Genomic DNA, 55,785 nt, shown 5'->3' with positions numbered 1-55,785 from the left:
TAGAAGTGATTTGACTGTCATTTCTAGCGATTGAACGGCAGACCACGGTGCACGATGGGCACCGTGTCTTCGCTGGAGGTCGCCATGCAGGTCAGCCTTTCGAAGTACCACCCCGCCACCGGCTGGCATCCGCCGCTGCCCATCGCGCTGGACAGCCGCAGCACCCTGGTGCTGGCGTTCGGCGGCAGCCGCTACGCCGACGATCCGGAGCCCTTCTTTGCCCTGGCCGATGCATTTCCGCAGTCGGTGCATGCGGGCTGCTCGTCCGATGGCGGCGGTGAAGGCTGCGCCGACGCAGCGCTGAACGTGGCAGTGCTGCGCTTCGAGCATGCACGCCTGGCGGCCGCCACCCTGACCGTGCGCCGCCGCGAGGACAGCGCGCTGATGGGCGCCGCCCTCGGCGCCCAGCTCCCGCAAGGCGGCCTGCGCATGGCCTTCCTGCTGGGCGACGGCGAAGGCATCGATGGCGAAGCCCTGCTGCGCGGCCTGCGCGGCAGCCTGCCCCGCTGCGTGATGCTGGCCGGCGGCCTGGCCGGCGACCGCGCGGGCCTGGCCAAGGCCTGGGTCTACGGTGCCGACGGCCACCTGCCCGCCCCGGCCCGCGCCTGCGTCATCGGCCTGTATGGCGAGCGGTTGCGCTTCGGCCAGGGCCATGCCCGCGGCTGGCAGTGCCTGAGCCTGCCGCTGCCGGTCACCCGGGCCTGCGGCAAGGTGCTGTACGAGATCGCCGGCCGGCCGGCGCTGGCCGAATACAAGCGCCACCTGGGCGAACACGCCGGCAGCCTGCCCGGCGTCGCGCTGGCCTATCCGCTGGCCGTCACCGACGCGGCGGGCGGTGCACCCTCCATCCGCAGCGTGCTGGCGGTGGACGAATGCCGCGGTGCGCTGGTGCTCAGCGGCAGCGTGCCCGAGGGAGCCGTGGTGCGGTTGATGCACGCCCGCCCCGACGACCTGCAAGGCAGCAGCGAACGTGCCGCCCACCAGGCCCTCGCGGCGCTGCCGCCGGGTGCGCGCAGCGTGATGATCTCGGTGGGCTGCCCGGCGCGGCAGTGGCTGCAGGCCGAGGCGGGCTGCTCGCCTTGTACCGGCCTGCGCCCGGCCGAGCTGGCCGGCACCGCGCAGGTGGGCTTCCATTCGTTCGGCGAGGTGGGCCTGCCGGTGGGCGGCGCCGGCGGTGCCCAGCTGCACCACCAGACGCAGACGTTCACCGCGCTGGCCGAGGCCTGAGGAGCGCTAACCTGCCGGCATGGCAGAACCGTTCAAGAACCTGCTGGGCGAAGCGCGGGTGCGCGAGGCCGGCGAGCAGTTGCAGCGCACCTGGCCCGGCTTTGACCGGGCGCGCTTCGAGCAGCAGGCCCTGCAGGGCCTTCATTCGCTGGAACTGAAGGCACGCGCCAGACAGCTGGCCGCCGCCTTGCAGTCCACCCTGCCCGCCGACTTCGACGCCGCCTGCAGCCTGCTGGAACGCAGCCTGGCACCGCCCGCTGCGCCAGGCGAAAGCACCAGCGCGGCCGGTGCCGGGCTGGCCGGCTGGATCGTCTGGCCGATGACCGAATGGGTGGCCACGGCCGGATTGGCGCAGCCCGAGCGGGCGCTGCAGGCGCTGCATGCGATGACCCAGCGCTTCACCGCCGAATGGGCGGTGCGGCCCTTCATCGTGGCGCATCCGCAGCTCACCTGGGCCACGCTGCAGCGCTGGTGCGGCGATCCCAGCGCGCATGTGCGGCGGCTGGTGAGCGAAGGCAGCCGGCCGCGCCTGCCCTGGGGCCTGCAGCTCAAGGCCCTGGTGGCCGACCCTTCGCCCACGCTGCCGCTGCTGGAACGCCTGCAGGACGACGAGAGCGACTATGTGCGCCGCAGCGTGGCCAACCATCTGAACGACATCGCCAAGGACCATCCCGCCCTGGTGGCCGACTGGCTGGCGGCCCACCTGCCCGGTGCGCCGGCACCGCGCCGCGCGCTGCTGCGCCATGCCAGCCGCACGCTGATCAAGCGCGGCGATGCGCGCGTGCTGTCCGCCTGGGGGCTGGGCCAGGCGCTGGCCGGCACCGCCACGCTGGCCATCACGCCGGGGCAGGCCCGGCTGGGCGAGGACGGCGTGACGCTGGAGGTGGGCCTGCAGTCCACCGCCCGGCAGCCGCAGTCGCTCGAGATCGACTATGCGGTGCACCACGTGAAGGCCCGCGGCGGCGCTACCGCCAAGGTGTTCAAGGGCTGGAAGCTGGTGCTGGCGGCCGGTGAATCACGCCTGCTGCGCAAGCGCCATGCGCTCAGGCCCATCACCACCCGGCGCTACCACGCGGGCTGGCACCGGGTGGAAGTGCTGGTCAACGGCCAGGCAGTGGCGGAGGCCGGCTTCGAGCTGGCGCTGTAGGCGGGTTCAGGCGCGGGCCGCCCAGTCGGCCGCATCGAAGCCCACGGTCACCGTGCCGTCGGCCCACTCCACCACCGGGCGCTTGATGACGCTGGGCTGCGCCACCATCAACCGGGAAGCGCTGGCCGCATCCACCGCCGCGGCGCGGGTGTCGTCATCCAGCTTGCGCCAGGTGGTGCCCTTGCGGTTGAGCAGCGTGTCCCAGCCGGCCGCCTGCAGCCAGTGCGCCAGCCGGTCGGCCGGCACGCCGGCCTTCTTGAAGTCGTGGAACTGGTAGGGCACGTCGTGGCGTTCCAGCCAGTCGCGGGCCTTCTTCACCGTGTCGCAATTGGGAATGCCGTAGAGCGTGATCGTCATGAAGGTTTGCTGTCGTTGCCCACGTCGCACAGCGGGTCGATGCCCGGCGACGCGCTGCGCACCTGGCCATCGGTGACGGACACCTGGTACCAGAAGCAGCCCCAGGCATCGTAGCGGTACGACCACACCTCGCCGCCCTGGCGGCCGCCGGAACGCTTCTCCGCCGGGCGGCCGAACTCACGCAGCAGCACCTCCACCGGCATGCCGGGCTGCACGCCCTGCACCAGCCGCTGCTCGGTGAGCACCTGTTCCCAGGAACGCACGCGGCCCTGGGCATCCAGGTCGACCATGTAGGTGTGCTTGCCGAAGGGCCCGCGGGCGTATTCCAGCCGGGTGCGGCCGTCGGGCAGGGTATAGCGGCCGGTGGGTGCGCCCATGCGGGCAGCCACCTCGTCGGCCGTCTGGCCGGCCTGCAGGCCGCCGGTGCCGTAGCTGGCGCAGCCGGCCAGCAGCACGGCGGCGAGGAGGGCAACTTGTCTGGTCATGACGCCATCCTGCGCCGCCGCGCAAACCCCTGCACCGGGTGCGGGTCAATCCGGCGTGCCGCCGCCCCGCGCAGCGCGCACCGCGGCGCGCTTGCCCAGCTCGATCTTGGCGATGGCACGGCGATGCACTTCGTCCGGGCCGTCGACGATGCGCACGGTGCGCTGGTGGGCATAGGCCTCGGCCAGCCAGAAGTCCTGGCTGACGCCGGCGCCGCCGTGGGCCTGGATGGCCCAGTCCACCACCTTGCACGAGACGTTGGGCGCCACGACCTTGATCATCGCGATCTCGGCCTGCGCAGCCTTGTTGCCGGCCACGTCCATGCGGTGCGCGGCATTCAGCGTCAGCAGCCGGGCCTGGTCGATCATGCAGCGCGATTCGGCGATGCGCTCGTGCCAGATCGACTGCTCGGCCAGCGGCTTGCCGAAGGCGATGCGGGTCTGCAGCCGGTCGATCATCATCTCCAGCGCGCGCTCGGCCGCGCCGATGGAGCGCATGCAGTGATGGATGCGGCCGGGGCCGAGGCGGCCCTGCGCGATCTCGAAGCCGCGGCCCTCGCCCAGCAGCATGTTCTCGGCCGGCACGCGCACGTCGGTCAGCGAGATCTCCATGTGGCCGTGCGGCGCATCGTCGTAGCCGAACACGCTGATGTGGCGTTCCACCTTCACGCCCGGGGTGTCGGCCGGCACCAGGACCATCGACTGCTGCGAATGCCGCGGCGCGTTGACGTCGGTCTTGCCCATCACGATGTAGATGGCGCAATGCGGGCTGCCCGCGCCGGAGGAGAACCACTTGCGGCCGTTGATGACGTAGTGGTCGCCGTCGCGGCGGATGTCGCACTGGATGTTGGTGGCGTCCGACGAAGCCACCGCCGGCTCGGTCATCAGGAAGGCCGAGCGGATCTCGCCGGCCAGCAGCGGCGCCAGCCAGCGGTCCTGCTGCGCGGGGGTGCCGTAGCGCTCCAGCGTTTCCATGTTGCCAGTGTCGGGCGCGGAGCAGTTGAACACCTCGCTGGACCAGCTCACCCGGCCCATCACCTCGCACAGCGGGGCGTAGTCCAGGTTGCTGATGCCGGGCACGCCGCGGTACTCGTGCGGCAGGAACATGTTCCACAGGCCCTGCTTGCGGGCGATGACCTTCAGTTCCTCCACCACCGCGGGCTGTTGCCAGGCGTTGCCGGCTCGGCGGAAGGCGTCCATCTCGGCGTGGTAGCGCGCCTCGTTGGGGTAGATGTGTTCGTCGAAGAACGCGTTCAGGCGCTTCAGCAGATCGGTCGTCTTGGCCGAATAGTCCCAGCTCATGGTTGTCTCCTTCGCACTGGCCCACCAAGGGCCGCCGCGCAGGAACGCCGGGGCCCGATGGTTGATTGAACCACCGCGGGGCGCCGGCGGCGGTCGCAAAGGTGACGGCGCGTGCCGGGTGGAACCCGCGGCCCTGCGGCGCCTTCAGGCCAGCAGCTTGCCCGGATTCATCAGCCCCAGCGGATCCAGCGCCAACTTCACCGCCTGCATCATGCGCCGCTCGACGGGGCTCTTGTAGCGGGCGGCCTCGTCGCGGCGCAGTACGCCCAGGCCGTGCTCGGCCGAGATGGAGCCGCCGCGCGCGGCCACCGCGTCGTGCACCAGCCTGTTCAGCGGGCCTTCCAGTGCCACGAAGGCCGGCGCATGCACCGGGCCCAGGCGGTCTTCGGCGGGCGACAGGTTGTAGTGCAGGTTGCCGTCGCCCAGGTGGCCGAACACGACCAAGCGCACCCCGCTGAACTGCGCGGCGATGGCCGCATCGGTGCTGGCCAGGAACTCGGGGATCCGCGAGATCGGCAGGGCGATGTCGTGCTTGATCGTCTTGCCTTCGGCGCCCTGCGATTCGGAGATGTTCTCGCGCAGCGCCCACAGCGCCTCGAACTGCGCCAGCGAGGTGGACACCGCCGCGTCGGTGGCATGGCCCTCTTCGAGCGCGGCTTCCAGCAGCCCTTCGATGGCGGCCTGCGCATGTGCCTCGTCATGCGCGTCGGACACCTCCAGCAGCACGTACCAGGGGCTGGCCTCGCCCAGCGGCTGGCGGCTGCCGGGCATGTGCTTGAGCACCAGGCCGATGCAGACGTCGCTGATCAGCTCGAAGGCCGTCAGGCTGGCCGCCAGCTTCGACTGCGCCAGGGCCAGCAGCGACAGCGCCGCGTCCGGCGAGGGCACGGCGACGAAGGCCACCACCTTGGCCGCCGGCTGCGGGAACAGCTTGAGCGTGGCCGCGGTGATCACGCCGAGCGTGCCTTCACTGCCGATGAACAGGTCGCGCAGGTCGTAGCCGGTGTTGTCCTTGCGCAGGCCGCGCAGGCCGTTCCACAGCTCGCCGTCGGCGGTGGCCACTTCCAGGCCCAGGCACAGCTCGCGCGCATTGCCGTAGCGCAGCACCTGCACGCCGCCGGCATTGGTGGCCAGGTTGCCGCCGATGGTGCAGGTGCCCTCGGCCGCCAGGCTCAGCGGAAAGAGGCGCCCGGCCTCCGCCGCCGCGTCCTGCACCTGCTGCAGCGTGACGCCGGCTTCCACCTCCATCGTGTTGTTCTGCGTGTCGATGCGGCGCACCTTGTTCAGCCGTGCCAGCGACAGCACCAGCGCGCGACCGCTGTCGTCCGGCGTGGCGCCGCCGGACAGCCCGGTGTTGCCGCCCTGCGGCACCACCGGCACCTGCCGCTCGTGGCACCAGGCCATCACCGCCGCCACGTCGGCGGCACTGTCGGGCTGGGCCACGGCGATGGCGGCGCCGTGCCACTTGCCGCGCCAGTCGGTGAGAAAGGGCGCCATCTCGTCGGGCGCGGTGAGCAGGCGGCCGGCAAAGGCGGCGCGCAGGGTGTCGAGGGCAATCGGGGTCATGTGGCGTCCTGGCGGAAGTCTTCAGGCGGGCTGGAGCAGGCGGCGGGCCCGCACCGCGGCGGCCAGGCCTTCCAGCGCGCCGACGGTGGCGTCCCAGCCGATGCAGGCGTCGGTCACGCTCTGGCCGTGGCGCAGGCCCTGGTGGCCGTGGGTGATGTCCTGCCGGCCTTCCACCAGGTGGCTCTCCAGCATCACGCCGCAAGGCACGGCCGCGCCGGCCGCCACCTGGCCTGCCACGTCGGCGGCCACCAGCGGCTGGCGTGCATAGTCCTTGCTGCTGTTGCCGTGGCTGCAGTCGATCACCACGCGCTCCGGCAGGCCGGATTCGCGCAGCGCCTGCGCGGCACGGGCCACATGCTCGGCACCGTAGTTGGGGCCGTCGCTGCCGCCGCGCAGGATCAGGTGGCCGTCCGGATTGCCGGTGGTGGTGACCACCATCGCCCGCCCCTCCAGCGAGACGGACGGAAAGGTGTGCGGCTGCATTGCCACATGGATGGCGTCGATGGCCGGCGCCAGGCCGCCGTAGGTGGTGTTCTTGAAGCCCACCGGCGCCGACAGCGCCGAGGCCATCTGCCGATGCAGCGGGCTTTCCACGGTGCGTGCGCCGATGGCGCCCCAGGTCAGCAGCTCGGCGTAGTACTGCGGCGTCACCAGGTCCAGGATCTCCGAGGCGGTGGGCATGCCCATGCGCGCGCAGGCCAGCAGCAGCCGGCGGGCCTCGTGCAGGCCGCGGCCGATATCGCCGCTGCCGTCCAGCCCGGGGTCGTAGATCAGGCCCTTCCAGCCCATGCGGGTGCGCGGCTTCTCGAAGTACACCCGCATCACCACCAGCAGGTCGCCCTGCAGCCGCCGGGCCAGCGGCAAGAGGCGGCCGGCGTATTCCAGCGCGCTGTCCGGATCGTGGATGGAACAGGGGCCGGCGATCACCAGCAGCCGGTCGTCCTCGCCGCGCAGGATGGCGCGCACGGCCTCGCGCGACTGGCGGATGTGCGCGGCTTCGGCCTCACCGGCCGGCAGGGCCTCGCGCAGCGCGCGGGGCTCGGGCAGCACCTCGGCGCGGGCGATGTGCAGGTCGGAAATGGGGGCTGGCGCGGGCTGGGACATGGCGGCGTCGATCGTACCGCCCGCCCCATGTCACCACGGCCCGCGGGACTTGCCGCCGCATCGGATGACGTGGCCGGCCTCCCCGCGGCCGATGCCCAGGTCGCGCAGCTCGGCTTCGCCCATGGCCTGCAGCGTGCGGAAATCGGCCGCGCGCCGGCGGGCGGCCCGCCAGGCATCGTGGGCGGCCTGCAGCCAGCGCATCGGCGGCAGCGGCCGGGCCGCGCCGGCAGGCGGCGCCGTGGAGGTGTCCAGCAAGGTGTCCATCGCATCTCCCGTGTGGTTGGGCAGTGATGGTGCGATCCGTGCACACCTTTGAAAAGTTGAATGATCTGACGCTTTGCTTCAGCATTGCTGAATGCGTGCCATCAACCTCGACCAGCTGCAGACGCTGGTGTCCATCGCCGACCTCGGCACCTTCGCCGCCGCCTCGCGGGCGCTGCACCTGGCCGCGCCCACGGTCAGCCTGCACATCGCCGAGCTGGAATCGCGCATGGGCGTGCCGCTGCTGGAGCGCGGGCCGCGTAAGGCCACGCCCACGGCCGCTGGCGCGGCGCTCATCGACCATGCACGCGGCCTGCTCAAGGGCGCGGACGACGCGGCCGAGAGCGTGCGCCGCATCGCCCAGGGCCGGGCGGGCAAGGTGCGGCTGGGCACCTCCACCGGCGTGATCGTGCACCTGCTGCCGCAGGTGCTGGCGGCGCTGGCCGAGCAGGCGCCGGACATCGACGTCGACCTGGCCATCCTCGGCTCCGACGAAACCATGGCGCGGCTGCATGCCGGCACGCTGGACATCGGCGTGGTGGCACTGCCGCAGCCGGCATCCGACGAGGTGCAGGTGAGCGCCTGGCGCAGCGATCCGATGATGGCCTTCCTGCCCGGTGCCTGGGCCGCCCCGCGCAGCGTCACGCCCGACTGGCTGGCCGGCAAGCCGCTCATCTTCAACGATGCCACCACCCGCATGTACCGGCTGACGATGGAATGGTTCGCCACCGCCGGCCACAGCCCGCGGGCGCGCATCGAGCTGAACTACACCCTGGCCATGAAGAGCCTGGTGGCCGCCGGCTACGGCGCCGCCGTGCTGCCGATGGAAGAGGTGGGCGGACCGCTGTCGCAGCTGGATGCCGGCATGCAGCTGCGCCCGCTCAAGCCCGCCCTCACCCGGCACCTGGGCATCGCCCACCGGCCGCCGGCGCGGCTGGATGCCGCTGCGCAGCAGGTGCTGCAGCTGCTGGCCCGCTTCGCCCAGGGCGCGCCGCGCAGAATGCGCGGCAGCGCCGCCCCTGCCGCGCGCAGCCCACGCCGTACCGCACGATGAACACGCCACAGCCCGACTTCCGCTCGCCCGACTTCCTGCTCGGCCACATCCGCCACACGCTGTCCTTCTACGAGGGCCGCGCGCTCGATGCCAGCGGCGGCTTCTTCCACTTCTTCAAGGACGACGGCACGGTCTACGACCGCCGCACGCGGCACCTGGTCAGCAGCACGCGCTTCGTCTTCAACCATGCGATGGCCTTCCGCCGCTTCGGCCGGCCGCACGACCAGGCCGCCGCGCGCCATGCGCTGCAGTTCGTGCAGCAGGCGCATGGGCAGCCCAACGGCGGCCATGCCTGGCTGCTGGACTGGGACGGCCAACGCGCCACGGTGCAGGACGCGACCCAGCACTGCTACGGCATGGCCTTCGTGCTGCTGGCCCATGCGCATGCGGTGATGGCCGGCATCGGCGAAGCGCTGGCCGGCCTGCACGACACCTTCGCCTTGATGGAACAGCGCTTCTGGGAGCCGGCCAACGGCCTGTATGCCGACGAGGCCACGCCCGGCTGGCAGCTCAGCCCCTACCGCGGCCAGAACGCCAACATGCACGGCTGCGAGGCGATGCTGGCGGCCCACGAGGCCACCGGCGAGCAACGCTTCCTCGACCGTGCGCTGCTGCTGGCCGAATCGGTCACGCAGCGGCTGGCCGGGCTGGCCGATGGCCTGGTGTGGGAGCACTACCGCACCGGCCCGCAAGGTGCCTGGCAGGTGGACTGGGACTACAACCGCCACGACCGCAGCAACATCTTCCGGCCCTGGGGCTTCCAGACCGGCCACCTCACCGAATGGGCCAAGCTGCTGCTGCAGCTGGAAGCGCGGCTGCCGCCGGCCGCGCGCCCGGACTGGATCGTGCCCACCGCGCGCCGCTTCTTCGATACCGCCGTGCAGCACGGCTGGGATGCGCAGCACGGCGGCCTGGTGTATGGGTTCGAGCCCGGCGGCGCCGTGTGCGACGCCGACAAGTACTTCTGGGTACAGGCCGAGAGCTTCGCGGCCGCCGCGCTGCTGGGCCTGCGCACCGGCGAGCCCGGCTACTGGCAGTGGTACGACCGCCTGTGGAGCTACAGCTGGGCCCACATGATCGACCACCAGCATGGCGCCTGGTACCGCATCCGCACGCCCGACAACCGGCCCTACTCCGACGAGAAGAGCCCGGCCGGCAAGACCGATTACCACACCATGGGTGCCTGCCACGACGTGCTGCGCGCGCTGGCCGCGGTTTGACGCGGATCAAGCAACGCCGCGACGGCCGGCGCAACATCGCTGGTTTTCAACCAGCGAGACAGGCATGGCCAAAGACACTGCAGTTCGCGCTCCCTCCCGTTCCACTGCAGTGATCCGCGCCGGCAAGCGGCTGCCGACGCGCCCGGCCACCGCGCCACGCCCGGTACAGGCCGGCGACACCCTGCCCAGCCTGACCGCACGCGCCGCAGAGGCCGACCAGGTGCAGCGGCGCAGCAGCACCACCGCCACGGTGCAGTCGCTGGTGGTGTCCGACCTGCTGGCCGATGCCGGCCGCAAGACGCCCGCCGGCGAGGCGCTGCACCAGCTGCAGACGCTCATCGCCGGCGCTTCGCCCGACGAGGTGAAGGCGCTGCGCCGCGCCTTGTTCGAGCCTCCGCGCCGCGCCGACGCCCAACGCCCCGCCATCGACCCCGATGCGGAACTGAGCGCCGGCTGGCGCGAAGGCACCTACCCGTACAAGAACCTGCTCTCGCGCAAGAGCTACGAACACCAGAAGTACCGGCTGCAGGTGGAGCTGCTGAAGCTGCAGGCCTGGGTGAAGGACACCGGCCAGCGGGTGGTCATCCTCTTCGAGGGCCGCGACGCTGCCGGCAAGGGCGGCGCCATCAAGCGTTTCATGGAGCACCTGAACCCACGCGGCGCCCGCGTGGTGGCGCTGGAAAAACCCAGCGAGGTGGAGCGTGGCCAGTGGTATTTCCAGCGCTACATCGAGCACCTGCCCACGCGCGGCGAGATCGTGCTGTTCGACCGCAGCTGGTACAACCGCGCCGGCGTCGAGCGGGTGATGGGCTTCTGCTCCGACCACGAGTACGACGAATTCCTGCGCCAGGCGCCCGAGTTCGAAAGGCAGCTGGTGCGCAGCGGCGTGCACCTGTTCAAGTTCTGGTTCTCGGTCAGCCAGGCCGAGCAGCGGCGCCGCTTCAAGGAGCGCAAGGTGCATCCGCTGAAGCAGTGGAAGCTGAGCCCGATCGACATGGCCTCGCTCGACAAGTGGGACGACTACACCCACGCCAAGGAAGCGATGTTCGTGCACTGCGACACCTCGGATGCGCCGTGGACGGTGATCAAGAGCGATTGCAAGAAGCGCGCGCGCCTGAACGCGATGCGCTACCTGCTGCACCGCCTGCCGTATACGCAGCGCGAGCTGGCCACGGTGGGGCCGGTCGACCCGCTGATCGTCGGCCGGCCGGCGCTGGTCTCGGTGGTGGGCGACGACGAGCTGGCGGCCACCGGCCACGGCTGAACGCCCGCGGCCGGCCAGCGGGCATCATGCAGGCCATGAATGGCCAAGACACCCAAGACAACCAGTCCGTCGCGCTCTACTGGGACTTCGAGAACCTGCATGCCAGCCTGGTGGAAGCCGCCTTCGGCGAAGGCACCTACGGCAAGCCCGACAACCGCTTCAAGGTGCAGGAGCCGCTGGTGCAGGTGCAGGCCGTGCTGGAGCTGGCCGCCTCCTTCGGGCCGGTGGCCATCAACCGCGCCTACTGCAACTGGCAGTACTTCGGCCGCTACCGCGACGCGCTGCTGCAGGGCGCGGTGGAGCTGATCCAGCTCTTTCCGCCGGGCGCCTCGGCCAAGAACGGCGCCGACATCAAGCTGTGCCTGGACGCGGTGGAGGACATCACCCGCTTCGGCCACATCGGCACCGTCATCATCGTGGGCGGCGACAGCGACTTCATGCCAGTGGCGCAGAAGGTCAAGGCCGCGGGCCGGCGGCTCATCGGCATCGGCACCCGGCGTTCCACCAACCGCCACTGGGCCAAGAGCTGCCATGAATTCCGCTACTACGACAGCCTGGTGGCCGACGAAGCACCTGCCACGGCCTCCACGCCCAGCCCTGCGCCCACGCCGGAAGAGCAGGCCAACGCCACCATCGAGCGCGCCGTCAGGCTGCTGGCCGAATCGAAGGGCGATGCCTGGGTGAACAAGGCGCCCATCCTGAACATGGTGCGCCGGCTCGATCCCACCTTCGACCCGAAGGAGTTCGGCCACCCCACCTTCTCCGCCATGCTCAAGACGCTGGAGGGCACGCTGTTCGACACCCGCAAGGGCGAGTTCGACCAGCAGCTGCGCCTGCGCACTGTCGTACAGCCGGATACCGGAACTCCCGCGCCGCGCGGAGTGTCCGACGAGCTTCCCTGACTGCCCGGCCAACGGCCGCCCGACACACCATGCAAGCCACCGAACAACGCGCGTTGCTGACCATCGCCCTGCTGGCCGCCTTTGCCGATGGCGAGAAGGCCGACACCGAGCGCGAGGAGATCAAGCGCATCGCCGACAGCCTGGCCGGCGAGTCCGGCACGCCGGCCCTGGCCGGCCTGTACCAGGACGTGTTGCTCAAGCGGGTGAACGTGGCGCAGGCTGCGGCCGCACTACCCGACGAAGGCCAGCGCCTGCTGGCCTACGAGATGGCGGTGTGCGTGTGTGATGCCGATGGCACGCAGTCACCCGCCGAGCAGGCCTTCCTGTCGCAGCTGAAGTCGGCGCTCAAGCTGGGCCGCACCCAGACGGCCGAGGTGGAACGCGAGGCCGATGCCATCGCCGCGGTGCCGGTCACCGTGCCGCCACCGCTGGCCACCGCCACACCGGCGCCAGCCGCGCAGGTACCCACCGCCGACCTGGACAGCTCCATCCTCAACCATTCGATCCTGAACGGTGCGCTGGAGCTGCTGCCGCAGAGCTGGGCCTCGATGGCCATCATTCCGCTGCAGATGAAGCTGGTGTACCGCATCGGCCAGGCCCATGGCTATGAGCTGGACAAGGGCCACATCAAGGAATTCATCGCCGCGGCCGGCGTGGGCCTCACGTCGCAGTATGTGGAGCAGTTCGGCCGCAAGCTGCTGGGCGGGCTGCTCGGCAAGGTGGGCGGCGGCCTGGGCCGAGGGCTGGGCAGCGCGGCCACCGGCATGGCGTTTTCGTTCGCCAGCACCTACGCACTGGGCCACCTGGCCAAGCGCTATTACGCCGGTGGGCGTCAGATGAGCACCGCGATGCTGCAGGAGACCTTCCAGTCATTGCTGCAGCCGGCCAAGCAACTGCAGACGCAGTACCTGCCGCAGATCCAGCAGAAGGCCCGCACGCTGGACGCCGGGCAGATCCTGCAGATGGTGAAGTCGGCCTGAGCAATGCCGGGGCGCCCGCGAAAGCGGCGCGCCAAAGAAAAAAGGCCTGCACTGTCGTGCAAGCCTTTTTCTTCGAGCGATTTGGTGGGCCCTGAGTGACTCGAACACTCGACCAACGGATTAAGAGTCCGCTGCTCTACCAACTGAGCTAAGAGCCCCTGATCTTGTCCAATTCCTGCATCAGCGAACTGGTGGGTTGTACAGGACTTGAACCTGTGACCAACGGATTAAAAGTCCGCTGCTCTACCGACTGAGCTAACAACCCGACTGAGTAATGAACCCGTCTGCAGAGCCCTGCACTATAGCATGTTTTTCGAGCTTGCCAATAGGCTTGGCCGAAATCAGCTGCTGGATGGTTTCGCCAGCAGCCACCAGGCCAAAGGTGGCGGTGACGGTGACGGTCGAGCCATAGCCATGGCAGTTGAGCGTGCCGTCGATGTCGCACTCGCCATCCGGCGCACGCACCGGCTCGCGAGAAAACACGCAGCGCACGCCGATGGCGCCCTGCCGCGGCGCGGCGCCGGCCTTGCGCAGCCGCTGGCGCATGGAAGCCAGCAGCGGGTCGTGCGTGGACAGCGAGAGGTCGTCGACTTCCACCTTCTGCGCCAGTTGCTTGCCGCCAGCCGCGCCCACGGTGACCAGCGGCAGCTGCTCCCGCAAGGCCCACTCGGCCAGCACCAGCTTGGCCCGCACCTGGTCGCAGCAGTCGATCAAGGCACTGACGGGCACCGGCAGCAGCGCCGGCCAGTTGGTCGGCTCGACGAAGTCCTCGACGCAGATGACTTCGCAGCCGGGATGGATGTCGGCAATGCGGGCCTTCAGCGCCTCGGCCTTCGACTGGCCGATGGTGGCGCCCAGGGCCTGGATCTGCCGGTTGACGTTGGACTCGCTCACATGGTCCAGGTCGATCAGCACCAGCGTTGCCACGCCACTGCGGGCCAGTGCCTCGGCCGCCCAGGAGCCCACGCCGCCCAGGCCCACCACCGCCACGCGGGCGGCACGCACGCGGGCATAGCCCGCATCGCCATACAGGCGGCGCAGGCCGCCGAAGCGGCGTTCCAGGTCGGCGTCGTGCTCCACGGAAGCGGGCTTACTTCAACGCAGCCAGCCGTTCCTTGGCGGCCACCGACGCCTCGGATTGCGGATAGTTCTTCAGCAGCTCATTCAGCGTGACGCGGGCCGACTTGCTGTCCTTCATCTCCACCTGCGTGTTGGCCACCGCCAGCAAGGCCTCGGGGGCCTTGGGATGCGTGGGCGCAGCCGCCAGGAAGGCGCGGAAGGTGGCCACCGACTCCTTGTAGTCACGCTTGCCGTACAGCGCATTGCCCAGCCAGAAGCGGGCGCTGTCGTTGTAGCCGCTGGCCGGGAAGCTGCGCACGAAGGCGGCCAGCGCATTGGAAGCGCCGGCAAAGTCGCCGCCACGCAGCAGCTTGATGGCCGCGTCGTACTGGCGGGTTTCCTCCGGATCGGCCAGGAACTCCTTGCCGTCCACCGCCACCTTCTGCGGCTCCAGCTTGCGCATGCGCTCGTCCACGCCCTGGGCGATGTCCTTCTGCTGGCGCTGCAGCTCGGACACGTCGCGCAGCAGCTGCTCCTGCTGGCCGCGCAGGCGCGCGTTGTCGCTGCGCAGCGCTTCCAGCTGGGCATTCAAGTCGAGCAGGCTGCGGCGCACCTGCTCGTTGCTTTCGTTCAGGCGGGCCAGCGCGGCCTTGAGCTGGTCCTCGGTGGCGGCCTGCTTGCTGCGCAGTTCGAGGATGGCGCGGCGCGCGTCCTCGTCCTCGAACAAGGCCGCGTTGGCGCTGAAGGCCAACGCCGCCAGGGCCGCCGCGATCAGCGTGCGGCGCATCTCACTTGTCCTTGATCTCGGCGCGGCGGTTCTGCGCATAGGCGGACTCGTCGCTGCCCTGCACCGCCGGACGCTCCTTGCCGAAGCTGGTGGCTTCCACCTGCGTCGCGGAGGCGCCCAGCAGCGTCAGCGCACGGGCCACGGCCTCGGCACGCTTCTGGCCGAGGGCCAGGTTGTATTCGCTGCCGCCGCGCTCGTCGGTGTGGCCTTCCACGGCCACGCGCTTGTTGCGGTCGGCGGCCAGCGCGCGGGCGTTGGCTTCGATCACGTTGCGGTACTCGTCCTTGACGCTGAAGCTGTCGAAGTCGAAGTACACGACACGCGGCAGGTTGCTGCCGGCATTGTTGCGCGACGCGCCGAGGTCGACCGTGGCCACGCCCGACTGGCCTGCGCCGCCGGTGGCACCACCCGCATTGCCCGCGGGATTGCGCGACTCCACCGGCACGTTGCCGGCGTTCTCATCGAGCTTGACGTTGGAACCGCAGCCGGCCAGCAGGGCGGCGACGGCCAGGGCGCCGAGGGAAGAACGAAAAGCAGTCATGGTGCTTCCTTTCGATTTGGGAAGTGGAGGGGTTTGAATGGGTACTTCAGGTGCGGACGCTCAACGGCCGAACGGGCCCCACACGGGCTCGCGGACGTCGACGCCCGAGGACAGCAGCCGGGCCTTGATCTTGCCGTCCAGCGTGGTGGTCATCAGCACGTCGCGGCCCTGGGCACGCGTGGCGTAGATGAGCAGCCGGCTGTTGGGTGCGAAGCTCGGGCTCTCATCGCTGCTGGTGTCGGTGATCGTCTGCGCATTGCCGCCGGCGGCATCAGCCACCACCAGCTTGAAGCCGCCGCCCTGGCGCGTGACCCAGGCCATCGAGCGGCCATCGGGGCTGAGCGTCGGGCTGATGTTGTAGTTGCCGGTGAAGCTCACCCGGTCGGCACCGCCACCGCCAGCAGGCATGCGGTAGACCTGCGGGCTGCCGCCGCGGTCGCTGACGAAATAGAGCCAGCGGCCATCGGGCGAGAACGCCGGCTCGGTGTCGATGGCCATGGTGTTGGTGATGCGGCGCAGGTTGCCGCCGTCGCGCCCCATCAGGAACAGCTGCGAGCCGCCATCGCGCGACAGCGTGACCGCCAGTTGCGAGCCGTCGGGCGACCACGCCGGCGCGCTGTTGCTGCCGCGGAAGTTGGCTACCTGGCGGCGCTGGCCGGAGCTCACGTCCTGGATCCAGACCACCGCCTTGCGCGTCTCGAAGGACACATAGGCCAGCTCGCGGCCATCGGGCGACCAGGCGGGCGAGATGATGGGCTCGGGACTGGCCAGGGCGACCTGACCGCCTTCGCCATCGGCGTCGGTCACGCGCAGGCTGTAGCGGTTGGCGCTGCGGGTGACGTAGGCGATGCGGGTGGAGAACACGCCGCGCTCGCCGGTGAGCTTCTCGTACACGGCATCGGCGATGCGGTGGGCGGCCAGGCGCAGGTCGCCGGCCACCACGGGCAGGCTCTGGCCGCCGAGGTCGGCGCCCTTGACGATGTCCCAGAGCTTGTAGCGCACGTCGAAGCGGCCGTCGGCCAGCCGCGTGACCGAGCCCAGCAGCAGGGCATCGGCACCGCGGCCGCGCCATTCGGCGATGGCGGGCGAGGCAGTCTCGTCCAGCGTGCCCGGCGCATCGACGTTGCGGAACAGGCCGCTGCGCTCCAGGTCGGCGCGCACGATGGAGGAGATGGACTGTCCGGAGGCGTCCTCGCCCCGGAACGCGGCGATGGCCACCGGCAATTGCGTGGCACCGACGCCGCTGATCTCGACGCGGAATTGCGCGAGCGATGGCAGCGAAAGGGAGGCGCCCAGTGCGCCGAGCAGGGTTCTACGACGGGTCATGGCGGGAATGGACCCGCAAGGCGGCAATCGGTTCACTCAGTGGAGATAGGCTGGCCTTGATGCCCGGGATTGTAGGCACCGGCGCTGATAATCGCCGCCGATGCCGACCTTGCTGCAACGCCTGGGGCGCGTGGCGCCCTACTTCCGACCGAGCCGTCCAGGCATCCTGATTGCCATGATGGCCGCGGCCATCAGCGCCGCCACGGAGCCGATGATTCCGGCCCTGCTGAAGCCCTTGCTGGACAAGGGCTTCACCGGCACCACGTTCTCGTTGTGGCTGGTGCCGGCGGCCATCATCGGCCTGTACATCGTGCGTGGCGCCGCCACCTTCATCGCGCAGTACGCGTTGAGCTGGGCCGCCAATGGCGCGGTGCTGAACCTGCGCGAGGCCATGTTCTGCCGCCTGCTGGACGCGGCGCCGGGCCTGTACGGCAGCCACACCGCCAGCGGTCTGACCAACACCGTGGTGTACGAGGTGCAGCAGGGCGCCGACCGGCTGGTGAATGCGCTGCTCACGCTGGTGCGGGACTCGCTCACCGTGGTGGCGCTGTTCGGCTACCTGCTGTGGCTGAACTGGCGGCTCACGCTGTTCGTGGTGGTGCTGGCACCGGCCGTGGCGGTGGTGATGCGGGTGGTCTCGCGACGGCTGCAGAAGCTGGCGGTGCTGGGCCAGAACGCCACCGACGACCTGGCCTACGTGGTCGAGGAGAACGTGCTGGCCTGGCGCATCGTGCGGCTGCACGGGGCCGGGCGCTCGCAGCTCGAGCGCTTCAAGGACCAGGGGCGGCGGCTGCGGCGGCTGGTGATGAAGTCAGCCGCGGCCGGTGCCATCGTCTCGCCCATCACGCAGCTGCTGGCGGCGCTGGCGCTGTCGTCGGTGATCGCGATGGCGCTGTGGCAGGCCCGCACGGGCGACGGTGCCAGCGTCGGCGACTTCGTCGCCTTCGTCACCGCGATGCTGATGATGACCTCCCCGATGAAGCACCTGGCCGACGTGGCCGCGCCCCTGACGCGCGGCCTGGCCGCGCTGGAGCGCGGCATCGACCTGGTGGAAAAGGTGGCGCCCGAGACCGGCGGCAGCCATGCGCCCGAGGGCCGCAGCCGCGGCCAGCTGACGCTGCAGCAGGTGGGCCTGCGCTACCGGCCCGACCAGCCGCCGGCGCTGGACGACGTGAGCCTGGCCCTGAAGGCCGGCGAAACGGTGGCCCTGGTGGGCCCTTCCGGCGCCGGCAAGTCGTCGCTGGTGCACCTGCTGCCACGCTTCATCGAACCCACGGCGGGCACCATCACGCTGGACGGCGTGCCGCTGGCGCAGTGGCAGATGGCGGCGCTGCGCCGGCAGTTCGCGCTGGTGAGCCAGGACGTGGTGCTGTTCAACGACACGCTGGCCGCCAACGTGGCGCTGGGCGACACGCTGGACGAGCCGCGGGTGCAGGCCGCGCTGCGCGATGCCAACCTTCATGAGTTCGTCGAGCGGCTGCCGCAGGGCATCCATACCGTCATCGGCCACAACGGCAGCCAGCTCTCGGGCGGCCAGCGCCAGCGCGTGGCCATTGCACGGGCCATCTACAAGAACGCACCCATCCTGATCCTGGACGAGGCCACCTCCGCCCTGGACAGCGAAAGCGAGCGCGCGGTGCAGCAGGCGCTGGAGCGGCTGATGCAGGGCCGCACCACGCTGGTCATCGCGCACCGGCTGTCCACCATCGAGCATGCGGACCGCGTGGTGGCCATGGAGCACGGCCGCGTGGTGGAGCAAGGCACGCACGCCGAGCTGCTGGCCCGCGGCGGCCTGTATGCGCGGCTGCATGCGATGCAGTTCCGCGGCACCTGAAGGAACATGCCGGCCATGCCCAACCCGCCCACCATCCGCACCATCGCCGCCACGCGCTACGTCACGCCGCTGCGCGAGGGCGGCTCGCTGCCCGCGGTGGTGGAGGCCTGCGACCAGGGCCTGTACGTGCTCAAGTTCCGCGGTGCCGGCCAGGGGCCCCGGGCCCTGATCGCCGAGCTGGTGGCTGGCGAGCTGGCCCGCGCGGTCGGCCTGCGGGTGCCCGAGATCGTGTTCATGCAGCTCGACCCCGAGATGGCCCGCACCGAGCCCGACCCGGAGATCCAGGACCTGATCCGCGCCAGCGCGGGCCTGAATCTCGCGCTGGACTACCTGCCCGGCAGCGTCACCTTCGACCCGCTGGTGCAGCAGCCCGATGCCGACGAGGCATCGGCCGTCGTCTGGCACGACGCGTTCACCACCAACATCGACCGCACGCCGCGCAATGCCAACCTGCTGCTGTGGCACCGCCGGCTGTGGCTGATCGACCATGGCGCGGCGCTGTTCTTCCACCATGACTGGAACGATTACCTGGCGCGTGCGACCAGTGCCTTCGCGCATGTGAAGGACCATGTACTGCTGCCGCACGCCAGCCGGCTGGCCGAGGCCGATGCGCGCCTGGGCGCGCTGCTGGATGAAGACGTCATCCGCGCCATCGTGGACCTGATACCCGACCAATGGCTGGGCGGCGACGTGCCGTTCGCCAGCATCGCTGAACACCGCGATGCCTACCTTCAGTATTTCTGCAGGCGGCTGCAGGCGCCACGCCCCTTCGCCGCCGAAGCCGTGCGCGCCCATGCCGCGCTGAACACCGCCCCGCGCCGATGACCACCGCCCCCGATCCGCAGCGCTTCGCCTGCCACTACGACTACGCCATCGTGCGCGTGGTGCCGCGCGTGGAGCGGGGCGAGTTCATCAATGCCGGCGTGATCCTCTCGTGTGCCTCGCGCCGCTTCCTGCAGGCACGCATCGAGCTGGACGAGGCCCGGCTGCTGGCGCTGGACCCGTCGGTGGACCTGGATGCCATCAACGCCGCGCTGGCGGCGATCCCGCGCATCTGCGAAGGGGGTGCGGCGGCAGGCGCGCTGGGCCTGCTGCCGGTGCGCGAGCGGTTCCACTGGCTGGTGGCGCCGCGCAGCGCCAGCATCCAGACCTCGCAGGTGCACACCGGACGCTGCGACGACCTGCCGCTGGCCATGGAGCAGCTGCTGGCGCGCATGGTGCGCCGGCCGCTGCCCAGGCCGCCGGCTACTTGACGACGGTGGCGCCGGTGCTGCCCTGCCCGCCCTGGCCGTACAGGATCTTGCGCTGGGCTTCCTTCTCCTCGTCGGTCAGCTCGCGCGGCGGGTTGATCTGCTGCGCCAGTGCATAGGCGCGCTGCACGGCGGGCCGTGCCTGCACGGCGTTGAACCAGCGCTGCAGGTTCGGGAAGTCCTCCAGCTTCTGCTCGTGCAGCTTGTGCGGCACCACCCAGGGATAGCTGGCCATGTCGGCGATGGAATAGTCGCCGGCGATGAACTCGCGGTCGGCCAGGCGCTTGTCCAGCACGCCGTACAGCCGCGCCGTTTCCTTCACGTAGCGCTCGATCGCATAGGGGATCTTCTCCGGCGCGGCCATGTGGAAGTGGCCGTTCTGCCCGGCCATCGGGCCCAGCCCGCCCATCTGCCAGAACAGCCACTGCAGCACCTCGGTGCGGCCGCGCAGGTCCTGCGGGACGAAGCGGCCGGTCTTGTCGGCCAGGTACAGCAGGATGGCACCCGACTCGAACACCGACAGCGGGCCGCCGCCGCCCGCCGGCTCGGTGTCGACGATGGCCGGGATGCGGTTGTTGGGCGAGATGCGCAGGAACTCGGGCTGGAACTGCTCGCCCTTGCCGATGTTCACCGGATGTACCTGGTAGGGCAGCCCCGATTCCTCCAGGAAGATGCTGATCTTGTGGCCGTTGGGCGTGGTCCAGTAGTGCAGGTCGATCATGTTGCCGCTCGGGTTGCCAAAGCGGACATGATCGGACAAGCCGGCGCCCGCGGCCGAGGGCCGGCGCAAGGCCCCGCGGCACGGCGGGTTGGCCGCCCTCGGTTACACCGACAGTCCTTCAAGCCGTACAGGAGTGACCATGGCCCATGAGCCCCCTCGCCAGACCGCTGCCGACTTCCATCCCGAAGTGCTGCGGCTGTTCGACCAGTACGTGCATGGCCAGCTGGACCGGCGCGGCTTCATCGACGGCGCCGCCCGCTTTGCCGTGGGCGGCACCACCGGCGCCGCGCTGCTGGCGGCGCTGAGCCCGCGCTTCGCGCAGGCGCAGCAGGTGCCCGCCGGCGACGCCCGCATCCGCACCGAAACGGTGGAGTTCGATTCGCCGCGCGGCTACGGCAAGGGCCGCGGCTACCTCGCCCGACCGGCCGGCGCGTCGGGGCCGCTGCCCACGGTGCTGGTGGTGCATGAGAACCGCGGCCTCAATCCGCACATCGAGGACGTGGCGCGTCGGCTGGCGCTGGAGAACTTCATCGCCTTTGCGCCGGATGCGCTGTTCCCGCTCGGCGGTTATCCCGGCGACGAGGACAAGGCGCGCGAGCTGTTTGGCAAGCTCGACCAGTCGAAGACGCAGGAGGATTTCATTGCCGCCAGCAACCATCTGAAGACGGTCGACGGCGGCAACGGCAGGCTGGGCGTGGTGGGCTTCTGCTATGGCGGCGGCATTGCCAACTTCCTGGCGACCCGCCTGCCCGAGCTGGGCGCGGCGGTGCCCTTCTACGGCATGGCACCGCCGGCGGACCAGGTGCCGAAGATCAAGGCGGCGCTGTTGATCGTCTATGCCGAGAACGACGAGCGCATCAATGCCAGCTGGCCCGGCTACGAAGCGGCCCTGAAGGCGGCCAACGTGCCCTTCAATGCGATGAAGTACCCGGGCACGCAGCACGGCTTCCACAACGACACCACGCCGCGCTACGACAAGGCGGCCGCGCAGCAGGCCTGGGCGCGCACGCTGGAGCTGTTCAACCGCACGCTGCGCGCCTGAACGACCCGCGGCCGCGCGGCGCCTCAGGTTCCAACCCCGCGCGGCACCACGCCCAGGTCGCGCCACGCGGCCGGATGGCAGGTGAAGATCAGCACCTGGTGGCGCTGGGCGGCGTCGTACAGCACGCGCTTCATCTGGCCGAGGCGGTCCTCGTCGGTGTTGACCAGCGCATCGTCCAGGATGAGCAGCGTGGGCCGGCCGGCCTCCTGCAACAGGTCGGCATAGGCAAGCCGGGCGACGATGCCCATCTGCTCGCGTGCGCCGATGCTCAGGTCCTCGAAGCTGCCGCTCTCCGGCCCGCGCGGGCCGGTGCGGGTGATGGCGCCGGGCGACAGGTCGTCCGCCACCTCCACATGCGCCCCGGGAAACAGGATGCCGAGGTAATGGTCCAGGTGCTTCTGCAGCGGCGCGCGCAGCCGGCGGGCCAGGGCCGAGCGCTTCTCGCGCAGCAGGCCCAGCAGGTGATCGAGCGCGGCGGCGCGGCGGGCCAGTTCGGTGGCGCGGCGGCTGGCGGCTTCCAGCTCGCGCTCGCGCTCGGCGCGCTGCTCCTCCAGGCCCAGCGCGCCCTTGGTCTCCAGCTCCACCTCCAGCCGGGTGATGTCCTGGCGGCGGCGTTCATGGGCTTCCTCCAGCTGCTGGGCGCTGCGGGACAGGCGGTCCACGTCCTGCCGCAGCAGCGCCAGGTTCAGCGCCTTCAGCTCGGCGGCGGTGGCCTCCACGCGCTGCTGTGCCGTGGCCTCCTGCGCGGCGGTGTCCACCAGCGCCTGCTGTGCAGCGATCTTGCGCTGGCCGCGCCGGGCGTCCTGCGCCGTGGCCTGGGCGGCGGCCAGTTCCTGGCGGGCGGCCTCATGGTCGCTCTGCGCCTTGCCGGCGGCCACCCGGGCCTGGCTGAGGGCCTGGGCCGCCGCGGCCAGGGCGGCCGCCGCGCGCTCGGCCTGGGCCTGCACGCTGGCCGGGTCGGGCCCGGCCTGGCCATCCTCCGCGGCGGCCGGCAGGCCGGCCAGCGCGGCACGCAGCTCGCCCGCCCGTGCAGTGCGCGCAGCCAGCTCGGCCTGAAGCGCCTCCACGCCCTGGGGCGCCAGCGCCTGCAGCACCTTGCCGCTGGCCTGCGCCTCCTGCTGCCGCTGCACGGCCTGGCGCGCACGCTCCTCGGCTTCGGCCAGGTGCGCCACGCGCAGGCCCTGCAGCAGGCTGGCCTGCTCGGTGGCCAGGGCGTCGCGCTGTGCCTTCAATGCCGGGATGTCCGCGCCGCCCGGCTGCACGCTGATGCGCCCCAGGCCTTCGATCACGAGGTCGGTGCGGCTGACCACGGTGCGGCGGCCGCGGCCCTGCAACGGCTCGTCGCCCAGGCGCACCTGGCAGCCGTCGAGCAGCTCGAACTCCAGCGTGGTGGCTGCCGCCTCCAGCCGCACATCGGCCTCGCGCAGCGATTGCGCCACGCGCTTCAGCCGCTGTAGCTCGGCCGGTGCGATGGCCAGGGCCTGCGCCTCGGCCTGCAGGCGGATGCCGCGCTGGCGCTCCTCCTGCGCGCGGCGCGAGGCGTCGGCGAGGGCGCCCAGGCTGGCGTCCAGTTCGGCCGCATGGCGGGCCAGTTCCGCCCGCGTGGCGGCGGCCTGCACCCGTTGCTGCAGCTGGCGGGCCTGGGCATCGGCGGCCATCGCTTCCTCATGCCGGCGCTGCCAGGATTGCAGCTCGGCCTGGGCCGCGGCTTCCATCGCCGCCTTGTGCGACAGCGCCTGCTGGCGCGTGGCCACGGCCGCATCGTCACGCGCCAGGGCGTCCAGCTCCGAACGCAAGGCCGCGGCCTGTGTGCGCCACTGCTGCAGCGCCGCCTGCTCGGCCTGCTGGCGCGCTTCCAGGCCCTGTGCGGCCTGCAGCCGGGCCACTGCGGCCTGGTGCTGTTCACGCACGCCGGCCCAGGGCCGCGCCTGTGCGTCGCGCTCGTGTGCACGGCGCAGGCCGGCCAGCCGGTCCACGCTGTCCTGGTAGGCGCCGATCTCGCGGTCCAGGGCTTGCAGCTGCCCGGCCAGCTCGGCCTGCCGTGCCAGCGCTGCCCCGTACTCGCCCTTCGGGTTGCCGGTGGCCGGTGTCAGCAGCTCGTTGCGCAGGCCTTCCACCGTGCGCAGCAGTGCATCGCCGCCGGACGCGGTGAGCTCGCCCATGGATTCGCCCAGCACCTGGCGCAGATGGTCGGCGGCGTACTGCACCGCGTCGGCCAGCTCGTGGGCGGTGCCCTGGCGGATCCACAGCAGGCCGGGAATGCCCATGTGCTCGGGCGCGCTGGCGCCCTTGCCGGGGAACTTGAAGCCCAGCAGGCCGGCCAGGTGGTCCTCGGCGGCGGCGCCATCCAGCGGCGGCTGGCCGGCAATCACCAGCTCGCAGCGCTTCTTGCCCAGGAAGGCCTTGGTCAGCCGGTGCTGCCGCCCGCCCAGCTCGAAGTCCACCTCCACCGTGGGCGTGGCCGACGGCTCACCCCAGGGCCGCAGATGCTCCACGCTGCTGGAGCGGTGTCGCTCGAAGAAGGCGGCACGGATGGCCTCGGCCACGGTGCTCTTGCCGCACTCGTTGGGCGCGGCAAACAGGTTCAGGCCGTCGGCAAAGCCTTCCAGCAGCAGCGGTTCGCGAAAGCGCTTGAAGCTCCTGATGCACAGGCGGCGCAGCTTCATGCGCCGGCCCTCGGCCGGGCAGGCGACGGCGCGGCCTGCTCATCCAGCAGGCGGGCCAGGATCAGCAACGCATCCCGGGCCGTGCGGGCCTGGGGATCGTCCGCTTCGCCGCCGGCCTGCTCCGCGCGCAGCTGCTGCAGCACCTCGCCCACGTAGCCGTCGGCATGCAGCGCGGCGAGGTCCTCGGGCGTGGGCTCCAGCCGCAGGCCGTGGGCCTCGTGCACCAGCGCGCGCACGCGGGCGCGGGCGCTGTCCACCGCGGCCTGCAGCCGGCGCTGGCCTTGCAGGTCGCACAGGCCTGCGACGCGGAACTGCAGCACGTCGTCCGGGCCGGTGGCGTCCAGAAGGCGCAGGGTGTCGTCCAGGTCGCTGGGTACCGCCAGGCGCGCGTCCAGCTGGCGCCAGCGGTAGCGGCCGGTGGGCAACGGCTGCACCTGCGGCGGCGCGCCCGGGCCGGCCAGCGTGACCAGCAGCGCCTGGCCCGAGTCGTTGGCCTTGAAGCGGTCGGTCTCCGGCGTGCCGGCATACCAGCAGCGATCGTCGATGCGGCGGGTGCCGTGCCAGTCGCCCATCGCCAGGTAGTCCAGCCCGGCGCTGGCCGCGCGGTCGGCGGCGATGGGATTGGCCGAGTCCAGCTCTTCGGGCAGCACGCCCTGCACGCAGCCATGGGCCAGGCCGATGCGCGGCATGCCTGAGGGCGTGGCGGCGGCGGCAAACCAGTCGGTGAGGTCGGCATGGGTGTGCCGCTGCACCAGCGGCGCGGGCAGCACCGCCAGCCGGTCGGCCACCAGTTGCACGCCGGGCTGCAGGCAGGTGATGGCGTTGGGCGGCACCGCGCCCAGCCGGTGCGCGCGCTGCCAGACCGACTCGGCCAGCGCGGCGTCATGGTTGCCGGGCAGCAGCAGCCAGGGGCCGGCGTAGGCCTGCATCGCGTTGAAGAGGCGGCGGATGGTCTTGTCCGACACCGTCTGTGCATCGAACACGTCGCCGGCCACCAGCACCGCATGCACCTCGTGCTGCCGTGCCAGCGCGGCCAGCCGCTCGACGACCTGGAAGCGCGCCTCGAACAGCGCCTGCGCATCGTCAGGCTCGAACTGGGCGTAGATGCGGCCGATCTGCCAGTCGGCGGTGTGGAGCAGGCGCAGGGTCAAGCGCCCCCCCTACAACAACACGATGTCGTACTGCTCCGGATTCGACGTCGGTTCGGCCGACAACGAGATCGGCTTGCCGATGAAGTCCGACAGCCCGGCCAAGTGCTGGCTTTCCTCGTCCAGCAGCATCTCCACCACCGCCGCGCTGGCGACCACGCGGAACTCCTTGGGGTCGAACTGGCGGGCCTCGCGCAGGATCTCGCGCAGGATGTCGTAGCAGACGCTGCGCGGGGTCTTCACCTGGCCGCGGCCGGCGCAGGTGGGGCAAGGCTCGCACAGCATGTGGGCCAGCGACTCGCGCGTGCGCTTGCGCGTCATCTCCACCAGCCCCAGCTGAGTGAAGCCGCTCACCGTGGTCTTGGTGCGGTCGCGCGCCAGCTGCTTGCGAAACTCGGCCAGCACCGCAGCCTGGTGCTCCTCGCGCGCCATGTCGATGAAGTCGACGATGACGATGCCGCCCAGGTTGCGCAGCCGCAGCTGCCGGGCAATGGCGCCGGCGGCTTCCAGGTTGGTCTTGAAGATGGTGTCGTCGAAGTTGCGCGCACCCACGTAGCCGCCGGTGTTCACGTCCACCGTGGTCAGCGCCTCGGTCTGGTCGATGATGAGGTAGCCGCCGCTCTTCAGGTCGACCCGCCGCGCCAGCGCGCGGGCAATCTCGTCGTCGATGTTGAACAGGTCGAAGATCGGCCGCTCGCCGCGGTAGAGCTCCAGCCGCCGCACCGAGGTGGGCGTGTAGGTGGCGCCAAAGCCGGCCAGGTGCTCGTACTGCAGCCGCGAGTCGATGCGCACCGTGTGGGTGGTGTCGGTGATCAGGTCGCGCAGCACCCGCTCGGCCAGCGTCAGGTCCTGGTGCAGCAGCGTGCCGGGCGGGCGTGCATGGCTGCGTTCGCGGATCGAGGCCCAGGTCTTGCGCAGGTAGGCGATGTCGTCGGCCAGCTCGGGGTCGGTGGCGTCCTCGGCATTGGTGCGCAGGATGAAGCCGCCACCACCGCCCTCCTCGGGCTTGCCCACCAGCACCGCCATGCGCTGGCGCAGCTGCTCGCGCAGCTCGTGGCTGCCGATCTTCTGCGAGATGCCGATGTGGTTGTCCTGCGGCAGGTACACCAGCAGCCGGCCGGCGATGCTGATCTGCGTGGACAGCCGTGCGCCCTTGCTGCCGATGCTGTCCTTGATGACCTGCACCGTCAGCGTCTGGCCCTCGAACACCTGGCGCTCGATGGGCACCGGCGTCTGCATGCCGCCATGGTCGCTGCGCGGCGGGCTGGTGTGCAGGTCGGCCACGTGCAGGAAGGCGGCGCGGTCCAGTCCGATGTCGATGAACGCACTCTGCATGCCGGGCAGCACCCGCACCACCTTGCCCAGGTAGATGTTGCCCACCAGGCCGCGCTCCAGCGCGCGTTCGATGTGCAGCTCCTGCACCGCGCCGTTCTCGACGATGGCGACGCGTGTTTCCTGGGGAGTCCAGTTGATGAGGATGTCTTGCATGACGGTTCTGTTCTTGTGCGGAGCAGCGCCGCGGGCGTTCCGGCAGCGCTTGTCTCGTGGATGGAGCCCGTCTGCGGATAGGGGCCGGACCATCATACCGGCGGCCCCGCCGGGGCGTCAGAACAGCACGCGCGCCCTTCGCAGCAGCGTGGCCGTCTCGTGCAGCGGCAGTCCCATGATCCCCGAGTAGCTGCCTTCGATGTGCGCCACGAAGACCGCCGCCGGACCCTGGATGCCGTAGGCGCCGGCCTTGCCGAAGGGCTCGCCGGTGTCGATGTAGCGGCGGATGTCCTGTGCCGACAGCTCGGCGAAGCGCACGCGCGACACGCTCATCTCCAGCAGCGTGGCGCGGCCGCTGCTCACCGCCACGGCCGTGAGCACGCGGTGCGTGCGGCCGGACAGGGCAGCGAGCATCTCGGCCGCCTCGGCCGCATCCGCCGGCTTGCCGAGGATGCGGCGGCCGATGGCCACCGTGGTGTCGCTGGCGAGGATCGGCGCCTCGGCCAGCCCGCGCCTGGCCAGCCGCTTGCGCGCCGCGTCCAGCTTCAGCCGGGTGACGCGGCGCACGTAGTCGGCCGGCAGCTCGCCGCTGCGCACTTCCTCCAGCCGCTCGGCGTTTTCCATGCGGTCGGGCAGCAGCAGCTCGTGCTGCACGCCGATCTGGTCGAGCAGCTGGCGCCGCCGCGGGCTTTGCGAGGCGAGGTAGAGGAAGCGGTGCATGCCCGCGGGCGGCTTGATCACGGTGCTCATTCGCCGGTGCTCATTCGCGGTGATAGGGATGACCGGCGGTGACCGACCACGCGCGGTACAGCGCCTCGGCCAGCAGCACCCGCACGAAGGCATGCGGCAGCGTGAGGTCGGAGATGCGCAGCGTCTCGTCGGCCGTGGCCTTCAAGGCCGCGTCCAGCCCGTCCGGGCCGCCGACGAGGAACACCACGTCGCGACCATCGCCCAGCCAGAAGCGCAGCCGGTCGGCCAGCTGCACCGTGGTCATGCGGGTGCCGCGCTCGTCCAGCACCACGCGGCGCGCGCCCTTCGGGATGGCGGCTTCCAGCCGCTGCGCCTCGGCGGCCATCATCGCGGAGGCGGGCTTGCCGGCGGTGCGTGGTTCGGCCTTGAGCGCCTTCAGCTCGAGCTTCAGCTCGGGCGGAAAGCGCTTGGCGAAGTCGGCATAGGCCTCCTCGGCCCACGCCGGCTGGCGTTGGCCGATGGCCGCGATGACCAGCCGCACGGCGGGCGACGCGCTGCGCTCAGCCGCGCGGCGTGGCCGGCTTCTTGGCGCCGGCGTGGCGGGCCGAGATCTTCTTGGCCGGCGCGGCCTTGGCCGCCGCCTTCTTGGCGGCCGGGGCCGCCGTCTTGCGGGCCGCCGACTTCACCGCCACGCTGCGGCCGGCCACCTTCTTGGTGGCAGGGCGGGCCTGCGCGGGGTCGTTGACGACGATCTTCTGCACGCGCTCGGGCGTGCTGGTCGACGCCGCGGTCTTGCGGGCCGCGGCCTTCCTGGCCGGTGCGCGGGTGGAGGCCGTTGGGCGCGAGGCCGGGTCGTTGACCTGCTTGGCGAAGGCCGACTTCGCGGCAGCCTTCTTCGCCGGCGCCTTCCCGGCCGCGGCCTTCTTCGCCGCAGCCCGGGGCGCCGGTGCCTCGTCGGCCTCGTCCTCGTCGTCGTCCGACTCGTCCTCGCTGGCCTGCGGCAGGCCGCGCTTCTTGGTCTCGATCTTCATGCGCACGGCCTTGCCGCCCCAGATCTCCTCCAGGTGGTAGTACTCGCGGATACCGGGCTGCATGATGTGGGCGACGGCGGCGCCGCAGTCCACGATGATCCATTCGCCGTTGTCCTCGCCCTCGGTGCGCAGCACCTGCAGGCCGCTGGCCTTGACGGCGTCGCGCACGCTGGCGGCCAGCGCCTTGGTCTGGCGGTTGCTCGTTCCCGACGCGACGATCACGCGTTCGAACAGCGGCGACAGGTGCTCCGTGTTGAAGACCACGATGTTCTGGGCCTTCACGTCTTCCAGGCCATCGACGATGGCGCGCTGCAGTTTGCGGATGTCCATTCAGTTATTTTCGGTACAGAGCGTTTTGGGCAATATAGCGGGCGACCTGGGGGGGTACCAGCATATCGATCGGTAATCCCTGTGCCAATCGGGATCGGATATCGGTGGCGGCCATGTCGCTGGGCGGCAGGGGCACCACTTCCACGCGGTGCGCCACGGCCTGCAGCGCGGGCGGTGCCTGCGGCGCGGCGCCGGCGCGGTTGGCCACGGCCAGCGTCAGCCGGTCCAGCAGTTCACGCCAGCCGTGCCAGGTATTGAATTTCTCGTACTGATCCTGGCCGATGACCAGGAACCATTCGTTGTGCTGCCCCGGCAGCTCGGGCTGGGAAGCCTGCAGCCAGCGCACGGTGTCGATGGTGTAGCTGGGGCCGCTGCGGTGCAGTTCCAGTTCGTCGATGGTGTAGCGCGGCTCGCCGGCCAGCGCCAGCTTGAGCATGGCCACGCGGTGTGCCGCATCCGCCGGCTTGGAGGCCTTGTGCCACGGATGGCCGGTGGGCACCCAGCGCAGTTCGTCCAGCCGGAGGTACTGCAGCGCCGCCGCGGCCAGCGCCAGGTGCGTGTTGTGCACCGGATCGAAGCTGCCGCCGAAGATGCCGATGCGGCTCAATCGTCGGCCCGCTCGCCCGCCCAGTCACGCGGGCGCAGGAAGTCGGTGTACAGCCGTGCCTCGGGCGTGCCGGGCTCGGGATGCCAGTCGTAGCGCCAGGTGGCGTGCGGCGGCATCGACATCAGGATGCTTTCGGTGCGGCCGCCCGACTGCAGGCCGAAGTGCGTGCCGCGGTCCCACACCAGGTTGAACTCGACATAGCGGCCGCGACGGTAGAGCTGGAACTCGCGCTCGGCCTCGCCATAGGGCATGTCGCGGCGGCGGCGCACGATGGGCATGTAGGCGCGCAGGAAGGCGTCGCCCACCGAGCGGGTCATGGCGAAGCCTTCGTCGAAGCCGCCCTCGGCGAAGTCGTCGAAAAAGATGCCGCCGATGCCGCGCGGCTCGTTGCGGTGCTTGAGGAAGAAGTACTCGTCGCACCAGGCCTTGAAGCGCGGGTACAGGCCTTCGCCGAAAGGGATCAGCGCTTCCTGGCAGCTGCGGTGGAAGTGCACCGCGTCTTCCTCGAAGCCGTAGTAGGGCGTCAGGTCCATGCCGCCGCCAAACCAGGTGACCGGCGGCTTGCCCTCCGGCAGCGCAGCCAGCATGCGCACGTTCATGTGCACCGTGGGCACATAGGGGTTGCGCGGATGCATGACCAGCGACACGCCCATCGCCTCGAACGGCGCACCGGCCAGCTCGGGCCGGTGCTGCGTGGCCGAAGGCGGCAGTTGCGGACCGCGCACGTGGCTGAAGTTGCAGCCGCCGCGTTCCAGCAGGTGGCCCTGCTCGACCAGGCGCGAACGGCCGTCGCCCTGCAGCTTTTCTTCCGGGCCGCGCACCCAGGCGTCGGTGATGAACGGCTTGCCGTCCTCGGCCTGCAGCGCGCCGACGATGCTGTCCTGCAGCCCGAGCAGGTACGACCGGACTACATCAAAGCTCATCGCGGCTTGATCGCCCGGTGGCCGATGTCGTTGCGGTACTGCGCCCCGGCGAACTGGATGGGCCGCAGGTACTCGTACGCCCGCTGCTGCGCCGTCTTGGCCGATTCGCCAAGCACCGTGACGCACAACACCCGCCCGCCGCAGACGGCGATGCTGCCGTCGGCCTGCTGCGTGGTGCCGGCATGGAAGACGATGGCGTCGTCGGTGGCTGCAGGCAGGCCGGTGATCACGTCGCCCTTGCGCGGGTTGGCCGGGTAGCCCTCGGCGGCCATCACCACGCCCAGCGCGAAGCGGCGGTCCCAGTCGAGCGAGACGGTGTCCAGCGTGCCGTCGGTGGCATGCAGCAGCACGTCCACCAGGTCGCTCTTCAGGCGCATCAGGATGACCTCGGCCTCCGGGTCGCCCAGCCGCGCATTGAACTCCACCGTGCGCGGATTGCCCTGCGCATCGATCATCAGCCCCACGTACAGGAAGCCGGTGAACGGCATGCGGTCCTTGGTCATGCCGGCGATGGTGGGGTGCACGATCTCGTGCATGACCTTGGCATGCACGTTGGGCGTGACCACCGGGGCCGGCGAATACGCGCCCATGCCGCCGGTGTTGGGGCCGGTGTCGCCGTCGCCGATGCGCTTGTGGTCCTGGCTGGTGGCCAGCGGCAGCACGTTCTTGCCGTCGCACAGCACGATGAAGCTGGCTTCCTCGCCCTGCATGAACTCCTCGATCACCACGCGTGCGCCGTCGGCGTTGTGCTGCACGCCGAGCTTGTTGTCCACCAGCATGAAGTCGATGGCCTCGTGCGCCTCCTGCAGCGTCATCGCCACCACCACGCCCTTGCCGGCGGCCAGGCCGTCGGCCTTGATGACGATGGGCGCGCCCTGCGCGTCCACGTAGGCATGGGCCTGCGCGGCGTCGCTGAAGGTCTCGTACGCGGCGGTGGGGATGTGATGCCGCTTCATGAAGGCCTTGGCGAAGGCCTTGCTGCTTTCCAGCTGCGCCGCGGCCTGCGTGGGGCCGAAGATGCGCAGCCCGCGGGCGCGGAACACGTCCACCACGCCGGCGGCCAGCGGCGCCTCGGGGCCGACGACGGTGAGCGCGATCTTCTCGGCCACCACGAAGTCGGCCAGCGCGGCGGGCTCGGTGATGTCGATGTTGTGCAGCTGCGGCGCCAGCGCGGTGCCGCCGTTGCCGGGCGCGACGTAGACCTTGCTGGCCCGCGGCGACTGCGCCAGCTTCCAGGCCAGCGCATGTTCGCGGCCGCCGCCGCCGATGACGAGGATCTTCATGTAGCTCGGTCGTCGAGGACCGCGTTGTGGAACACGTCCTGCACGTCGTCCAGGTCTTCGATGACGTCGAGCAGCTTCTGCATTCTCTCGGCATCGTCGCCGGAGAGGTCGATGGTGTTTTCGGCGCGCATCGTCACCTCGGCGATCTCGGCCGTCAGGCCGGCAGCCTCGAGCGCGTTCTTCACCGCCTCGAATTCGGTCGGCGGGGTCAGCACCTCGATGGAGCCGTCGTCGCCGGTGACCACGTCGTCGGCGCCCGATTCAAGCGCCACTTCCATCACCTTGTCTTCACTCGTGCCGGGCGCGAACACCAGCTGCCCGCAGTGCTTGAACTGGAAGGCTACCGAGCCTTCGGTGCCCAGGTTGCCGCCGTACTTGCTGAAGGCGTGCCGCACCTCGGCCACCGTGCGCACGCGGTTGTCGGTCATGCAGTCGACGATGATGGCCGCACCGCCGATGCCGTAGCCCTCGTAGCGGATTTCCTCGTAGTTGACGCCTTCGAGGTTGCCGGTGGCCTTGTCGATGTTGCGCTTGACGGTGTCGGCCGGCATGTTGGCCGCCTTGGCCTTGTCCACCGCCAGCCGCAGCCGGGGGTTGGCGTTCGGGTCACCGCCGCCCTGGCGGGCAGCCACCATGATCTCGCGGATCACGCGTGTCCAGACCTTGCCGCGCTTTTCGTCCTGGCGGCCCTTGCGGTGCTGGATGTTGGCCCATTTGGAATGTCCGGCCATGAGTCTGTTTCTCCTCGCGGCGCCTTGGCCGAGAAGCTTCGGCGGCGCTGGTGTATTGGATATGCTGCGGTTGATTTTAACGGTGCCCACCTCCAGGAGACTTGCCCCATGGCCGACCCCATCCTCCTTGCCCGCCATGGCAGCGTCGAAACCCATCTGCTGCCCGGCCTGGCCAACCGCCACGGGCTGATCACCGGCGCCACCGGCACCGGCAAGACGATCACGCTGCAGTCGCTGGCCGAGGGCTTCAGCCGCATCGGCGTGCCGGTGTTCATGGCCGACGTGAAGGGCGATCTCACCGGCATCAGCCAGGCCGGCAGCATCGGCCCGAAGCTGGCCGCGGTGCTGGCCGAGCGCGGGCTGGAAGCGCCGGCGCCGGTGGCTTGCCCCACCACGCTGTGGGACGTGTTCGGCACCCAGGGCCACCCGGTGCGTGCCACCGTCAGCGACATGGGCCCGCTGCTGCTGGCCCGCATGCTGGCGCTGAACGAGACCCAGGCCGGCGTGCTGAACCTGGTGTTCAAGATCGCCGACGACAACGGCCTGCTGCTGCTCGACCTGAAGGACCTGCGGGCGATGCTGCAGCACGTGGGCGAGAACGCCAGCCAGTTCACCACCGAGTACGGCAACGTCAGCGCGGCCAGCGTGGGCGCCATCCAGCGCGGGCTGCTGCAGATCGAGCAGCAGGGCGGCGACAGGTTCTTCGGCGAGCCGATGCTGGACATCGCCGACTTCATGCAAACCGCGGATGGGCAAGGCGTGATCAACATCCTGGCCGCCGACCAGCTGATGAACTCGCCGCGCCTCTACGCCACCTTCCTGCTGTGGATGCTGAGCGAGCTGTTCGAGCAGCTGCCCGAGATCGGCGACCCCGACAAGCCCAAGCTCGTGTTCTTCTTCGACGAGGCGCACCTGCTGTTCAAGGACGCGCCGGCCGCGCTCGTCGAGCGCATCGAGCTGGTGGTGCGGCTGGTGCGCTCCAAGGGCGTGGGCGTGTACTTCGTGACCCAGAACCCGCTGGACGTGCCCGACACCGTGCTGGCCCAGCTCGGCAACCGGGTGCAGCATGCGCTGCGCGCCTTCACCCCGCGCGACCAGAAGGCGGTCAAGAGCGCGGCCAGCACCATGCGCGCCAACCCGAAGCTCGACATCGAGACCGCCATCACCGACCTGGCGGTGGGCGAGGCGCTGGTGAGCTTTCTCGACGCCAAGGGCCGGCCCAGCGTGACGGAGCGGGTGTTCGTGCTGCCGCCGGGCAGCCAGATCGGGCCGATCACGCCGGCGCAGCGGCAGGCGCTGATGGCCGGCTCGCTGGTGGCCGGGGTGTACGAGAAGACGGTGGACCGCGAATCGGCCTACGAGAAGCTGAAGGGCCGCGCGGTGGCCAGCGCGGATGCGGGCGCCGAGCCGGGCGCGGGCGATCGCCTGTCCAACGAAGCGCGTGATGCGGCCGGCAGCGCCGCGGGCGGCGGCCTGATGGACACGCTGAAGGACGCAGTGTTCGGCAGCACCGGCCCGCGCGGCGGGCGCAAGCCGGGGCTGATGGAGGCGGCGGCCACCTCGGCCGTGCGGCAGATCGGCTCGGCCGTGGGCCGCGAGCTCGTCCGCGGCGTGCTGGGCTCGCTGCTGGGCGGCAGCACGACGCGCCGCCGGCGTTGAGCTGACCCGCGCCGCGGCCGGCGTGTCGCGCCGCCGAAGCGGCACTTGGCGCCGGCCCCGGCGGGCCGGTCGCAAGCCGCTCGCGCCCGCGGCGGCCCGTCGACACAGTGGAGCCCTCCCCACCGCCGACGGACCGCCACCATGCCGCTGCCGCCCCGCCCCACCCTGCTCGCCGGCCTTCTGCTGGCGCTGGCTTCCTCGCTGTCGACCGCACCGGCGCAGGCCCAGGTCGGCCGCAGCGTGCTCACGCTGGCCGGCGGCCCGGTCGCGCTGAGCTACCCGACCGATGCGGTGGCCACGCCGCAGCGCATGGTGCCCTTCGAGGTGGAGATAGCGCCCGACGCCGCGCCGCGGCCCGGCCCGCGCCGGCTGGTGGTGATGTCCCACGGCACCGCCGGCAGCGCCCTGGCCGACCAGGCGCTGGCCTCGGCGCTGGCGAAAGCCGGCTTCGTCGTCGCGCAGCCGCTGCATGCGGGCGACAACCACCTCGACAGCCACCAGGCCGGCCCGGCCGCCTTCCGCACGCGTCCGAAGGAGGTGCTGCGGCTGATCGACGCGCTGGCGGGCGACCCGGCCTGGGGCCCGCGGCTGGCGCTCGACCAGGTCGGCGTGCACGGCATGTCCGCCGGCGGCGTCACCGGGCTGGCGCTGGCCGGCGCGCAATGGCGCACGCTGGGCCTGGTGCAGCACTGCCAGCAGCACCTGGAGGAGGACATCGGCTTCTGCTTCAACGGCGCCCTGACCGCCGGGCAGCAAGCCGCCCGCCGCGCCAGCTACGAGCGCGCCCGCGGCGTGCCCGAAGCCTTCCTCCCGGCGGAGCTGACGCGCTGGGAAGGCGGCCGCACGCCGCCCGCCGACGCGGCTGCCCAGCCCGTCGCCCCCTTCGACCCGCGCCCCGACCCGCGCATCGCGGTGGTGACGCTGGCCGTGCCGGTGGCGGCGCTGTTCTCGCCCGATAGCCTGGCGCGCATCCGCATCCCGGTGGGCGTGCTGGGCGCCGAGCGCGACGAGCTGCTGCTGCCCGCCTTCCACAGCCGGCATGTGCTGCGGCATTGCGGCGCCTGCACCTCGCTGGGCGAGTTGCCCGGCGCGGGGCACTTCGACGTGCTGTCGCCCTGGCCGGCCGAGCTGGCCGCGCAAGTGGCGGCGCAGCAGGCACGCGGCGGCCTGCCGGTGCCCGGTTTCGACCCTGCCGAGCGCCGCGCCGCGGTGGCCCGCATCGTCGACTTCCACCGCCGGGTGCTGCAGCCGCAGCCCTGAGGGCGCTCCGCCGCCTTGCTTTTCGCGCCGCGACGGCGACCGCTCGCGCCGGCTGCACACCCTCCGTCGCACGCCGCTGGCTGCGCCAATCCGCCCCGCCGACGATGCCGCCATCGAACACAGGAGCCGTCCATGAACACCGCTCACAGCTTCCAGCAGCTCAGCCCCGCGATCCAGGTCCACGTGGTGACCGCCATCGGCGCGCTGTTGCTCGGCCCGGTGGCGCTGTGGGCCCGCAAGGGCTCGCACACACACCGCCGTGCCGGTTACCTCTGGGTGGCGCTGATGCTTGCCACCGCGATCACCAGCCTCTTCATCCGCGACTTCCGGATACCCAACCTGGCCGGCTACACGCCCATCCACCTGCTGACGCTGCTCACCTTCGTCGGCGTGGGGGCTGGCATCGTCGCGGCGGTGCAGCGGCGCATCGCCGCGCACCAGAAAGCCATGCGCAGCGCCTACATCGGCGGCTGCCTCGTGGCCGGCGCCTTCACGCTGCTGCCCAGCCGCTTCCTGGGACAGATGCTGTGGCACCAGACGCTGGGCTGGGTATGAGATGCACGGCGCCACCACCACAATGCCGGCCATGCCCGCTGCCCTTGCCCCACTGCCTGCCGGCTTCTACTCAGCCCGCCAGCTGGCCACCGTCGTCGGCTTCAACCAGCTGTTCTGCAGCGCCATCGGCATCGCCATCTGGCTGGCCGGCTCGCCGGGGCTGGTGGCCAACATCGTGGTGTCGATGCTGATCGGCAACTCGGTCTGGTTGCTGGTGGATGGGGGCCGCTGGCTGGTGGGCCGCACGTTGCAGCGCTGGACGGGCCAGGGCCTGCCCTGGCCGGGCTACCGCTGGATGCTGCCGGTGATCGTGCTGGGCGTGCTGGGCGGCTACGAGATCGGCCGCCGGTTGGCCGGGCTGCTGCTGGGCGTGCAGCTGGCGCCGATGTTCAGCCGCGGCAGCACGCTGATCGTCACCACCGTGGCCGGCATCGCCGCCACGCTGTTCTGGCATGCCACCGCGATGCTGCAAAAGCACCGGGCCGAGGCCGAGGCCGCGCAGCGCCAGGCTGCCGAGACCCAGCTGCGGCTGCTGCAGTCGCAGCTGGAGCCTCACATGCTGTTCAACACGCTGGCCAACCTGCGGGTGCTGATCACGCTGGACCCGCCACGGGCGCAGCAGATGCTGGACCGGCTGATCGGCTTCCTGCGCTCCACACTCGGCGCCTCCCGGGTGGCGCTGCATCCGCTGCAGGCCGAGTTCGACCGCACTGCCGACTACCTGGCGCTGATGGCCGTGCGCATGGGCCCTCGGCTGGCCACCGAACTGGACCTGCCGCCCGAGCTGGCCGCGCTGCCGGTGCCGCCGCTGCTGCTGCAGCCGCTGGTGGAAAACGCCATCCAGCACGGGCTGGAGCCGCAGGTGGCTGGCGGCCGCATCGTGGTGCACGCCCGGCAGGAGGGCAACGCGCTGGTCCTCACCGTGCGGGATACCGGCCGCGGCCTGCCCGCGGCGCCGGCGCCCGCCCCGCCCGGCCGCGGCTTCGGCACGCAGCAGATCCGCGAACGCCTGGCCACGCTGCATGGCGATGCCGCCCGCCTCGAGCTGGCAGCGGCCGGCGATGCCGAAGGCGGCACCGTGGCCACGCTGCGCCTGCCGATGCCCGCGGCGCCGCTCGCCGAAGACCGCGCCGGCGCCGACCCGACCATCCACCGGACGGCGGCCACTGCACCCGCCGCCTCGTCGGCCACCCACTCCGCCCCGCCATGAACGCACCCACCGCCCTCATCGCCGAAGACGAACCGCTGATCGCCGCCGCGCTGCGCGCCGACCTGCTGCAGGCCTGGCCCGGGCTGCAGGTGCTGGCCCAGGTGGGCGACGGCCTGTCGGCGGTGCAGCAGGCGCTGGCGCTGAAGCCGCGACTGTGCTTCCTCGACATCCGCATGCCCGGCCTGGACGGCCTGCAGGCCGCGCAGGCCCTGGCCGAGGACTGGCCCGACGACGGCACGCCGTTCCCGCTGATCGTCTTCGTCACCGCCTACGACCAGTACGCGCTGCAGGCCTTCGAGCGCGAGGCCGTGGACTACCTGCTCAAGCCGGTGGACGCGCCCCGGCTGGCGCAATGCGTGCAGCGGCTGCAGCGCCTGCTGGCCCAGCCCGCGGCGCCCATCGCGCTGGACCACACGCTGGCGCAGCTGCGCGGCCTGCTGGGCGCCGCCGGCATGCCGGGCGCAGCGCAGCCGCAGCCACCCCGGCTGGAGATGATCCAGGCCGGCGTCGGCAGCACGCTGCACCTGGTGCCGGTGGACGAAGTGCTGTACTTCGAGGCCGCGGACAAGTACGTGCGGGTAGTCACCGCCGACAAGGAACACCTGATCCGCCTGTCGCTGCGCGAGCTGCTGCCGCAGCTGGACGCGCAGCGCTTCTGGCAGGTGCACCGCAGCCTGGTGGTGCAGGCGCGCTGCATCGCCACCGCCACCCGCGAGGCCAGCGGCAAGGTGCTGCTCACCCTGCGCGGCCGGCCCGAGCGGCTCACCGCCAGCCGGCTGTACGCGCACCTGTTCAAAGGCATGTAGTCAGGCCGGGCACGTAGGGATTGCCGCGCCAACCGGCGCTGACATCATCGGCTGCCCAGAAGAACAAGAGGAGCCGCCATGCCCGCGATGGACTACCGCGCCGAGATCCGCTTCGGCGTCGTGATGTATGGCGGCGTGTCGCTGGCCATCTACATCAACGGCGTCACCAACGAGATGTACGAGCTGGCGCGCGCCACGCCGCGCCTGCTGCCCGGCGTGCAGCGGCCCGCGCCGGCCATCGGCGATGCACCGCTGACCACGGCCGAGGTTTACCGCCGTCTGTCCTGGCTGGTGAACGACCCGCCGCTGCAGCAGCGTTATGCCGAATGGCTGGCCGACCCTCGCGGCCGGCCCGATCCGCTGGCCGCGGAGACGCCCGGCGACCTGCCCACGCGCTTCGTCATCGACGTGATCGCCGGCACCTCGGCCGGCGGCATCAACGGCCTGTTCCTTGGCAAGGCGCTGGCCAACGACGAGCCCTTCGCGCCGCTGCGCGACCTGTGGGTGCGCGAAGGCGACATCGGCAAGCTGCTCAACGACAGCCGCAGCTACAAGGGCGACGTGGACATGGAAGGCCTGGCCGATCGCAGCGCCGAGCCCGTCTCGCTGCTCAACAGCGACCGCATGTACCGCAAGCTGCGCAAGGCCATGGCGGTGATGTCGGGCACGCACGCCCGCGGCAGCGCGCCTTCTCCGTATGTGGACGAGCTGGACCTGTTCGTCACCACCACCGACATCCGCGGCTCGCTCGTCACCCTGCGGCTGTTCGACAAGGTGGTGCACGAGAAGCGCCACCGCCAGGTGTTCCGCTTCCGCTACACCGACGACGGCGCCCAGGTGGCACACAACGACCTGCATCCGCGCCACAACGCCTTTTTGTCCTTCGCGGCGCGCTGCACCTCGTCCTTCCCGTTTGCCTTCGAGCCGATGACGCTGGACGCGCTCAAGCGCCTGGACCGCACGCTGGACAGCGCCGCGCTGCGCCAGTGGGACGACTTCTTCACCGGCGTGCCGGTGGCCGAGGTGCAGGCCGGCGGCCACCTCACGCGCGCCTTCGGCGACGGCGGCTACCTGGACAACAAGCCCTTCACCCACGTGGTGGGCGCGCTGTCGCAGCGCAGTGCCTCTGTGCCGGTGGAACGCAAGCTGGTGTACATCGAGCCGGCGCCGGCCCACCCGGAGGCCGAGGGCCCCGACCCCACCGCCCCGCCCGATGCGCTGAGCAACGCGCTGGCGGCGCTCACCAGCATTCCCAGCTACGAGACCATCCGCGAGGACCTGGAGGCGGTGCTGCGCCGCAACCGCCGCATCGAGCGCATCGACCGCATCGTGCGGCTGGGCGAACGCGACCTGGACGACGCGGAGGACGACCCGCTCACCCGCATCCTGCACGAGGTGGTGCCCGAGGACGACGACGGCGTGCCGCCCTGGCGCATGCTGACGATGGAACGCATGCGCCGCTACTACGGCGACGCCTTCCTGCCCTACAACCGGCTGCGCCAGTACACGGTGACCGACGACATCGCCGACTGCCTGGCCCGCGCGTGGAAGATCGAGCGCAACTCCGACCATGTGTATGCGCTGCGCGCGCTGGTGCGGGCCTGGCGCGAGGAGCGCTACAGCGACGCGCCCGGCAAGCCGGTGGCCGAAGGCGGCCTCTGGGTGGGCACGCTCAACGCCTTCCTCGACGACTTCGACCTCGCCTACCGCACCCGGCGCACCGCCTTCCTGCTGCGCAAGATCGACCAGATCACGCGGCTGGTGGGCCGCCGCCGCCGCGGCCCGCTGGGCGAGCTGAGCGAGGCGGATGCGGCGCTGGCCAGGCGGTTGCGCCGCCGTGCCGGGCCCAACCTGACCGAAGGCGAGGTGGACGATGCCGGGCTGCACGACTTGCTGGTGGCGCTGCACCGGCTGAAGGTGGATCTCTCGCTGGCGCACACCACGCTGCGCCACCGCAATCCCTTCGGCGGTGCCGACGACCACGAGGCCGCCTGCACCCGCCGCGCCTCGCTGCGCGCCGAGCTGCAGGACGTGTTGGACCTGCTGCTGCTCAGCCGCACCCATGGCCCCGGCGGCCCGGACGACGTGCCCACCCTGCGCACCACCGGCGGCGCCAGCGTGCGGGTGGCGTTTCCGCCCGAGCTGCTGAAGCTGCCGTCGGCCACCCGCACGCTGCAGGAGGGCATCTTCCTGCGCGCTCAGGCGCTGCTGCAACTCACCCGCACCACCGCGCTCACCGCCTTGCAGGACGCGCTGGAGGCCGACCTGCGGCGCATCGGCGAATCGGTGCACGAGCTGGTCAAGGGCACGGACGGCAAGCCGCCCGCCGGTGGCGCGCTGGTGTGGCAGCGCCTGGGCGGGCCGCGCCTGGCGGTGGCCGGCCGCGGCACCGCCGAGGAGCACATCTACGTCAAGGTGGACGACACGGGCCTGCCCGAGCTGGATACGCCGATGGCCAAGCAGCTGCGCCGTTTCCTGGGCGAGTACTACCTGCGCTTCGACACCTACGACCAGATGAGCTTCCCGCTGTACTACGACACCGAAAGCGGCGAGCCCGCCACGGTGGAGGTGGTGCGCATCAGCCCCGAGGATGCACCGGCGCTGATCGACGAGCGCCACAGCGGCCTGCGCAAGCTGGACGGCACCGCGCTGGCCAACTTCGGCGCCTTCCTGCAGCGGCACTGGCGTACCAACGACATCCTGTGGGGCCGGCTGGACGGCGCCGAGCGGCTGATCGCCGCGCTGCTGCCGGGCTCCGACGCGGCCACCCACCTGGTGCGCAGCACCCTCACCCAGCAGGCGCACCGCAGCATCGTGCGCGACAGCCTGCGGCCCGCCGGCTACGAGCAAATCACAGGCCTGCTGTGCGGCGCGGTGGCCGAGGTGCAGGCCCGCCAGCCGCAGCCTTCGATGGCCGATCCCGCCGCCCGCCGCGATGCGCTGCGCCGGCAGCTGGTGGCGGCGCTGCAGCCCGGCACGCCGGAAGCCGGCCGGCGCTTCGACCAAGTGGTGGCCTCGCTGCTGGACGACGAGGCGCTGCTGCACTGGGTGCAGCGCAGCCGCGACGGCCGAACCGATCCCGATCCTGCGCCGCTGCTGGACAGCGCGGCGCGGGCCGTCACCATCACCGGCCGGCTGCTGCAGACGGTGGTGGAGCAGCGGGGCCAGGACGTGCCGGCCCTGCGCTGGGTGGCGCGCCTGGGGCTGGCCGGCCAGGGGCTGTTGGCGGTGTCGCTGCCCGGCAGCCTGCGCGCGCGCTGGTGGTCGCATGTGATGAAGGTGCTGTATGCCTTCCTGCTGGTGATGCTGGCTGCCGGCCTGCTGCTCGCCTCGGAGCCGGTGCGCACGGCCGCCATCACCGCGCTGGGCGTGGTGGCCACGCTGCACCTGGCCATGCTGCTGATGGGCGACGTGCTGCGCTCGCGCCGATCATGGCGCGCCAAGAGCGCCTGGGCGGTGGGCGTGCCGCTGGTGGTGCTGGCGCTGCTGGGCGTGCTGGCACTGGCCCGGGTGGGCTGGCAGGCGCTGCTGGGGCTCTGACGCGGGCGGCACGACGCCCGGTGAGTCGCTCAATGCGAGAGGTCGAAGCGGGCGGCCAGCTTGAGCGGCTCGCCGGTGCGCGGCGTGGCGGCGGGCGGTGCGGTGGCGGCCTGCTCGGCCGAGCTGTCCGCCGGCCGGGCCGGGGCCGCACCGGGCGCCTGCGGCGCGGCGCCGGGGGCGGCCGGCTTCAGTGCCTGGATCTCGGCCAGCGCCAGCGCGGAGGCCACGTCGGGCGGCAGGCTCTCCGGCGGTGTGCCGGACACCAGCGCAGCGAACGCCAGCCAACCTGCCACCGACACCGCGCAGAACGTCCGCAAGGCCCGCAGGCGCCGCGGCGCGCGCTCGTCCCGCAACTCCCGGCAGGCCGGGATGGAATGCAACTGTTGCGTCGACGCCATGATTTGATTCCCTACTGTGAACCTTATCACTGTAGGAAATCACGAACCATCCGGCTTCCCCCTGCGGGGGGACACCGGATGGGGGCAGGCCCGGAATTGCTCAGCGGTGGCCGTGCCGGTGGCCGTGCTTCTTGCCGTGGCGGTGACCGTGGTGGTACGGGTGGCCGTAGCCCTGCGGCACCACCACGTAGTGCGGCGGCGGCACCGGGCGGTAGCGCACCACCGGCACCGGCGCATAGACCACTGGCGCGGGCTGGTACACCGGATAGGCCGGCACCTGCACATAGGCCGGCGGTGCGGCGTGGTAGCCGTAGTGCGGCGCATTCGAGATGACGGTGCCCACGCCCACGCCGGCCACCGGGGCGTTGATGCCCACCGACCAGTAGACGTCGCGGGCTTGCGCCGCACCGGCGGCCAGCACGCCGGCCATCACCATCGTGGCGGCGGTCAGGGTCTTCCTGATGCTCATGTTCGGGCTCCTGATGTTCTGTTGCCTGAATTGAACGTTCGAAGCGGCCGCGGGTGCACCTCAAGCTGTTGTCAACGGTAAGCAATCGAAAAAGCCCGGTGCATAGAATCCCTCATGGCTGCACCCCACGACGACCCCACCAGCAACAAGCCCGCCGGCGGCAACTTCCTGCGCAGCGTGATCGAGCGCGACCTGGAAGCCGGCACCTACCGCGGCCGCCGCTTCGCCGGCAGCCCGGGCGACGCGGCGCACCAGGCCGCAGGCCAGCCCGACCCGGCGGCCATCCGCACCCGGTTTCCGCCTGAACCCAACGGTTACCTGCATATCGGCCATGCCAAGAGCATCTGGCTGAACTTCAGCCTGGCGCAGGAGTACGGCGGCGTGTGCCACCTGCGCTTCGACGACACCAATCCCGAGAAGGAAGAGCAGGAGTACGTCGATTCCATCGTCGAGGCGGTGAAGTGGCTGGGCTGGCAGTGGGAAGCCCACGGCACCCAGCACCTGTTCTACGCCAGCAACTACTTCGATCTCATGTACCGCGCGGCCGAGGCGCTGATCGGCGCCGGCCTAGCCTACGTGGACGAGCAGACGCCGGAGCAGATGCGCGTCAACCGCGGCGACTTCAGCCGCCCGGGTACCGACAGTCCCTTCCGCGCCCGCAGCCCCGAGGAGAACCTGGCCCGCTTCCGCGAGATGCGCGACGGCCGGCACCCTGACGGCGCGATGGTGCTGCGCGCGAAGATCGACATGGCCTCGCCCAACATCAACCTGCGCGACCCGGCGCTGTACCGCATCAAGCACGCCACGCACCACAACACCGGCGACCGCTGGTGCATCTACCCGATGTACACCTTCGCGCACCCCATCGAGGACGCGCTGGAGAACATCACCCACAGCATCTGCACACTGGAATTCGAGGACCAGCGGCCGTTCTACGACTGGCTGCTGGAGAACCTGGCCCGGCTGGGCCTGCTGGCCGAGCCGCTGCCCCGGCAGTACGAGTTCGCTCGGCTCAACCTCACCTACGTCATCACCAGCAAGCGCAAGCTGCGCCAACTGGTGGAAGAGGGCCATGTCACCGGCTGGGACGACCCGCGCATGCCCACGCTGGCCGGCCTGCGCCGCCGCGGCTACACGCCCGAGGCGCTGAAGCTGTTCTGCGAGCGCAGCGGCGTGAGCAAGGCCGGCGGCTGGATCGACTACAGCAACCTCGACATCGCGCTGCGCGACGACCTGGACCCCAAGGCCGCGCGCGCGATGGCGGTGCTGGATCCGCTGAAGCTGCGGCTGACCAACTGGGCCGAGGTGATCGGCGCCGGCCAGACGCTGGACTGCGACGCGCCGGTGCACCCGGCCCAGCCCGAGCGGGGCCGCCGGCAGTTCAGCCTGGGGCCGGAGGTATGGATCGAGCGCGAGGACTTCCAGGCGGTGCCGCCCAAGGGCTACCACCGGCTGTCACCCGGCGCGGTCGTGCGGCTGAAGTACGGCTACGTGGTCAAGTGCACCGGCCATACCGCCGATGCCGACGGCACGGTGACCGAAGTGCAGGCCGAGCTGATTCCCGACACCCGCAGCGGCACCCCGGGTGCCGACAGCGTCAAGACCAAGGGCGTGATCAGCTGGGTGGGCGCGCACGATGCGCTGGCCGCCGAGGTGCGGCTGTACGACCGGCTGTTCGCCGTGCCGCATCCCGGCGAAGGCGAACTGGCCGCCGAGCTGAACCCCGACAGCAAGAAGGTGGTGCAGGCCTACCTGGAGCCGTCGGTGCGCGGCGCCGCGCCGGAGGCCCGCTTCCAGTTCGAGCGCCACGGCTATTTCGTGGCCGACCGCCTCGAGCACACCGCCGGCCAGCCGGTGTTCAACAAGGTGACCGGCCTGAAGGACACCTGGGCCAAATAGTCCAGGCAAGCCCGGCGAGCTAGGCGCGCGCCGCGTCAGGCGTCCGGGCGGTTGTCGGCGTCGATGTCCGGGTCGCTGGCGTCGACGCTCTCGTCGGCGGCCAGGTCTTCCAGCTCGGCGTCGGCGTCCAGCGACACCGCGTCGTCCAGCGCGTCGGTGCCGCCCAGCGTCTCGATGTGGTCGGTGCCGATGTCGGCGCCCACGGCATCCTCGCCCGGAATGGCCGAGCCGCGTTCGCCGGTGCCGCCGGCATCGCTGTCGCTGCCGTGCACGGCCGGCGTGGCATGCATGAAGTCGCCGTCGTCCGACTCGGTGGCGGCCAGGCGTTCGCCCTGGATGTCGCTGCCGCTGTCCGAGCTGTCGCTGGGGCCGAGGGCGTCGGTGTCGCGGCCTTCGGCCTGCGAGGGGGCCGGCGTGCCGCCAAGAATGCTGCTGGTGCCCATGGGCTGTCTCCTTGGCTGATGAAGACCCCAGCGTAGGCAGCGGGCCTCTGGCCGGCTAGCGGCGGGCCGGCCGCTCGGCTGTCAGCCGGCGCCGACGGCGCTGGGCGCGTCGCTGCGCGCCGCCGGCGACGGCGCCTCGGTGCCGTCGACCCCCTCGTCGCCCACCTCCTCGCCCAGGAAGCCGCCGCTCTGGTGCGCCCACAGCCGCGCATACAGCCCGCCCAGTGCCAGCAGCGTGCGGTGGTCGCCTTCTTCGACGATGCGGCCCTTGTCCAGCACGATCAGCCGGTCCATCGCGGCGATGGTGGACAGCCGGTGCGCGATGGCCACCACCGTCTTGCCCTCCATCAGCCGGTACAGGCTCTGCTGGATGGCGGCCTCCACCTCGGAATCGAGCGCGCTGGTGGCTTCGTCCAGCAGCAGGATGGGCGCGTCCTTGAGCATCACGCGGGCGATGGCGATGCGCTGGCGCTGGCCGCCGGAGAGCTTGACGCCGCGCTCGCCCACATGGGCGTCGTAGCCGCTGCGGCCCTTGGGGTCGGTCAGGCCCAGCACGAAGTCGTGCGCCTCGGCCCGCCGAGCGGCCGAGACCATCGCCGCCTCGTCGGCGTCAGGCCGGCCATACAGGATGTTGTCGCGCACCGAGCGGTGCAGCAGCGCCGTGTCCTGCGTGACCATGCCCACCTGCGCGCGCAGACTGTCCTGGGTGGTCTGCGCGATGTCCTGGCCGTCCACCAGGATGCGGCCCTGCTCCACGTCGTACAGCCGCAGCAGCAGGTTGACGATGGTGCTCTTGCCGGCGCCGGAGCGGCCGACCAGCCCCACCTTCTCGCCGGGGCGGATGTGCAGGTTCAGGTCGTCGATCACACGTTTATCACCACCGTAGCCGAAGCTCACATGCTCGAAGCGCACTTCGCCGCGGGGCACCTGCAGCGGCCGGGCATCCGGTGCGTCCAGCACGGCGCGTGGCCGGCTGAGCGTGTTAATGCCGTCGCGCACCGTGCCGATGTGCTCGAACAGCGAAGCCATTTCCCACATCACCCAATGCGAGATGCCGTTCAACCGCAGGGCCATCGCCGTGGCGGCCGCCAGCGCACCGACCGTGGCCTGGCCCTGCGTCCACAGGTACAGGGCCACGCCGGCGGTGGCCCCGATCAGCAGCATGCTGAGCGCGTGGTTGACGATCTCGAAGCCGGTCACCAGCCGCATCTGGCCATGCACCGTCACCATGAACTCGCGCATCGCCGAGCGGGCATAACCCGCCTCCCGGTGGCTGTGCGAGAACAGCTTCACCGTGGCGATGTTGGTGTACGCATCGGTGATGCGGCCGGTCATCAGGGAGCGGGCATCGGCCTGCGCCTGCGACACCTTGGCCAGCCGCGGCACGAAGTACCACACCGCGCCGGCATACAGCGCCACCCAGCCGGCGAACGGCAGCACCAGCCAGCCGCTGAAGCTGCCCAGCGTGGCCATGATGGTGACGAAGTAGATCGTCACGAACACCATGAGTTCGCACAGCGTCATCCAGGTGTCGCGCACCGCCAGCGCGGTCTGCATCACCTTGGTGGCGATGCGGCCGGCGAACTCGTCCTGGTAGAAGTTCATGCTCTGGCCGAGCATCAGGCGGTGGAAGTTCCAGCGCAGCAGCATCGGGAAATTGCCGGCCATGCTCTGGTGCTTCAGCGCCGACTGCAGCCCGACCAGGGCCACGCTGCCCGCCATCACGCCGGCCAGCAGCAGCAGGGTGCCGCGCTGCTCGGCCCACAGCCGCTCGGGGGCGGTCGCGGCCAGCCAGTCCACCACGCTGCCCATCATGGCGAACAGCGCCGCCTCGAAGGCGCCGATCAGCCCGCTGGCCAGCGTCATCAGCGCCAGCCAGGGGCGGATGCCGCGGGTGCAATCCCACAGGAAGGCGAAGAAGCGGTGTGGCGGCAGCGGTGGCTCGTTCTCCGGGTACGGATGAACGAGCTTCTCGAAAAAGTGCAACAAGCGGAGCGCTCCTGGGTGTGGACGGCGTTGCCCGCGGGCGACGGTGGATCCGTCGGCCGGCCCGCCCGGGGCCACGGCGCGCCGGTGGGCGGGCCGCGTGGCGGCACTGCACTGGTGCGGCCAGTGCGACCGCGGTGCGTGTGCAGCCTGCACTTTAAACGCCGCCGCAAAGCGCCGATGACCAGGCCAGCATTCACCCGCCGGAGGGATGGGCGGCGCCCTGCCCGCGGCACAACATCACACCCTTGCCAGCGAACTGCCAACTTTGTCGCGTTTGGCAACGCCGGGGTAGGGGGTGCCGATTCACACCACGGAGGGTTGCGTGGAAGACAATTGCTTGCACAAGCAAGGGAGTAAGGCATGAGGAAATGGCTGGCTGAACTGCTGTCCGGTCTACCAGGCCGCCGCCACGCCCTGGTGCGGGCAGCCCCCACGCAGGTGCATGCCGCGCCGGCTGGCGCGCATGCGCAGCACAGCGTGGCCCAGTTCCCGGCGCCTTCGCTGCCGGCGGACCTGAGCGCCCCTTTCGTGGAATGGCAGCAAGGCGGCGCGGCCTCGCGTGAAACGCCGATGGGCCCGCGCGAGCTGCGCGCCCTGCGCCACCTGGACGCCCTGCTGGCCGAGGACCGCACTCCGGCCGACCTGCTGCCGCGCACGCCTGCCGTCGTGCCGCAGCTGCTCAACCTGCTGCGCCAGGACAACCTGCCCCTGGCCGCGGTGTGCGAACGTGTCGGCAAGGACGTGGTGCTCACCGCCGAAGTGCTGCGCCTGGGCAACACCGCCCACTACCGCCAGCGCGCCGGCCATGCGGTGGCCGACCTGTCGCAGGCCATTGCCGCCCTGGGCAACGACGGCGTGCAGCGCGCCATCGCCCGCGTGGTGCTCAAGCCGCTGTACGATGGCCAGGGCGGCGTGCTGTCCAGCCGCGCCGCCGCGCCGCTGTGGAAGCACGGGGAGCACAAGGCCACGCTGTGCGCCGCGCTGGCCGCGCAACGGGGCATCGAGCCGTTCGAAGGCTACCTGGCCGGCCTGATGCACAACGCCGGCTGGTCCATCGCCTGGCGCGCCTTCGACCGCATGGACGGCGGCGTCTCGGTGCCCTTCAGCCATGCCTTCGTGCAGCAGCTGGTCCTGCGCAAGGACCGGCTGTTCGGCAAGGCCGCCGCCGCCTGGCAGATCAGCACCACCCTCAACGCGCTGGGCGCCGACATCCTGGCCGACGGGCTGGAACCCGCGCGCAGCCCGCTGGCCGCCGCCCTGGCGCTGGCCGACCGCGACGCCACCATCGCCATGCTGGCGCCCACCGTCACGGTCGACCTGAACGCCAGCCAGCTGCTGCAGCCGGCCGCCTGATGCCGGACATCTCGATTCCTCTGCGCGGCGACTACATCACGCTGGACAACCTGCTGAAGGTGGCCGGCATCGCCCACAGCGGCGGGGCTGCCAAGCTGATGGTGGCCGACGGCCTGGTGCAGGTGGACGGCGCGGTGGAGTTGCGCAAGACGGCCAAGATCCGCGCCGGCCAGCAGGTGCAGGTGGGCGACGAGCGCATCCTCGTCACCACCGCCCTGCCCGAGCTGCCCGAACAGGGCGGCTAGCTAGAACACCACCACCTGCCGCACCGCCCGGCCCTCGTGCAGCCGGTCGAAGCCCTCGTTGATCTCCTCCAGCCGCAGCCGGCCGCTGAGTAGCCGGTCCACCGGCAAGCGGCCCTGGCGGTACAGCGCCATGTAGCGCGGAATGTCGCGCGACGGCACGCAGGTGCCGATGTAGCTGCCCCGCAGCGTGCGCTCCTCGGCCACCAGGCTCACCGCCGGCAGCCCGAAGGCCGCGCCCGGCGGCGGCAGGCCGGCGGTGACGGTGGTGCCGCCACGGCGGGTGATGCGCCAGGCCAGGTCCAGCGCCCGCACCGCGCCGGCGAACTCGAAGGCGTATTCCACGCCGCCATCGCTCAGCGCCTTCACCTGCTCGGCCGCATCGGCGGCGGCGGCATTCACCGCATGGGTGGCGCCCAGGCGCATCGCCTCCTCCAGCTTGGCATCCGACAGGTCGATCGCCACGATCTGCCGTGCGCCGGCCGCATGCGCGCCCAGCACCGCGGCCAGCCCCACGCCGCCCAGGCCGATGACGGCGGTAGAGGCACCCGCGCTCACCTTGGCGGTGTTGACCACCGCGCCCACGCCGGTGAGCACCGCGCAGCCGAACAGCGCCGCCTCGTCCAGCGGCACCTGCGGGTCGACCTTGACGAGCGAGCGGCGCGAGACCACGGCGTACTCGGCGAACACCGAGCAGCCCAGGTGGTGGTTCAGCGCCCGGCCGTCCTCGTCGGCCAGCCGGCGTTCGCCGGACAGCAGCGTGCCGGCGCCGTTGGCCGCCGCGCCGGGCTCGCACAGCGCCGGCCGGCCTTCGGCACACGGCGCGCAGTGGCCGCAGCTGGGCACGAAGACCACCACCACGTGGTCGCCCACGGCCAGGTCGCGCACGCCGGTGCCCAGGGCTTCCACGATGCCGGCCGCCTCATGGCCCAGCGCCATCGGCATCGGCCGCGGCCGGTCGCCGTTGATGACCGAGAGGTCGGAGTGGCACAGCCCGGCGGCGGCGATCTTCACCAGCACTTCGTCGGGCCCCGGCGGGGCCAGTTCCACATGGCGGATGGCCAGCGGCCTGGACCGGGCATACGGCGGCTCGGCTCCCATGTGCTCGAGCACTGCGGCGCGAATCTTCATCGTGTCTCCTCGATTGGGGAGCCACGAGTGTGCTACGTCCCGCGCGGCCGCCGCAGCCAGTCGATGATGAGCACGCAGGTCAGCAGCCAGGCGGTGCCCGAGGCGAGGCCGGCCGCCACGTCGCTGGCCCAGTGCACCTGCAGCATCACGCGGCTGACGCCGATGGTGAACACCAGCGCCGCGGCCACGGCCACGATGGGCGCATGCCAGTGGCGCGGCGTGCTGCGCAGCAGCAGCCAGGCCAGCATGCCGTACACCACCGCCGAGCCCGCGCTGTGGCCGCTGGGGAAGCTGTAGCCGTCGGCCACCACGCCCACGCCATGCTCGTGCGGCGGGCGCACGCGCTCGAACACCGACTTCAGCACCCGGTTGAGCATGCCGCCGCCGCCGGTGACCAGCCCGAAGGCCAGCGCCATGCGCCAGCGCCGCTGCCACAGCAGCCAGCCGATGGCGGCGAGGCTCACCAGCGTGAGCATGATCACGTCGCCCAGGTGGGTGATCGTCGCGAACACCCGCAGCACCGCCGGCGCCAGCGTCTGCGCCAGGCGCCCGGCCACCGCCTCGTCGAAGCGGCCCAGGCCTTCGCCGTCGCCCATCTCGTCGGCCAGCTCGGCGAAGGCGGTGGCCGCGGCCACGATGCCCAGCGCACCCAGGCCCAGGCGCAGCACCAGCTGCATCGGCGGCATCGGCCGGCCGGGCTGGTGCGGATGCACCACGCGACGCAGCAGCAGCCAGCCGCCGCCGGCCAGCAGCATCACCGCCAGCAGGCCGGCAAAGTACAAGGGCAGCGCATGGTCGGCCGCCTGCAGGCCCAGCCGCACGGCCGGGTCGGAAACATCGAGCGTCATGCCGCTTGCGAGCGCGAGAGCGCCAGTTGGTTCACCGACACCGGCGCGAAGCGGCCGCTGGCGGCATCGAAGTCCCAGCGCTCCACCAGCGCACCGTGGGCGCCGGGGCCCACGCGACGGATGAGGTTCACCGAATTGCCGGCCTCGTGCCGCACGCGGCTGGACAGGGCGGTGCCCGCCTGCACCGCCCACAGGTGGCGCGGCAGGCCGGGCTGCGCCTCGTGCAGCGGCAGCACATAGGGCAGGTGGATGTGGCCGCCCATCACGATGTCGGCGCCGGCACGGGCCCAGCTGTCGATGGCGGCCTGGCGGTTGTGCAGCAGGTTGCCGGCGTCCTCCTGCCGGCACACGGCGATGGGCTGGTGCAGCACCACCACCCGCACCTGCCCCGGCCCGGCGCGGCGCAGCAGGCCGGCGGTGCGCTCGATCTGCGCGGCCGACACCTCGCCGTCCTTGTGACGCCGGCGGCGCGTGGTCTTCACGCCGATCACCAGCCAGTGCGCGCCGCTGTGCACCGGCTCCAGCTCGCGGCCGAAGGCACGCTGGTGGTTGGCATAGGGCCAGAAGGCACGCGCCAGCAGGTTGAACAGCGGGATGTCGTGGTTGCCGGGCACCACCACCGCGGGCACCGGGCCCAGGCGCTGCATGAACAGCCGGGCCGCCTCGAACTGCGACGGCCGCGCCCGCTGGGTGATGTCGCCGGACAGCACCACCACGTCGGGCGCCTGTTCCCGAGCCAGCTGCAGCAGCGCCTGCGCCACCTGCGGCTGCTCGGTGCCGAAGTGCGGGTCGGAGATCTGCAGCAGGCCGGTCATGCCGGTGGGGCCGGCGGCGGCCGGAGCTTCATCAGGGGCAGCGCATGCGGCGACACGGAAAAGCGCAGCGGCGCGCGCATCTCGAACAGCTCGCCGTCCATCGCCACGCGCACGGTGCCGCGGCGGCGTGGCGCGGCCGGGCGCACCGACAGGCTCTCGAAGGCGAAGCTCTGCACGTCCTCCGCCTCGCCCAGCCGGCCCAGCGCACCCTGCAGCATCAGCCCCAGCAGGTTGAGGGTGCTTACCGGCCGCAGCATCACCGCGGCGAGCTGGCCATCGCCGGTGACCGGCGCCTCGGGCAGGCCGATCTGCGCCATCTGCAGCGGGTTGTTGCCGACGAAGAGCGTGAGCGTGCGCACCTGGCGCGTCTCGCCGCCGCACTGCATCTCCAGCCGCAGCGGCCGGTGCGCCCGAGAGACGGTGACCACCGCGGACCACAGCGCCACCAGGCGGCTGCGGCCGTAGCGCTGCTTGTAGGCCTCGCGGTCTTCCAGCAGCTGCGGATACAGGCCCACGCTGGCATTGACGAGGAAGGCGCGGCCGTTGACTTGGCCCACCTGCACCGGCTCCACCTGCGCATCCAGCAGGGCGCGGGTGGCGATCTCGGTGTCTGCCGGGATGCCATGGGCGCGGCCGAAGTAGTTGAAGGTGCCCTGCGGCAGCACGCCGAAGGCGCAATCGCGGCCGAGCACGGCCTGCACCACCGAGTTGATCGTGCCGTCGCCGCCGGCGGCCACCACGATGCCGCGGTGCTGGCAAGCCAGGTCCACCGCGCGGGCGGCCAGGTCGGACACGCTGGCGCCGTGGTCGCGCACCATCACCTCGTGGCGGCGTCCGGCTTGGCCGAGCACACGCTCGATGGTGGCGCGGGTTTCCTGCGCGTCGCCGCGACCGGAGCCGGCATTGAGCACGACATAGAGGGGCGCATCGCGGTCGGGCTGGATCACGAAGGGTCTCGGGCTGCTCAAGGGAGGCCCAGAATAGCGGGCGCCCCGGCCGGCGGCTGTCGGCTCGCGGCGCTTGTGCGGCAGCGGCGCGCGCCTACACGGCAGCGCGGTTACACGCCCACGTAGCGCTGCCACACCTCCGGCTGCGCGGCCAGCGCCGCGGAGTCGCCCTGCCACACCACGCGCCCGCGCTCGATCACCGTGTGCCGGTTGCCCAGGGCCAGCAGCCGCTGCACGTACTTGTCGATGACGAGGATGCTCTGGCCTTGCGCGCGCAGCGCCTGCAGGCAGCGCCAGATTTCCTCGCGCACCAGCGGCGCCAGGCCCTCGGTGGCCTCGTCCAGGATCAGCAGGTGCGGATTGGTCATCAACGCCCGGCCGATGGCCAGCATCTGCTGCTCGCCGCCCGACAGCTGGTGGCCCATGTGCCGCCAGCGTTCGGCCAGCCGCGGGAACAGGGCCACCACGCGGTCCAGCGTCCATGGCTCGCGCGCGGCATGCCGGTCGGCCGCGAAGGCCCGCAGGTTCTCCGCCACCGTCAGGTTGCCGAAGATCTGCCGGCCCTCGGGCACCATGGCCAGGCCCATGCGGGCAATGCGGTCGGGGCTCAGGTGCTGGATGGGCTCACCCAGGAAGCGCACGCTGCCCGCGCGTGCCGGCGTCAGCCCCATCAGCGTGCGCACCGTGGTGGTCTTGCCCATGCCGTTGCGGCCCAGCAGGGTGGCCACGTCGCCGGGCTCGATGCGCAGGTGCAGATCGAACAGCACCTGGCTGCTGCCGTAGGCCGTCTGCAGGCCTTCGGCCTCCAGCAAGGGGGCTGAGGCACCGGAAGCGCCGCTGGCAGGCGGGCGGGGCGCGGCGCTCACGGCATCACCTCGTCCCCCAGGTACGCACGGCGCACTTCCGGATGTTCGCGGATCTGCTGCGGCGTGCCGCTGGCGATCACGCGGCCGGCCACCAGGGTGCTGATGCGGTCGGCCAGCTGGAAGACGGCGTCCATGTCGTGCTCGACCAGCAGCATGGCCACCTCGCCGCGCAGGGACTGCAGCAGCGCCACCATGCGCTGCGATTCGTCGCCGCCCATGCCGGCCATCGGCTCGTCCAGCAGCAGCAGCCGCGGCCGGGTGGCCAGCGCCAGGCCGACCTCCAGCTGGCGCTGCTCGCCATGGGCCAGGGCGCCGGCCCGCTGCTGCAGCCGTGCGCCCAGGCCCACCCGCCGCGCCACCTCGGCCGCGGCCTCGAAGCGCCGCCGATCGGCCCGCGCCGGGCGCCAGAACGACAGCCGCTCGGTCGGCGGCAGGCGCACCGCCAGCGCCAGGTTGTCCAGCACGCTGAGCCGCCCGAAGATGCTGGTGACCTGGTAGCTGCGCACCAGCCCGCGCCCCACCCGCAGCGGCATCGGCAGCCGGGTGATGTCCTCGCCGCCCAGCTCGATGCGGCCGGCATCCGGCGCCAGCGCGCCGGACAGCTGCTGGATCAGCGTCGTCTTGCCCGCACCGTTGGGGCCGATCAGCGCATGGATCTCGCCGGCATGCACCGCCAGCGACGCCTGGTCGGTGGCGGTGAGCCCGCCGAAGCGCTTGACCAGCCCCTGCACCTGCAGCAGCGGCACGGTCACCGGGGCACCCTCCCGCTGCGCGGGATCCCGCCGGGCGGGAGGAGCGCCGCCTTCGGGCGGCCGGGCGGCGGCGCTCAGTGGGGCACCCTCCCGCTGCGCGGGATCCCGCCGGGTGGGAGGAGCGCCGCCTTCGGGCGGCCGGGCGGCGGCGCTGGATGGAGCACCCTCCCGCTGCGCGGGATCCCGCCGGGCGGGAGGAGCGCCGCCTTCGGGCGGCCGGACGGCGGCGCTCACGCCCGGCTCCGCCGGCGTAGCAGGCTCATCAGGCCGTTGGGGGCGCCCAGCACCACCGCCAGCAGCGCCGCGCCCAGGCCGAACTGCCAGTGGATGGTGAAGCCGGCCAGCACTTCCTCCAGCAGCAGGAACACCACCGCGCCGACGACGCCGCCCCACAGGTGGCCCACGCCGCCCAGGATCACCATGATCATCAGCATGCCGGACTGGCTCCACTGCAGCAGCGACGGGCTGACGAAGCTGCTCTGGTTGGCCAGCAGCGCACCGGCCAGGCCGGCCAGGCCGCCGGCCAGCGTAAAGGCCGCCAGCCGCGTGCGCAGCGGCGAATGGCCGATGGCGGCCATGCGCACCTCGTTCTCGCGCAGCGCCTGCAGCGTGTGGCCGAAGCGGGTATTGAGCAGGCGCTGCATCAGCACGAAGCAGGCGGCGGCCACTGCCAGCACCACGAAGTAGAAGTGGCGGTCGTCAGCCAGGTCGATGCCCAGCCCGGCCGCGCCCAGCGTGGAGCGGCCGGCCAGCGGCAGCCCGTCCTCGCCGCCATAGGCCTTCAGCGACACCATCAGGTAGTACAGCATCTGGGCGAAGGCCAGCGTGATCATGATGAAGTACACGCCGCGGGTGCGCAGGCTGATGGCGCCCACCACCGCTGCCGCCGCCGCGCTGGCGGCCACCGCGGCAGGCCAGGCGATCCAGGCCGAGGCGATGCCCTCCTGCATCAGGATGCCCACCGCATAGGCGCCGATGCCGACGAAGGCCGCATGGCCGAAGCTGACCAGGCCGCCGAAGCCGAGGATCAGGTTCAGGCTGCTGGCAGCCAGCGCGAAGATGAGGATGCGGCTGGCCAGGCCGATGTAGAAGTCCTGCCCCAGCGCCGTGGCGATGGCCGGCAGCGCCAGCAGCAGCGCCAGCACCGGCAGCGCAGTGCGCGCGGGCAGCGGATGGTCCAGCAGGCCGGGCAGCGGGCGGACGTCGGTGGAAGCGTCGGGTGCGGCGGGTACGGCGGGCGGTGCGGTCATGCCGGCATTGTGTGCATGGCGTCGTCAGCCCTGCGCCGCAGCCAGCGCGCCCAGGGTGCGCAGGGCCTGCTCCGCCTGGCGGGTGACGAGGTGGCCGCAGCTGATGCGCACGTAGCGGTCGTAGCGGTGGCTGTTGGAGAACAGCGTGCCGGGCACGGTGCGGATGCCCTGCTGCAGCGCCGCCTCGAACAGCGCATGGGCATCGGCGCCCGGCGGCAGCTCCACCCACAGCAGCATGCCGCCCGGCGGCACGCTGAGCCGCGTGCCCGCCGGAAACCAGGCGGCAATGCCCTCGGCGATGCGCTCGCGCTGCTGCCGCACCTGCCGGCGCAGCCGCGCCAGGTGGCGCTCGTAGGCACTGCTGGCCATGAATTCGGCCATGGTGAGCTGTGGCAGCGCCTCGTTGGCCCGGCTCTGCGCGTACTTCAGCATGCGGATGCGCGCATGCCAGCGGCCGCCGCTCACCCAGCCCAGCCGCAGCCCTGGCGCAATCGTCTTGCGCAGCGAGACGCAGCGGATCACGTTGCCGCTGCGGTCCCAGGCCTTGAGCGCGCGCAACGGCACGTCGTCGTTGCCCAGCGCGCCGTAGGTGTCGTCCTCGATCAGCGGCACCTGGTGCTGCTCGCACAGCGCCACCAGGCGGGCCTTGTCGGCATCGGGCATCACGCTGCCCAGCGGATTCTGGTGGTCGGGGCCGGTGACCACCGCCTTGATGCCGGGCTGGGTGTCGAAGGCCAGCGCCAGCGCCTCGATCGACAGCCCGGTGTTCGGGCTGCACGGGATCTCCAGCGCACGCAGGCCTAGGCTTTCCAGCACCTGCAGCAGGCCGTAGTAGGTGGGCGACTCCACCGCCACCACGTCGCCCGGTTGCGCCACCGCGCGCAGGGCCACGTTCAGCGCCTCGATGCAGCCGTGGGTGATGGTGATGTCGTCCGGCGAGAGCTGCATGCCGCCGTCCAGCGCCCGGCGCGCGATGGCGGTGCGCAGCGCCAGCTCGCCGGCGGCATCGGCCGGGCGCACCAGCAGGTCG

General features: G+C 71.4%; 53 protein-coding genes and 2 tRNA genes (1 of these 55 only partly in view). 20 read left to right on the top strand and 35 right to left on the bottom strand.

The genetic code is table 11. The features are described from left to right. Positions 1-84: 84 nt before the first annotated feature. Together VO99_RS04910 and VO99_RS04905 are read left to right on the top strand one after the other, a co-directional pair. Positions 85-1,227 carry an FIST signal transduction protein gene (locus VO99_RS04910; protein WP_198156873.1) on the top strand — a complete coding sequence of 381 codons (1,143 nt, stop codon included), beginning with the start codon at positions 85-87 and terminating at the stop codon, positions 1,225-1,227. A gap of 19 nt (positions 1,228-1,246) precedes the next feature. Next, on the top strand, positions 1,247-2,374 hold the full coding sequence (locus VO99_RS04905; protein WP_046111692.1) for a DNA alkylation repair protein: 1,128 nt from the start codon (positions 1,247-1,249) through the stop codon (positions 2,372-2,374). A 6-nt stretch (positions 2,375-2,380) separates the two neighbouring features. On the opposite strand, the gene VO99_RS04900 is transcribed toward VO99_RS04905, so the two are convergent. From VO99_RS04900 to VO99_RS04875, 6 genes are all read right to left on the bottom strand, one after another. After that, positions 2,381-2,731, bottom strand: coding sequence for an ArsC family reductase (locus tag VO99_RS04900; protein ID WP_046111691.1), 351 nt, complete (start codon positions 2,729-2,731; stop codon positions 2,381-2,383). Next, a complete protein-coding gene (locus VO99_RS04895; protein ID WP_046111690.1) occupies positions 2,728-3,216 on the bottom strand; it encodes a hypothetical protein in 489 nt (162 codons plus the stop codon). The genes VO99_RS04900 and VO99_RS04895 overlap by 4 nt, the downstream gene beginning before the upstream one ends. A gap of 45 nt (positions 3,217-3,261) precedes the next feature. Continuing rightward, positions 3,262-4,515 carry an acyl-CoA dehydrogenase family protein gene (locus VO99_RS04890; RefSeq protein WP_046111689.1) on the bottom strand — a complete coding sequence of 418 codons (1,254 nt, stop codon included), beginning with the start codon at positions 4,513-4,515 and terminating at the stop codon, positions 3,262-3,264. 144 nt (positions 4,516-4,659) lie between these two features. Then, on the bottom strand, positions 4,660-6,081 hold the full coding sequence (locus VO99_RS04885) for an FAD-binding oxidoreductase (RefSeq protein WP_046111688.1): 1,422 nt from the start codon (positions 6,079-6,081) through the stop codon (positions 4,660-4,662). A gap of 21 nt (positions 6,082-6,102) precedes the next feature. Next, entirely contained in the window at positions 6,103-7,185 is a 1,083-nt protein-coding gene (locus VO99_RS04880) for a 3-deoxy-7-phosphoheptulonate synthase (protein ID WP_046111687.1), read from the bottom strand. Between the two features lie 30 nt (positions 7,186-7,215). Beyond that, positions 7,216-7,449 (bottom strand): YjiS-like domain-containing protein, encoded by a 234-nt coding sequence (locus VO99_RS04875; RefSeq protein ID WP_046111686.1) that lies wholly within the window; start codon positions 7,447-7,449, stop codon positions 7,216-7,218. A gap of 91 nt (positions 7,450-7,540) precedes the next feature. Between VO99_RS04875 and VO99_RS04870 the strand changes: the two genes are divergently transcribed. The 5 genes from VO99_RS04870 to VO99_RS04850 all read left to right on the top strand — a co-directional run bounded on the left by VO99_RS04870 (position 7,541) and on the right by VO99_RS04850 (position 12,866). Continuing rightward, positions 7,541-8,500, top strand: a complete 960-nt coding sequence (locus tag VO99_RS04870; RefSeq protein ID WP_083440361.1) for a LysR family transcriptional regulator — start codon at positions 7,541-7,543, stop codon at positions 8,498-8,500. Further along, positions 8,497-9,720, top strand: a complete 1,224-nt coding sequence (locus VO99_RS04865) for an AGE family epimerase/isomerase (RefSeq protein ID WP_046111685.1) — start codon at positions 8,497-8,499, stop codon at positions 9,718-9,720. Before VO99_RS04870 ends, VO99_RS04865 begins: the two co-directional genes overlap by 4 nt. Positions 9,721-9,784: 64 nt before the next feature. After that, positions 9,785-10,984: a polyphosphate kinase 2 gene (gene ppk2, locus VO99_RS04860; RefSeq protein WP_046111684.1), complete on the top strand. Its 1,200-nt coding sequence runs from the start codon at positions 9,785-9,787 to the stop codon at positions 10,982-10,984. Positions 10,985-11,019: 35 nt separating this feature from the next. Next, positions 11,020-11,886 (top strand): NYN domain-containing protein, encoded by an 867-nt coding sequence (locus VO99_RS04855; protein ID WP_083440386.1) that lies wholly within the window; start codon positions 11,020-11,022, stop codon positions 11,884-11,886. Between the two features lie 29 nt (positions 11,887-11,915). Beyond that, the gene (locus tag VO99_RS04850) at positions 11,916-12,866 is read left to right on the top strand and encodes a DUF533 domain-containing protein (protein ID WP_046111683.1); all 951 of its coding nucleotides are present in this window, start codon (positions 11,916-11,918) and stop codon (positions 12,864-12,866) included. An 82-nt stretch (positions 12,867-12,948) separates the two neighbouring features. Here the strand turns inward: VO99_RS04850 and VO99_RS04845 are convergent. The 6 genes from VO99_RS04845 to tolB form a co-directional block, all read right to left on the bottom strand. Beyond that, positions 12,949-13,024: transfer RNA gene (locus VO99_RS04845), tRNA-Lys, on the bottom strand. A gap of 31 nt (positions 13,025-13,055) precedes the next feature. Continuing rightward, positions 13,056-13,131 (bottom strand) — tRNA-Lys (locus tag VO99_RS04840). Then, the gene (locus VO99_RS04835) at positions 13,122-13,946 is read right to left on the bottom strand and encodes a tRNA threonylcarbamoyladenosine dehydratase (RefSeq protein WP_083440359.1); all 825 of its coding nucleotides are present in this window, start codon (positions 13,944-13,946) and stop codon (positions 13,122-13,124) included. Before VO99_RS04835 ends, VO99_RS04840 begins: the two co-directional genes overlap by 10 nt. A 10-nt stretch (positions 13,947-13,956) precedes the next feature. Then, positions 13,957-14,751 (bottom strand): tol-pal system protein YbgF, encoded by a 795-nt coding sequence (gene ybgF / locus VO99_RS04830; protein ID WP_083440358.1) that lies wholly within the window; start codon positions 14,749-14,751, stop codon positions 13,957-13,959. Beyond that, positions 14,714-15,253: a peptidoglycan-associated lipoprotein Pal gene (gene pal, locus VO99_RS04825; RefSeq protein ID WP_046111681.1), complete on the bottom strand. Its 540-nt coding sequence runs from the start codon at positions 15,251-15,253 to the stop codon at positions 14,714-14,716. The genes ybgF and pal overlap by 38 nt, the downstream gene beginning before the upstream one ends. Positions 15,254-15,313: 60 nt before the next feature. Further along, entirely contained in the window at positions 15,314-16,579 is a 1,266-nt protein-coding gene (gene tolB / locus VO99_RS04820) for a Tol-Pal system beta propeller repeat protein TolB (protein WP_046111680.1), read from the bottom strand. Positions 16,580-16,679: 100 nt separating this feature from the next. On the opposite strand from tolB, the gene msbA reads away from it, so the two are divergent. From msbA to VO99_RS04805, 3 genes are read left to right on the top strand one after another with little or no spacing between them, the layout of a single operon-like run. After that, positions 16,680-18,413 carry a lipid A export permease/ATP-binding protein MsbA gene (gene msbA, locus VO99_RS04815; protein WP_046111679.1) on the top strand — a complete coding sequence of 578 codons (1,734 nt, stop codon included), beginning with the start codon at positions 16,680-16,682 and terminating at the stop codon, positions 18,411-18,413. Between the two features lie 15 nt (positions 18,414-18,428). Continuing rightward, positions 18,429-19,238 (top strand): HipA family kinase, encoded by an 810-nt coding sequence (locus VO99_RS04810; RefSeq protein ID WP_046111858.1) that lies wholly within the window; start codon positions 18,429-18,431, stop codon positions 19,236-19,238. Next, positions 19,235-19,666, top strand: coding sequence for a DUF3037 domain-containing protein (locus tag VO99_RS04805; protein ID WP_046111678.1), 432 nt, complete (start codon positions 19,235-19,237; stop codon positions 19,664-19,666). The genes VO99_RS04810 and VO99_RS04805 overlap by 4 nt, the downstream gene beginning before the upstream one ends. Here the strand turns inward: VO99_RS04805 and VO99_RS04800 are convergent. Further along, positions 19,659-20,384 (bottom strand): glutathione S-transferase N-terminal domain-containing protein, encoded by a 726-nt coding sequence (locus VO99_RS04800; RefSeq protein ID WP_046111857.1) that lies wholly within the window; start codon positions 20,382-20,384, stop codon positions 19,659-19,661. The two genes, VO99_RS04805 and VO99_RS04800, sit on opposite strands and share 8 nt — an antisense overlap. Positions 20,385-20,523: 139 nt before the next feature. Here VO99_RS04800 and VO99_RS04795 point away from each other — a divergent pair, with 139 nt between their 5' ends. Continuing rightward, positions 20,524-21,426: a dienelactone hydrolase family protein gene (locus tag VO99_RS04795; protein WP_046111677.1), complete on the top strand. Its 903-nt coding sequence runs from the start codon at positions 20,524-20,526 to the stop codon at positions 21,424-21,426. A 23-nt stretch (positions 21,427-21,449) separates the two neighbouring features. Here the strand turns inward: VO99_RS04795 and VO99_RS31795 are convergent, their stop codons facing one another. The 10 genes from VO99_RS31795 to VO99_RS04745 form a co-directional block, all read right to left on the bottom strand. Next, entirely contained in the window at positions 21,450-24,092 is a 2,643-nt protein-coding gene (locus tag VO99_RS31795) for an AAA family ATPase (protein WP_046111676.1), read from the bottom strand. Continuing rightward, positions 24,089-25,243, bottom strand: a complete 1,155-nt coding sequence (locus tag VO99_RS04785; protein ID WP_083440357.1) for a metallophosphoesterase family protein — start codon at positions 25,241-25,243, stop codon at positions 24,089-24,091. Before VO99_RS04785 ends, VO99_RS31795 begins: the two co-directional genes overlap by 4 nt. Before the next feature lie 9 nt (positions 25,244-25,252). Further along, on the bottom strand, positions 25,253-26,728 hold the full coding sequence (gene rng, locus VO99_RS04780) for a ribonuclease G (protein WP_046111675.1): 1,476 nt from the start codon (positions 26,726-26,728) through the stop codon (positions 25,253-25,255). Positions 26,729-26,845: 117 nt separating this feature from the next. Continuing rightward, positions 26,846-27,448 (bottom strand): Maf family protein, encoded by a 603-nt coding sequence (locus VO99_RS04775; RefSeq protein ID WP_046111855.1) that lies wholly within the window; start codon positions 27,446-27,448, stop codon positions 26,846-26,848. A gap of 40 nt (positions 27,449-27,488) precedes the next feature. After that, positions 27,489-27,959 (bottom strand): 23S rRNA (pseudouridine(1915)-N(3))-methyltransferase RlmH, encoded by a 471-nt coding sequence (rlmH, locus tag VO99_RS04770; protein ID WP_046111674.1) that lies wholly within the window; start codon positions 27,957-27,959, stop codon positions 27,489-27,491. A 19-nt stretch (positions 27,960-27,978) separates the two neighbouring features. Continuing rightward, on the bottom strand, positions 27,979-28,779 hold the full coding sequence (gene rsfS / locus VO99_RS04765) for a ribosome silencing factor (RefSeq protein WP_046111673.1): 801 nt from the start codon (positions 28,777-28,779) through the stop codon (positions 27,979-27,981). Positions 28,780-28,783: 4 nt separating this feature from the next. Further along, positions 28,784-29,386 carry a nicotinate (nicotinamide) nucleotide adenylyltransferase gene (nadD, locus tag VO99_RS04760; RefSeq protein ID WP_046111672.1) on the bottom strand — a complete coding sequence of 201 codons (603 nt, stop codon included), beginning with the start codon at positions 29,384-29,386 and terminating at the stop codon, positions 28,784-28,786. Beyond that, positions 29,383-30,309 carry an oxygen-dependent coproporphyrinogen oxidase gene (hemF, locus tag VO99_RS04755; protein WP_046111671.1) on the bottom strand — a complete coding sequence of 309 codons (927 nt, stop codon included), beginning with the start codon at positions 30,307-30,309 and terminating at the stop codon, positions 29,383-29,385. Before hemF ends, nadD begins: the two co-directional genes overlap by 4 nt. Continuing rightward, positions 30,306-31,592: a phosphoribosylamine--glycine ligase gene (purD, locus tag VO99_RS04750; protein ID WP_046111670.1), complete on the bottom strand. Its 1,287-nt coding sequence runs from the start codon at positions 31,590-31,592 to the stop codon at positions 30,306-30,308. Before purD ends, hemF begins: the two co-directional genes overlap by 4 nt. Next, positions 31,589-32,323 (bottom strand): YebC/PmpR family DNA-binding transcriptional regulator, encoded by a 735-nt coding sequence (locus VO99_RS04745; RefSeq protein ID WP_046111669.1) that lies wholly within the window; start codon positions 32,321-32,323, stop codon positions 31,589-31,591. The genes purD and VO99_RS04745 overlap by 4 nt, the downstream gene beginning before the upstream one ends. A gap of 108 nt (positions 32,324-32,431) precedes the next feature. Here VO99_RS04745 and VO99_RS04740 point away from each other — a divergent pair, with 108 nt between their 5' ends. From VO99_RS04740 to VO99_RS04715, 6 genes are all read left to right on the top strand, one after another. Continuing rightward, positions 32,432-33,982 carry a helicase HerA-like domain-containing protein gene (locus VO99_RS04740; RefSeq protein ID WP_046111668.1) on the top strand — a complete coding sequence of 517 codons (1,551 nt, stop codon included), beginning with the start codon at positions 32,432-32,434 and terminating at the stop codon, positions 33,980-33,982. 141 nt (positions 33,983-34,123) lie between these two features. Beyond that, entirely contained in the window at positions 34,124-35,242 is a 1,119-nt protein-coding gene (locus tag VO99_RS04735) for an alpha/beta hydrolase family protein (protein ID WP_052736090.1), read from the top strand. Positions 35,243-35,374: 132 nt separating this feature from the next. Next, positions 35,375-35,797: a DUF2306 domain-containing protein gene (locus VO99_RS04730; protein WP_046111667.1), complete on the top strand. Its 423-nt coding sequence runs from the start codon at positions 35,375-35,377 to the stop codon at positions 35,795-35,797. Positions 35,798-35,828: 31 nt separating this feature from the next. Continuing rightward, positions 35,829-37,007, top strand: a complete 1,179-nt coding sequence (locus tag VO99_RS04725; RefSeq protein ID WP_232315265.1) for a sensor histidine kinase — start codon at positions 35,829-35,831, stop codon at positions 37,005-37,007. After that, the gene (locus VO99_RS04720) at positions 37,004-37,813 is read left to right on the top strand and encodes a LytR/AlgR family response regulator transcription factor (RefSeq protein ID WP_046111666.1); all 810 of its coding nucleotides are present in this window, start codon (positions 37,004-37,006) and stop codon (positions 37,811-37,813) included. The genes VO99_RS04725 and VO99_RS04720 overlap by 4 nt, the downstream gene beginning before the upstream one ends. Positions 37,814-37,891: 78 nt before the next feature. Then, a complete protein-coding gene (locus tag VO99_RS04715; protein WP_046111665.1) occupies positions 37,892-41,353 on the top strand; it encodes a patatin-like protein in 3,462 nt (1,153 codons plus the stop codon). A gap of 29 nt (positions 41,354-41,382) precedes the next feature. Here VO99_RS04715 and VO99_RS04710 read toward each other — a convergent pair whose 3' ends face one another. Further along, positions 41,383-41,751: a hypothetical protein gene (locus tag VO99_RS04710; protein ID WP_157039436.1), complete on the bottom strand. Its 369-nt coding sequence runs from the start codon at positions 41,749-41,751 to the stop codon at positions 41,383-41,385. Positions 41,752-41,851: 100 nt separating this feature from the next. Next, the gene (locus VO99_RS04705; protein ID WP_046111663.1) at positions 41,852-42,220 is read right to left on the bottom strand and encodes a hypothetical protein; all 369 of its coding nucleotides are present in this window, start codon (positions 42,218-42,220) and stop codon (positions 41,852-41,854) included. Between the two features lie 114 nt (positions 42,221-42,334). Between VO99_RS04705 and VO99_RS04700 the strand changes: the two genes are divergently transcribed. Further along, a complete protein-coding gene (locus tag VO99_RS04700) occupies positions 42,335-44,119 on the top strand; it encodes a glutamine--tRNA ligase/YqeY domain fusion protein (protein WP_046111662.1) in 1,785 nt (594 codons plus the stop codon). 35 nt (positions 44,120-44,154) lie between these two features. Here the strand turns inward: VO99_RS04700 and VO99_RS28600 are convergent, their stop codons facing one another. After that, positions 44,155-44,562 (bottom strand): hypothetical protein, encoded by a 408-nt coding sequence (locus VO99_RS28600; RefSeq protein WP_052736089.1) that lies wholly within the window; start codon positions 44,560-44,562, stop codon positions 44,155-44,157. An 81-nt stretch (positions 44,563-44,643) separates the two neighbouring features. Further along, entirely contained in the window at positions 44,644-46,551 is a 1,908-nt protein-coding gene (locus VO99_RS04690; RefSeq protein WP_046111661.1) for an ABC transporter ATP-binding protein, read from the bottom strand. Positions 46,552-46,911: 360 nt separating this feature from the next. On the opposite strand from VO99_RS04690, the gene VO99_RS04685 reads away from it, so the two are divergent. Beyond that, positions 46,912-47,904, top strand: coding sequence for an HDOD domain-containing protein (locus VO99_RS04685; protein WP_046111660.1), 993 nt, complete (start codon positions 46,912-46,914; stop codon positions 47,902-47,904). Then, on the top strand, positions 47,904-48,149 hold the full coding sequence (locus tag VO99_RS04680; protein WP_046111659.1) for an RNA-binding S4 domain-containing protein: 246 nt from the start codon (positions 47,904-47,906) through the stop codon (positions 48,147-48,149). The genes VO99_RS04685 and VO99_RS04680 overlap by 1 nt, the downstream gene beginning before the upstream one ends. On the opposite strand, the gene VO99_RS04675 is transcribed toward VO99_RS04680, so the two are convergent. From VO99_RS04675 to VO99_RS04640, 8 genes are all read right to left on the bottom strand, one after another. Then, positions 48,150-49,277, bottom strand: a complete 1,128-nt coding sequence (locus VO99_RS04675; protein ID WP_046111658.1) for a zinc-dependent alcohol dehydrogenase family protein — start codon at positions 49,275-49,277, stop codon at positions 48,150-48,152. Between the two features lie 32 nt (positions 49,278-49,309). Next, a complete protein-coding gene (locus VO99_RS04670; RefSeq protein WP_046111657.1) occupies positions 49,310-50,125 on the bottom strand; it encodes a phosphatase PAP2 family protein in 816 nt (271 codons plus the stop codon). Beyond that, positions 50,122-50,940, bottom strand: coding sequence for a metallophosphoesterase family protein (locus tag VO99_RS04665; RefSeq protein WP_046111656.1), 819 nt, complete (start codon positions 50,938-50,940; stop codon positions 50,122-50,124). Before VO99_RS04665 ends, VO99_RS04670 begins: the two co-directional genes overlap by 4 nt. Further along, the gene (locus VO99_RS04660) at positions 50,937-51,908 is read right to left on the bottom strand and encodes a diacylglycerol/lipid kinase family protein (protein ID WP_232315264.1); all 972 of its coding nucleotides are present in this window, start codon (positions 51,906-51,908) and stop codon (positions 50,937-50,939) included. The genes VO99_RS04665 and VO99_RS04660 overlap by 4 nt, the downstream gene beginning before the upstream one ends. A gap of 89 nt (positions 51,909-51,997) precedes the next feature. Further along, complete coding sequence (locus VO99_RS04655) at positions 51,998-52,753, bottom strand: ABC transporter ATP-binding protein (RefSeq protein WP_046111654.1); 756 nt, start codon at positions 52,751-52,753, stop codon at positions 51,998-52,000. Then, positions 52,750-53,505 (bottom strand): ABC transporter ATP-binding protein, encoded by a 756-nt coding sequence (locus VO99_RS04650; protein WP_046111653.1) that lies wholly within the window; start codon positions 53,503-53,505, stop codon positions 52,750-52,752. The genes VO99_RS04655 and VO99_RS04650 overlap by 4 nt, the downstream gene beginning before the upstream one ends. Before the next feature lie 230 nt (positions 53,506-53,735). After that, positions 53,736-54,755, bottom strand: a complete 1,020-nt coding sequence (locus tag VO99_RS04645; protein ID WP_083440356.1) for a branched-chain amino acid ABC transporter permease — start codon at positions 54,753-54,755, stop codon at positions 53,736-53,738. Between the two features lie 24 nt (positions 54,756-54,779). Then, on the bottom strand, positions 54,780-55,785 hold the 3' portion of the coding sequence (locus tag VO99_RS04640) for an aminotransferase-like domain-containing protein (RefSeq protein ID WP_046111652.1). It continues 443 nt past the right edge of the window; the window shows 1,006 of its 1,449 coding nt (coding positions 444-1,449); the start codon falls outside the window, past its right edge; it ends in the stop codon at positions 54,780-54,782.

Origin of the sequence: Aquincola tertiaricarbonis, assembly GCF_000969605.1 — a bacterium.
GTDB lineage: Bacteria > Pseudomonadota > Gammaproteobacteria > Burkholderiales > Burkholderiaceae_C > Aquincola > Aquincola tertiaricarbonis.
The sequence above is the reverse complement of the archived record's forward strand: the minus strand, read 5'-3'. Positions and strand labels throughout refer to the sequence as shown.

Coding starts and splice junctions, on each gene's coding strand:
- VO99_RS04910 (WP_198156873.1), top strand. CDS start 85: ATGCAGGTCAGCCTTTCGAAGTACCACCCCGCCACCGGCTGGCATCCG.
- VO99_RS04905 (WP_046111692.1), top strand. CDS start 1,247: ATGGCAGAACCGTTCAAGAACCTGCTGGGCGAAGCGCGGGTGCGCGAG.
- VO99_RS04900 (WP_046111691.1), bottom strand. CDS start 2,731: ATGACGATCACGCTCTACGGCATTCCCAATTGCGACACGGTGAAGAAG.
- VO99_RS04895 (WP_046111690.1), bottom strand. CDS start 3,216: ATGACCAGACAAGTTGCCCTCCTCGCCGCCGTGCTGCTGGCCGGCTGC.
- VO99_RS04890 (WP_046111689.1), bottom strand. CDS start 4,515: ATGAGCTGGGACTATTCGGCCAAGACGACCGATCTGCTGAAGCGCCTG.
- VO99_RS04885 (WP_046111688.1), bottom strand. CDS start 6,081: ATGACCCCGATTGCCCTCGACACCCTGCGCGCCGCCTTTGCCGGCCGC.
- VO99_RS04880 (WP_046111687.1), bottom strand. CDS start 7,185: ATGTCCCAGCCCGCGCCAGCCCCCATTTCCGACCTGCACATCGCCCGC.
- VO99_RS04875 (WP_046111686.1), bottom strand. CDS start 7,449: ATGGACACCTTGCTGGACACCTCCACGGCGCCGCCTGCCGGCGCGGCC.
- VO99_RS04870 (WP_083440361.1), top strand. CDS start 7,541: ATGCGTGCCATCAACCTCGACCAGCTGCAGACGCTGGTGTCCATCGCC.
- VO99_RS04865 (WP_046111685.1), top strand. CDS start 8,497: ATGAACACGCCACAGCCCGACTTCCGCTCGCCCGACTTCCTGCTCGGC.
- ppk2 (WP_046111684.1), top strand. CDS start 9,785: ATGGCCAAAGACACTGCAGTTCGCGCTCCCTCCCGTTCCACTGCAGTG.
- VO99_RS04855 (WP_083440386.1), top strand. CDS start 11,020: ATGAATGGCCAAGACACCCAAGACAACCAGTCCGTCGCGCTCTACTGG.
- VO99_RS04850 (WP_046111683.1), top strand. CDS start 11,916: ATGCAAGCCACCGAACAACGCGCGTTGCTGACCATCGCCCTGCTGGCC.
- ybgF (WP_083440358.1), bottom strand. CDS start 14,751: ATGCGCAGAACCGCCGCGCCGAGATCAAGGACAAGTGAGATGCGCCGC.
- pal (WP_046111681.1), bottom strand. CDS start 15,253: ATGACTGCTTTTCGTTCTTCCCTCGGCGCCCTGGCCGTCGCCGCCCTG.
- tolB (WP_046111680.1), bottom strand. CDS start 16,579: ATGACCCGTCGTAGAACCCTGCTCGGCGCACTGGGCGCCTCCCTTTCG.
- msbA (WP_046111679.1), top strand. CDS start 16,680: ATGCCGACCTTGCTGCAACGCCTGGGGCGCGTGGCGCCCTACTTCCGA.
- VO99_RS04810 (WP_046111858.1), top strand. CDS start 18,429: ATGCCCAACCCGCCCACCATCCGCACCATCGCCGCCACGCGCTACGTC.
- VO99_RS04805 (WP_046111678.1), top strand. CDS start 19,235: ATGACCACCGCCCCCGATCCGCAGCGCTTCGCCTGCCACTACGACTAC.
- VO99_RS04800 (WP_046111857.1), bottom strand. CDS start 20,384: ATGATCGACCTGCACTACTGGACCACGCCCAACGGCCACAAGATCAGC.
- VO99_RS04795 (WP_046111677.1), top strand. CDS start 20,524: ATGGCCCATGAGCCCCCTCGCCAGACCGCTGCCGACTTCCATCCCGAA.
- VO99_RS31795 (WP_046111676.1), bottom strand. CDS start 24,092: ATGAAGCTGCGCCGCCTGTGCATCAGGAGCTTCAAGCGCTTTCGCGAA.
- rng (WP_046111675.1), bottom strand. CDS start 26,728: ATGCAAGACATCCTCATCAACTGGACTCCCCAGGAAACACGCGTCGCC.
- VO99_RS04775 (WP_046111855.1), bottom strand. CDS start 27,448: ATGCACCGCTTCCTCTACCTCGCCTCGCAAAGCCCGCGGCGGCGCCAG.
- rsfS (WP_046111673.1), bottom strand. CDS start 28,779: ATGGACATCCGCAAACTGCAGCGCGCCATCGTCGATGGCCTGGAAGAC.
- hemF (WP_046111671.1), bottom strand. CDS start 30,309: ATGAGCTTTGATGTAGTCCGGTCGTACCTGCTCGGGCTGCAGGACAGC.
- purD (WP_046111670.1), bottom strand. CDS start 31,592: ATGAAGATCCTCGTCATCGGCGGCGGCGGCCGCGAACATGCGCTGGCC.
- VO99_RS04745 (WP_046111669.1), bottom strand. CDS start 32,323: ATGGCCGGACATTCCAAATGGGCCAACATCCAGCACCGCAAGGGCCGC.
- VO99_RS04740 (WP_046111668.1), top strand. CDS start 32,432: ATGGCCGACCCCATCCTCCTTGCCCGCCATGGCAGCGTCGAAACCCAT.
- VO99_RS04735 (WP_052736090.1), top strand. CDS start 34,124: ATGCCGCTGCCGCCCCGCCCCACCCTGCTCGCCGGCCTTCTGCTGGCG.
- VO99_RS04730 (WP_046111667.1), top strand. CDS start 35,375: ATGAACACCGCTCACAGCTTCCAGCAGCTCAGCCCCGCGATCCAGGTC.
- VO99_RS04725 (WP_232315265.1), top strand. CDS start 35,829: ATGCCCGCTGCCCTTGCCCCACTGCCTGCCGGCTTCTACTCAGCCCGC.
- VO99_RS04720 (WP_046111666.1), top strand. CDS start 37,004: ATGAACGCACCCACCGCCCTCATCGCCGAAGACGAACCGCTGATCGCC.
- VO99_RS04715 (WP_046111665.1), top strand. CDS start 37,892: ATGCCCGCGATGGACTACCGCGCCGAGATCCGCTTCGGCGTCGTGATG.
- VO99_RS04710 (WP_157039436.1), bottom strand. CDS start 41,751: ATGGCGTCGACGCAACAGTTGCATTCCATCCCGGCCTGCCGGGAGTTG.
- VO99_RS04705 (WP_046111663.1), bottom strand. CDS start 42,220: ATGAGCATCAGGAAGACCCTGACCGCCGCCACGATGGTGATGGCCGGC.
- VO99_RS04700 (WP_046111662.1), top strand. CDS start 42,335: ATGGCTGCACCCCACGACGACCCCACCAGCAACAAGCCCGCCGGCGGC.
- VO99_RS28600 (WP_052736089.1), bottom strand. CDS start 44,562: ATGGGCACCAGCAGCATTCTTGGCGGCACGCCGGCCCCCTCGCAGGCC.
- VO99_RS04685 (WP_046111660.1), top strand. CDS start 46,912: ATGAGGAAATGGCTGGCTGAACTGCTGTCCGGTCTACCAGGCCGCCGC.
- VO99_RS04680 (WP_046111659.1), top strand. CDS start 47,904: ATGCCGGACATCTCGATTCCTCTGCGCGGCGACTACATCACGCTGGAC.
- VO99_RS04675 (WP_046111658.1), bottom strand. CDS start 49,277: ATGAAGATTCGCGCCGCAGTGCTCGAGCACATGGGAGCCGAGCCGCCG.
- VO99_RS04670 (WP_046111657.1), bottom strand. CDS start 50,125: ATGACGCTCGATGTTTCCGACCCGGCCGTGCGGCTGGGCCTGCAGGCG.
- VO99_RS04665 (WP_046111656.1), bottom strand. CDS start 50,940: ATGACCGGCCTGCTGCAGATCTCCGACCCGCACTTCGGCACCGAGCAG.
- VO99_RS04645 (WP_083440356.1), bottom strand. CDS start 54,755: ATGACCGCACCGCCCGCCGTACCCGCCGCACCCGACGCTTCCACCGAC.